The sequence below is a fragment of the Bacillus sp. 95MFCvi2.1 genome, from assembly GCF_000374965.1.
Taxonomy (GTDB): domain Bacteria; phylum Bacillota; class Bacilli; order Bacillales; family Bacillaceae_G; genus Bacillus_A; species Bacillus_A pseudomycoides.
The window spans coordinates 1-57,671 of record NZ_KB895713.1; the positions used below are offsets into that span (position 1 = coordinate 1).

Annotated in this window: 46 protein-coding genes and 4 pseudogenes (1 of these 50 running past the window's edge); 28 read left to right on the forward strand and 22 right to left on the reverse strand. The window is 34.6% G+C overall.

Annotated features, from left to right (window positions below):
* Positions 1-422 (forward strand): GNAT family N-acetyltransferase (locus tag C568_RS0123880; protein ID WP_018782879.1); only part of this gene is annotated, 422 nt, incomplete at its 5' end.
* A 232-nt stretch (positions 423-654) separates the two neighbouring features.
* Positions 655-795, forward strand: a pseudogene (locus tag C568_RS35705) (TerD family protein); the annotation flags it as partial.
* Positions 796-1,002: 207 nt separating this feature from the next.
* On the opposite strand, the gene C568_RS31160 reads toward C568_RS35705, so the two are convergent.
* Positions 1,003-2,400: a sigma-54 interaction domain-containing protein gene (locus C568_RS31160; RefSeq protein WP_006093711.1), complete on the reverse strand. Its 1,398-nt coding sequence runs from the start codon at positions 2,398-2,400 to the stop codon at positions 1,003-1,005.
* 203 nt (positions 2,401-2,603) lie between these two features.
* Between C568_RS31160 and C568_RS0123890 the strand changes: the two genes are divergently transcribed.
* Positions 2,604-3,608, forward strand: coding sequence for a proline racemase family protein (locus C568_RS0123890; RefSeq protein ID WP_018782940.1), 1,005 nt, complete (start codon positions 2,604-2,606; stop codon positions 3,606-3,608).
* A gap of 257 nt (positions 3,609-3,865) precedes the next feature.
* Here C568_RS0123890 and C568_RS0123895 read toward each other — a convergent pair whose 3' ends face one another.
* The gene (locus tag C568_RS0123895) at positions 3,866-5,212 is read right to left on the reverse strand and encodes an MFS transporter (protein ID WP_018782941.1); all 1,347 of its coding nucleotides are present in this window, start codon (positions 5,210-5,212) and stop codon (positions 3,866-3,868) included.
* 413 nt (positions 5,213-5,625) lie between these two features.
* Here C568_RS0123895 and C568_RS0123900 point away from each other — a divergent pair, with 413 nt between their 5' ends.
* From C568_RS0123900 to C568_RS35710, 3 genes and pseudogenes are all read left to right on the forward strand, one after another.
* Complete coding sequence (locus tag C568_RS0123900; protein ID WP_018782942.1) at positions 5,626-8,166, forward strand: MrcB family domain-containing protein; 2,541 nt, start codon at positions 5,626-5,628, stop codon at positions 8,164-8,166.
* Positions 8,141-10,615 carry a restriction endonuclease-like protein gene (locus tag C568_RS0123905; RefSeq protein ID WP_033794615.1) on the forward strand — a complete coding sequence of 825 codons (2,475 nt, stop codon included), beginning with the start codon at positions 8,141-8,143 and terminating at the stop codon, positions 10,613-10,615. Before C568_RS0123900 ends, C568_RS0123905 begins: the two co-directional genes overlap by 26 nt.
* Positions 10,616-10,680: 65 nt before the next feature.
* Positions 10,681-10,866: pseudogene (locus C568_RS35710) on the forward strand (PD-(D/E)XK nuclease family protein); the annotation flags it as partial.
* A gap of 212 nt (positions 10,867-11,078) precedes the next feature.
* Here C568_RS35710 and C568_RS0123910 read toward each other — a convergent pair.
* Positions 11,079-11,729, reverse strand: a complete 651-nt coding sequence (locus C568_RS0123910) for a 2OG-Fe(II) oxygenase (RefSeq protein WP_018782944.1) — start codon at positions 11,727-11,729, stop codon at positions 11,079-11,081.
* Positions 11,730-12,200: 471 nt separating this feature from the next.
* On the opposite strand from C568_RS0123910, the gene C568_RS0123915 reads away from it, so the two are divergent.
* The 3 genes from C568_RS0123915 to C568_RS0123925 all read left to right on the forward strand — a co-directional run bounded on the left by C568_RS0123915 (position 12,201) and on the right by C568_RS0123925 (position 15,979).
* On the forward strand, positions 12,201-13,061 hold the full coding sequence (locus tag C568_RS0123915; protein WP_006093717.1) for a DnaD domain-containing protein: 861 nt from the start codon (positions 12,201-12,203) through the stop codon (positions 13,059-13,061).
* Positions 13,058-14,344 (forward strand): replicative DNA helicase, encoded by a 1,287-nt coding sequence (gene dnaB, locus C568_RS0123920; RefSeq protein ID WP_018782945.1) that lies wholly within the window; start codon positions 13,058-13,060, stop codon positions 14,342-14,344. The genes C568_RS0123915 and dnaB overlap by 4 nt, the downstream gene beginning before the upstream one ends.
* A gap of 696 nt (positions 14,345-15,040) precedes the next feature.
* Positions 15,041-15,979, forward strand: a complete 939-nt coding sequence (locus C568_RS0123925) for a hypothetical protein (RefSeq protein WP_018782946.1) — start codon at positions 15,041-15,043, stop codon at positions 15,977-15,979.
* A gap of 230 nt (positions 15,980-16,209) precedes the next feature.
* Here C568_RS0123925 and C568_RS0123930 read toward each other — a convergent pair whose 3' ends face one another.
* From C568_RS0123930 to C568_RS0123965, 9 genes are all read right to left on the reverse strand, one after another.
* A complete protein-coding gene (locus tag C568_RS0123930; protein WP_018782947.1) occupies positions 16,210-17,751 on the reverse strand; it encodes a hypothetical protein in 1,542 nt (513 codons plus the stop codon).
* Between the two features lie 99 nt (positions 17,752-17,850).
* A complete protein-coding gene (locus C568_RS0123935) occupies positions 17,851-18,900 on the reverse strand; it encodes a glycosyltransferase family 4 protein (protein WP_018782948.1) in 1,050 nt (349 codons plus the stop codon).
* Positions 18,901-18,903: 3 nt separating this feature from the next.
* The gene (locus C568_RS0123940) at positions 18,904-19,707 is read right to left on the reverse strand and encodes a glycosyltransferase family 2 protein (protein WP_018782949.1); all 804 of its coding nucleotides are present in this window, start codon (positions 19,705-19,707) and stop codon (positions 18,904-18,906) included.
* Positions 19,685-20,905, reverse strand: coding sequence for an O-antigen ligase family protein (locus tag C568_RS0123945; protein WP_018782950.1), 1,221 nt, complete (start codon positions 20,903-20,905; stop codon positions 19,685-19,687). The genes C568_RS0123940 and C568_RS0123945 overlap by 23 nt, the downstream gene beginning before the upstream one ends.
* Complete coding sequence (locus C568_RS0123950; protein ID WP_018782951.1) at positions 20,886-22,358, reverse strand: oligosaccharide flippase family protein; 1,473 nt, start codon at positions 22,356-22,358, stop codon at positions 20,886-20,888. Before C568_RS0123950 ends, C568_RS0123945 begins: the two co-directional genes overlap by 20 nt.
* A gap of 363 nt (positions 22,359-22,721) precedes the next feature.
* Complete coding sequence (locus C568_RS34405) at positions 22,722-22,832, reverse strand: NAD-dependent epimerase/dehydratase family protein (RefSeq protein ID WP_116269061.1); 111 nt, start codon at positions 22,830-22,832, stop codon at positions 22,722-22,724.
* A 22-nt stretch (positions 22,833-22,854) separates the two neighbouring features.
* Positions 22,855-23,493 (reverse strand): sugar transferase, encoded by a 639-nt coding sequence (locus tag C568_RS0123955; RefSeq protein WP_003195604.1) that lies wholly within the window; start codon positions 23,491-23,493, stop codon positions 22,855-22,857.
* A gap of 13 nt (positions 23,494-23,506) precedes the next feature.
* Positions 23,507-24,127, reverse strand: a complete 621-nt coding sequence (locus C568_RS0123960) for a CpsD/CapB family tyrosine-protein kinase (protein WP_018782952.1) — start codon at positions 24,125-24,127, stop codon at positions 23,507-23,509.
* On the reverse strand, positions 24,111-24,863 hold the full coding sequence (locus tag C568_RS0123965) for a YveK family protein (protein WP_003210286.1): 753 nt from the start codon (positions 24,861-24,863) through the stop codon (positions 24,111-24,113). Before C568_RS0123965 ends, C568_RS0123960 begins: the two co-directional genes overlap by 17 nt.
* A 532-nt stretch (positions 24,864-25,395) precedes the next feature.
* Between C568_RS0123965 and C568_RS0123970 the strand changes: the two genes are divergently transcribed.
* A complete protein-coding gene (locus C568_RS0123970) occupies positions 25,396-26,625 on the forward strand; it encodes a helix-turn-helix domain-containing protein (protein WP_018782953.1) in 1,230 nt (409 codons plus the stop codon).
* 1,105 nt (positions 26,626-27,730) lie between these two features.
* On the forward strand, positions 27,731-28,903 hold the full coding sequence (locus tag C568_RS0123975; RefSeq protein WP_081623641.1) for an acyltransferase family protein: 1,173 nt from the start codon (positions 27,731-27,733) through the stop codon (positions 28,901-28,903).
* A 979-nt stretch (positions 28,904-29,882) separates the two neighbouring features.
* Here C568_RS0123975 and C568_RS0123980 read toward each other — a convergent pair.
* The gene (locus tag C568_RS0123980; protein ID WP_018782955.1) at positions 29,883-30,695 is read right to left on the reverse strand and encodes a hypothetical protein; all 813 of its coding nucleotides are present in this window, start codon (positions 30,693-30,695) and stop codon (positions 29,883-29,885) included.
* A gap of 111 nt (positions 30,696-30,806) precedes the next feature.
* Between C568_RS0123980 and C568_RS35715 the strand changes: the two are divergent.
* Positions 30,807-31,190 (forward strand): annotated as a pseudogene (locus C568_RS35715) (DnaB-like helicase C-terminal domain-containing protein); the annotation flags it as partial.
* A 116-nt stretch (positions 31,191-31,306) separates the two neighbouring features.
* Here the strand turns inward: C568_RS35715 and C568_RS0123990 are convergent.
* The 4 genes from C568_RS0123990 to C568_RS0124005 all read right to left on the reverse strand — a co-directional run bounded on the left by C568_RS0123990 (position 31,307) and on the right by C568_RS0124005 (position 35,232).
* On the reverse strand, positions 31,307-31,840 hold the full coding sequence (locus C568_RS0123990; protein WP_018782957.1) for an MFS transporter: 534 nt from the start codon (positions 31,838-31,840) through the stop codon (positions 31,307-31,309).
* Positions 31,837-33,276, reverse strand: coding sequence for an FAD-binding oxidoreductase (locus tag C568_RS0123995; protein ID WP_391509577.1), 1,440 nt, complete (start codon positions 33,274-33,276; stop codon positions 31,837-31,839). Before C568_RS0123995 ends, C568_RS0123990 begins: the two co-directional genes overlap by 4 nt.
* Positions 33,277-33,504: 228 nt before the next feature.
* On the reverse strand, positions 33,505-34,536 hold the full coding sequence (locus tag C568_RS0124000; protein ID WP_018782959.1) for a S66 family peptidase: 1,032 nt from the start codon (positions 34,534-34,536) through the stop codon (positions 33,505-33,507).
* 141 nt (positions 34,537-34,677) lie between these two features.
* Positions 34,678-35,232 carry a hypothetical protein gene (locus tag C568_RS0124005; RefSeq protein WP_018782960.1) on the reverse strand — a complete coding sequence of 185 codons (555 nt, stop codon included), beginning with the start codon at positions 35,230-35,232 and terminating at the stop codon, positions 34,678-34,680.
* Positions 35,233-35,471: 239 nt separating this feature from the next.
* Here C568_RS0124005 and C568_RS0124010 point away from each other — a divergent pair, with 239 nt between their 5' ends.
* Both C568_RS0124010 and C568_RS0124015 read left to right on the forward strand, forming a co-directional pair.
* Positions 35,472-37,145 carry an alkaline phosphatase gene (locus tag C568_RS0124010; RefSeq protein ID WP_018782961.1) on the forward strand — a complete coding sequence of 558 codons (1,674 nt, stop codon included), beginning with the start codon at positions 35,472-35,474 and terminating at the stop codon, positions 37,143-37,145.
* A gap of 178 nt (positions 37,146-37,323) precedes the next feature.
* Entirely contained in the window at positions 37,324-37,506 is a 183-nt protein-coding gene (locus C568_RS0124015; protein WP_081623642.1) for an alcohol dehydrogenase catalytic domain-containing protein, read from the forward strand.
* Positions 37,507-37,528: 22 nt separating this feature from the next.
* On the opposite strand, the gene C568_RS0124020 is transcribed toward C568_RS0124015, so the two are convergent.
* Positions 37,529-37,891: a hypothetical protein gene (locus tag C568_RS0124020; protein WP_018782963.1), complete on the reverse strand. Its 363-nt coding sequence runs from the start codon at positions 37,889-37,891 to the stop codon at positions 37,529-37,531.
* Between the two features lie 270 nt (positions 37,892-38,161).
* Between C568_RS0124020 and C568_RS0124025 the strand changes: the two genes are divergently transcribed.
* Both C568_RS0124025 and C568_RS0124030 read left to right on the forward strand, forming a co-directional pair.
* Positions 38,162-39,190, forward strand: a complete 1,029-nt coding sequence (locus tag C568_RS0124025) for an LPXTG cell wall anchor domain-containing protein (protein ID WP_018782964.1) — start codon at positions 38,162-38,164, stop codon at positions 39,188-39,190.
* A gap of 298 nt (positions 39,191-39,488) precedes the next feature.
* Positions 39,489-40,241 carry a class I SAM-dependent methyltransferase gene (locus tag C568_RS0124030; protein ID WP_018782965.1) on the forward strand — a complete coding sequence of 251 codons (753 nt, stop codon included), beginning with the start codon at positions 39,489-39,491 and terminating at the stop codon, positions 40,239-40,241.
* A 131-nt stretch (positions 40,242-40,372) separates the two neighbouring features.
* Here the strand turns inward: C568_RS0124030 and C568_RS0124035 are convergent, their stop codons facing one another.
* On the reverse strand, positions 40,373-40,903 hold the full coding sequence (locus tag C568_RS0124035; protein ID WP_018782966.1) for a GNAT family N-acetyltransferase: 531 nt from the start codon (positions 40,901-40,903) through the stop codon (positions 40,373-40,375).
* A 211-nt stretch (positions 40,904-41,114) separates the two neighbouring features.
* On the opposite strand from C568_RS0124035, the gene C568_RS0124040 reads away from it, so the two are divergent.
* A complete protein-coding gene (locus tag C568_RS0124040) occupies positions 41,115-41,495 on the forward strand; it encodes a VOC family protein (protein WP_029427695.1) in 381 nt (126 codons plus the stop codon).
* A gap of 165 nt (positions 41,496-41,660) precedes the next feature.
* Here the strand turns inward: C568_RS0124040 and C568_RS35720 are convergent, their stop codons facing one another.
* A complete protein-coding gene (locus C568_RS35720) occupies positions 41,661-41,864 on the reverse strand; it encodes a hypothetical protein (protein ID WP_077295241.1) in 204 nt (67 codons plus the stop codon).
* A 1,448-nt stretch (positions 41,865-43,312) separates the two neighbouring features.
* On the opposite strand from C568_RS35720, the gene C568_RS0124055 reads away from it, so the two are divergent.
* The 8 genes from C568_RS0124055 to colA all read left to right on the forward strand — a co-directional run bounded on the left by C568_RS0124055 (position 43,313) and on the right by colA (position 53,130).
* Positions 43,313-44,536 (forward strand): PucR family transcriptional regulator, encoded by a 1,224-nt coding sequence (locus C568_RS0124055; protein WP_016113375.1) that lies wholly within the window; start codon positions 43,313-43,315, stop codon positions 44,534-44,536.
* Between the two features lie 224 nt (positions 44,537-44,760).
* Complete coding sequence (locus tag C568_RS0124060; protein WP_003209849.1) at positions 44,761-45,582, forward strand: peptidoglycan-N-acetylglucosamine deacetylase; 822 nt, start codon at positions 44,761-44,763, stop codon at positions 45,580-45,582.
* Between the two features lie 20 nt (positions 45,583-45,602).
* Positions 45,603-46,259: a YkyA family protein gene (locus C568_RS0124065; RefSeq protein ID WP_018782970.1), complete on the forward strand. Its 657-nt coding sequence runs from the start codon at positions 45,603-45,605 to the stop codon at positions 46,257-46,259.
* Between the two features lie 91 nt (positions 46,260-46,350).
* On the forward strand, positions 46,351-46,671 hold the full coding sequence (locus C568_RS0124070) for a hypothetical protein (RefSeq protein ID WP_018782971.1): 321 nt from the start codon (positions 46,351-46,353) through the stop codon (positions 46,669-46,671).
* A gap of 315 nt (positions 46,672-46,986) precedes the next feature.
* Positions 46,987-47,916: a VanW family protein gene (locus C568_RS0124075; RefSeq protein WP_081623643.1), complete on the forward strand. Its 930-nt coding sequence runs from the start codon at positions 46,987-46,989 to the stop codon at positions 47,914-47,916.
* Between the two features lie 244 nt (positions 47,917-48,160).
* On the forward strand, positions 48,161-48,598 hold the full coding sequence (locus C568_RS0124080) for a GNAT family N-acetyltransferase (RefSeq protein WP_003195645.1): 438 nt from the start codon (positions 48,161-48,163) through the stop codon (positions 48,596-48,598).
* 95 nt (positions 48,599-48,693) lie between these two features.
* The gene (locus tag C568_RS0124085) at positions 48,694-49,239 is read left to right on the forward strand and encodes an SMI1/KNR4 family protein (RefSeq protein ID WP_003195646.1); all 546 of its coding nucleotides are present in this window, start codon (positions 48,694-48,696) and stop codon (positions 49,237-49,239) included.
* Between the two features lie 990 nt (positions 49,240-50,229).
* Positions 50,230-53,130 (forward strand): collagenase ColA, encoded by a 2,901-nt coding sequence (colA, locus tag C568_RS0124090; RefSeq protein ID WP_018782973.1) that lies wholly within the window; start codon positions 50,230-50,232, stop codon positions 53,128-53,130.
* A gap of 246 nt (positions 53,131-53,376) precedes the next feature.
* Here colA and C568_RS36320 read toward each other — a convergent pair.
* A pseudogene (locus tag C568_RS36320) lies at positions 53,377-53,563 on the reverse strand (hypothetical protein).
* 234 nt (positions 53,564-53,797) lie between these two features.
* Here C568_RS36320 and C568_RS0124100 point away from each other — a divergent pair.
* From C568_RS0124100 to C568_RS0124110, 3 genes are all read left to right on the forward strand, one after another.
* The gene (locus tag C568_RS0124100) at positions 53,798-54,565 is read left to right on the forward strand and encodes a hypothetical protein (protein WP_018782974.1); all 768 of its coding nucleotides are present in this window, start codon (positions 53,798-53,800) and stop codon (positions 54,563-54,565) included.
* A gap of 114 nt (positions 54,566-54,679) precedes the next feature.
* Positions 54,680-55,531: a phospholipase C gene (locus tag C568_RS0124105; protein WP_006093744.1), complete on the forward strand. Its 852-nt coding sequence runs from the start codon at positions 54,680-54,682 to the stop codon at positions 55,529-55,531.
* A gap of 189 nt (positions 55,532-55,720) precedes the next feature.
* Positions 55,721-55,930 (forward strand): hypothetical protein, encoded by a 210-nt coding sequence (locus tag C568_RS0124110; protein ID WP_006093745.1) that lies wholly within the window; start codon positions 55,721-55,723, stop codon positions 55,928-55,930.
* Between the two features lie 38 nt (positions 55,931-55,968).
* Here C568_RS0124110 and C568_RS0124115 read toward each other — a convergent pair whose 3' ends face one another.
* A protein-coding gene (locus C568_RS0124115; RefSeq protein ID WP_018782976.1) for an ABC transporter ATP-binding protein crosses the window boundary here: on the reverse strand, positions 55,969-57,671 show its 3' portion. It continues 175 nt past the right edge of the window; only the last 1,703 of its 1,878 coding nucleotides appear in the window; the start codon falls outside the window, past its right edge; it ends in the stop codon at positions 55,969-55,971.

A 57,671-nucleotide genomic window follows, 5' to 3' on the forward strand; every position in this document is an offset into this window, starting at 1 on the left:
AGGTATCTGAATTAAATTTTGAAGAAGCTTTAGATATTGAATGTAGTATAAAAGAGTTAGGAGGCGAAGTTAGAAAAAAAGCTTTTCAAGATGAATTCCAACATCCAGCATTCACTCACTATCTACTTAGATACAATGGAGTAGCATGTTCCATCGCTTGTATTTTTGAACATGAAAAACAGGCCCGAATGGAAAGTGTAGCTACAATTGAAAAGTTTAGAGGTAAAGGGTTAATAGGTGAACTTATTCACTTTATTCAAAGTGAAGTAATGAATAGAGGACTAGATAATCTTTGGGTGATTCCAATTAACGAAACAGTAGAAAAAGTGTATGAAAAGTATGGATTTGAAACAGTAGAAAAAATTAAAACGGGACATGCGTTTTTAGAAGGGAAAAGTATTAAAGAAATTCACGAGGGATAGAAAAAATCAATTTAGCAGTTTTATATTAGTTTAAATAATTACCATGCTTTAGACGATGTCAAAGCATGGTTTTTGTATATAACTTAAAAATGTTTATGGAAGTAAAAAACTTACAAAGCACTCCTGAAGTTGTTATAAATAGAACTGGTAACTAAATCTCTTTTTAATCTTATTGAACAACGGTGGGCTTTTTAATATTGAAATTTCCTTAACGTTGTAAATCCGCATTTCCCTGACGATCCCCCACGTAGAAAGCTATTCTAGAGATCATTCAGAAGCTTCACCATTACTGTATGAGGATGGAAAATTCCGCATGGATGTTGGGCCGATTGAGTTTAAGAATGAAGATGATTATGAGAAGTATTTTAAATAATACAAAGAGATAAGTAATTGCTGAATCTATTTAGAGGCAGTAGTTTAGACAACACATTGTTACTAACAAGATAGAAAGTTTACTTATATGGATGGTGAAGATTGCTGAATAATATTTATAAAAATTCTAGTTTTTATTAAATAGAAACTTGAATGCCCCCGAATTATGGCCTCTTTAATAAAGTCCATAATTCGGGGTTTTGATGTATTAAATATCCGTTTTATCAAAAGTAATCCCATATTTTTTGATTTTCTTATACAAATTAGCTCGCGACATTCCTAATTTTTTCGCCGCAACGCTTTTATTCCCATAAGTCTTTTGCAGGGTTTGAAGAATGCGAGTTTTCTCTAGACTTTCTTTTTCGTCAGTAAGTGAAAGCGTAGCTTGGCTAAGGGGCTCTGAAAAAGATTTTGCTTGCGGCAGTAGCTTGAGAATGTCTGATTCGCATATTTCGCTGCCTTCGTGAAGAACAATCAACCTTTCTATAATATTACGTAACTCGCGGATGTTACCTGGCCAAGAATATACATGTAATCGCTTCGTTGCCTCTTGATGAACAAAAGGAATTGATTGGTTATATTTGAAAGAAAATTCTTTTAAGAAATGATGAGCTAAGTAGGAAATATCATCCGTTCGTTCCCGAAGTGGCGGGATGCAGGCAGTAAATACGTTAAGCCGATAAAATAAATCAGATCGGAAAGTTCCGTTCGATACCATATCTTCTAATATACGATTCGTTGCGGCGATAATTCTGACGTTAATTTTTTTTGGTGTTTGTCCTCCGATTCGATAAATCTCTTTTTCTTGTAACGCTCTAAGTAGTTTCACTTGCATATCAAGTGGGAGCTCTCCTACCTCATCTAGAAATAAAGTACCTCCGTCTGCTAATTCTATTTTTCCAGGCTTTCCTCCTTTGGCAGCTCCAGTATATGCTCCTGATTCATAACCAAATAACTCGCTCTCAAACAAAGCATTAGGAATGGCACCGCAATTAATCGGAATAAATGCTTTTTTACTTCTTAAACTTGCCTCGTGGATCGCTTGTGCAAAAAGCTCTTTTCCAACGCCGCTTTCCCCACTAATCAAAATCGTCGCATCTGTCTTCGCTACTTTTTTCATGTCATGAATGATGTGCTGGATTGCTAAGTTGTTTCCTTTTATGTTGCTGAAGGGATCGTCTCTATTATTTTGAATCATTTGTTGTTTTAGTTGCTGCAATTCTTCAGATGTAGAGGATAACTTTTCATTTAATTTGATCGTAGCGGTAATATCTTTTTCTACGGACATAGAACCAATCAGTTCATTGTTTTTATTATAAATTGGAGTTGTGCTAATCAATACATGCTTATCTGGGCGCGGGAGGTGATAAATATCTCGAACAGGTTGCTGACTCTCAAGAACTTTTAAATTCATAATATCTTCTTCTAAGAAAAAATCTTGAACATTCTTTCCAATAATATCGTCCTTCTTTATGTCATACATTTTTTCTGCTGCTTCATTCCAATAAAGCATGATCCCTCTCGTATTTACAATAGAAATCGCTTCTTCTACAGAAGAGAGGAGTGTATGCAATGTAGGAATCGCAAAGGTATCAGATTGTTCCATAAAATATCCCCCAATGATTTTAAATCGTATACAAAAGTAGACACTCGTAGACAGATTTGTCGCTAAAAGGATACAACTTTTCTGAAACAATGTAAACAAAATTAATTGAATATTAATAATATTAAGGTTACTTTGTGGTTGGCACGGTATTTGCTAATAAAAAAGTAGGGCACTTTTAAAATACAAACATGGAGGAGATAGGAATGAAGATTAGTAAAATATACACAACAATTGATGCACACGTAGCGGGGGAACCATTACGTATTATTACAGGCGGAGTGCCGGAGATAAAAGGGGAAACGCAATTAGAAAGAAGAGCTTATTGTATGGAGCACTTGGACCATCTTCGCGAAGTTTTGATGTATGAACCGAGAGGGCATCATGGGATGTATGGTTGTATCATTACGCCGCCGGCAAGTCCTCATGCTGATTTTGGGGTATTGTTTATGCATAATGAGGGCTGGAGTACAATGTGCGGCCATGGAATTGTCGCTGTCGTCACAGTAGGAATTGAAACGGGTATGTTCGAAGTGACGGGTGAAAAACAAAAGTTCATTATTGATAGCCCTGCAGGAGAAGTTGTTGCGTACGCAACATATAGTGGAAACCAAGTGGAATCAGTATCATTTGAAAATGTTCCTTCTTTTGTTTACAAGAAAGATGTTCCTATAAAAATTGATGACTATGAATTTCAAGTGGATATTGCTTTTGGAGGAGCATTTTATGCTGTTGTAGACAGTAAAGAACTTGGTTTGAAAGTGAATTTTAAAGATTTATCAGCTATTCAAACGTGGGGCGGGAAAATAAAACATTACATTGAAAATCAAATGGAAGTAAAACATCCTCTCGAAGAAGATTTAAAGGGAATATATGGCGTTATCTTTTCAGATGAACCAAATGGAAAAGACGCCACTTTACGAAATGTAACCATTTTTGCTGATGGGCAAGTAGATCGTTCTCCTTGTGGCACTGGTACTTCCGCAAGACTTACAACTCTCTTTGAAAAGGGGGCTCTACAGCAGGAAGAAAGTTTCATTCATGAATGTATCACTGACGGACAGTTTATCGGAGAAATATTGTCAGTGACAAAAGTAGATGAATACGAGGCAATTATTCCAAAAGTTACTGGCCAGGCATTTATTACAGGATTCCATCAATTTGTAATGGATCCGAGGGATCCGTTGAAACGAGGGTTTTTATTGGCTTAATGTTTTATAAAGAGTTGTTTTCTAGGTAGAAAACAACTCTTTTTGTAAGTGTTTAACTTGACCTTCACACTCTGGAAATGAAGAGTTAGCTAACTATGTACAGAAGGTGTTTGTGCTCAGGTAACTATGAGGTTCAGTGAGTTGAATATGCTCGAGAAAGGTTTCTTACCTAAAAAATCCCTTGATAAACAAGGGGTTTTTTAGGTGAATTATCGCTTTAAAAAAGACATTTTGCGTACTTTAAGCACTTATGATACTTAAGAGTGCCTTGAACCAGAGTTGCGAGCAGCTAGCGTGTTTTCATCGTCTAGCTCAGCTTCGATGTGAGAGGTTTTCGATGACTCAGCCATACGCCAATAAGTGATGAAGCTTATGGCAATGCAGCCAGCTACGTAGAAGTAGAAGAGCGACTCGAGCCCAATACTTTTCAGCCATAATGCGATGAACTCCGCCGTTCCGCCGAACACTGCAACAGTAATTGCGTAAGGGAATCCCACGCCAAGGGCACGGATTTCAGTTGGGAAGAGCTCAGCTTTCACGATTGCATTGATGGAAGTATAACCGGTGACAATAATGAGACCTACCATCATAAGTAAGAAAGCAACGATAGGGTATTTCGTTTGCTCCATGATTAGGAACAGTGGCACTGTCAGTAAAGTTCCGAGGATGCCGAAACCAATCAATAGCGGACGCCGTCCAATCCGATCGGATAACATACCAGCAAGTGGCTGAAGTACGACGAATACCAATAGGGCGATAAAGTTAATCCAGCTAACGACTTCTTTAGGAAGGCCTACAGTATTCACCATGAATTTCTGTAAATACGTCGTGTAAGTATAGAATGCAACAGTTCCACCGAGCGTTAGCCCAACGACTGTTAATACTGCCTTAGGATGTTTCATCAGAGTCCGAATAGTTCCAGCACTCTCACGGCTTTCAAATCCCATTTTTGAGAATTGCTCCGATTCATCCATCGTGCGACGCAGCCACAATACAGCAACTGCTCCCATTGCTCCGATGATGAAGGGAATACGCCAGCCCCAAGACTTCATATCGGGTTCGCTGAGTATTTGCTGAAGGATGATTTGAACACCAAGTGCTACCAGCTGTCCAGCAACGAGTGTTACATACTGGAAGCTCGAGTAGAAACCACGTCGGCCGCTGCTTGCCATCTCGGACAAGTATGTAGCCGAAGTTCCATATTCTCCACCTAATGACAACCCTTGAAGCAGACGTGCGAGAACGAGAATAATAGGGGCCATTATACCAATGGTGCTATAACCTGGGGTACAGGCAATAATTAGAGAACCACCGGCCATGATGGTGATGGAAAGCGTCAGTGCGGCGCGACGACCATGACGATCGGCATAACGACCCATCAGCAGGCTTCCTAGTGGGCGCATTAGGAAGCCTACGGCAAAGATGGCTGCTGTGTTGAGCAGTTGACTGGTCGAATCTCCCTTGGGAAAGAACTCTGCTGAGAAATACACGGCGAAAGCAGAATAGACGTACCAGTCGTACCATTCAATCAGATTTCCAACTGAACCTTTGAAAATGTTTCCTGTGATGCGCCTTGTATTGGCGCGTTCGATGGATTGAGACATGATTAAAAACCTCCCTATTTAATTGAAGTAATTTGAAAAATATCATTATGAACTAAGTATGAAGGCGTATAAATGTAAATAAATTATATCTTTTTGTTTGAAAAATCTCAATATAATGAAAAATAACTCTATTTTATAGTTGAGCAAATTGTTTGGAGACAATCTGGAAGAGTTTGAGTTTTTTGTGTATGAAAATAAGGAGGAGCTGTAGGTGCTTTAATTGATAGGCGATTGCTGTGGTGGCAATGACTTTGTCAGAAGCGGAAAGACAATACAAAGTAGAAAAGAGAATGTTTAACTATATCTCCTCCTGAAAGGTTATTTAATCATGAGTTATAGCGTATCATTTTTCTTTTGTATATAGTTTGTTAAAATAGTAGTAATTGTAATTAATTGTAACTGCGGAGGTAAAAATGTTGGACCAACTCATAATTGAATTCGCTAAAGTAACCAATCAAGTTAATGACATACACACTAGTAAATCTTATTTGATTATAAAGACAGATGATGAAGGACTATACGTTGAAACAGAACTTTTACGTGAGAAGTACCAAGGAGGAGAAGAATCACATCCATATTTTATGGTAACTTTTGAAACTCTCCAGCAAGCTTGGCAAAAATTCATAAGTATACGTACGGTAACGAGTGAAGATTTTGGACAAGTAAGTGAACACAGTGCTTTTTTGATTGCTTTCTTTTCACAACTTCCTTTTGTGAATGTAACTGACTCAAAATCTATTACACTTAAAGAATTTCGAACGGATGACTTACCCTGTGAGCAATATCATAAAGTAATCACTTTTTTAGAAGAGGTAATAGATAATACATATGATCCGAAAGATCTTAGTCACCAAATTGATGGGAATTTATATAGAGTGAAATCTCGTGGACGGCAAGATTTGAGATTATTGGGCTTTTTGGATGAAGCTCATGAGATTAATCGGGCTCTATTAAATGAATATATTGAATCAAAAAATAAGGATGCTTTTATTCGAAATTTGATTTTGAAACAGGAATATTTTCAAATTGCTCTATTTGTACTCGAACTTTTAAATAGTTATTCAAAGGCTGAAAAGAAAGCGGTTTTAGTGAATTTAGGAATGACGATCGTTCGAAATTCACGAGGAGATAATTTAATGGTTGAATCAGTAGCCAAGGAACGTACTCATAATTTGTTAATGTGGCTTGAGAAGGTAGGGTTAATTAACGAGAGGTGGGTTCCAGTTGAACAATATTTAAAAGGAAATGATGAAGAGGACGATAATATGAATAGTAACTTACGTGAAAAATTTTTAACTGTTATGTATGAGTATTTAGAGGCAAGAACGGAAAAATTTGCGGGTCATAAACTTGGTTCAGTCGTTCGAAATGAAATGACAACGGAGGTAACTCGTTTATCTTTTATCGATCATAATCAGTACATTGTTACGGGCTCAGTTGGACAAGGGAATTGGGCCGCCGTGCCATGGCTTGCTATCATGAATAAAGACATTACGACATCGACGCAGAGAGGGTATTATATCGTTTATTTATTTAGTGAAGATATGAAGCAATTATATTTAACAATGGCACAAGGAGTAACTGAAACTTCTAAAGAGGAAATGGAAAAGATTAAGTCTGAGATCCGTCAACATATACAAATGTCTAAAAAAATAAAAAAAGATGATGATATTTTCCTTGGTACAAGTCCAAAAGCGAAGGGATATGCCAACTCTACAGCTGCATACATTCCATATGATGTTGAACAAATGCCAAGTGAAGCAGAATTAGTGGAAGATTTAAAAGAAATGCTTCGCTATTATGAGGGATACATTGCCTTTAGAGAGAAAGGAACTAATCGTGCAGTGATTCACGAGGAGAAAAAAGAAATGGATTTGAATGGGAAGGAAATTGTAGATCATGTATCTTCCTATATGAAAAGCAAAGGTTTCTATTACGATAAGCAAGATATTATTAACTTTTTCCTTTCTTTAAAAACGAAGCCCTTTGTTATTTTGTCTGGTATTTCAGGTACGGGGAAAACAAAAATTGTTCAGTGGTTCGCTGAAAGTTTAGGGGCAACTGAAGAAAATGGACAGTTCACGCTTATTCCTGTGCGACCTGATTGGAGCGATAGCTCTGATTTACTTGGCTACGTGAATATTCAAGGTGAATTTCAGGAAAGACCGTTAATTCAAGTTCTTGAAAAAGCTGCAGAGAATCCGGACAAACCTTATTTTGTCGTGCTCGATGAGATGAATCTAGCACGTGTAGAGTACTATTTCAGTGATTTTCTAAGTGTCATTGAAAGCCGAAAATGGGAAGGAAGAGAGATTGTTACATCGGCTGTTCTTCCAGAATCGATTGTTGGGAAACGAATTACGATTCCATCAAATGTGTACGTCATTGGAACTGTCAACATGGATGAAACAACACATCCGTTAAGTAAAAAAGTATTGGATCGTGCGAATACAATTGAATTTAATCAAGTAAAATTAGATTCCTTTGAGTTTTTAATGGATGTAGAAGAAGTACAGGGAAAATGTGTTTCTAATCATTCCTTGACAGCCACGTTTCTACATTTAAAAGAATGCTTTCAGCTCAATAAAGATCTTGTGAAGGAAGTATCTCATATTTTAATCGAAGTTAATAAAATTTTTGAACCGATCGGAGCACAAGTCGGGTATCGGATACGTGACGAAATTTGTTTTTATATGGCTTACAATGAAAAAAGTGAACTATTATCGTTTGACGAGGCGTTAGACTATCAAATATATCAAAAAATCTTACCGCGTATTGCAGGGAGCGATGGGAGAACAGAAGAGGCATTAAAGAAATTATATACGCTATGTACAAATCAAGAGTTTGATAATGAAGATATGATGTCTTATGCGAAGTATCCTCGTTCTGCTAAGAAGCTGTCTCATATGTTAAGGAGGTTCGAGTATGATGGCTTCACCTCTTTCTGGATCTAACAGTGATATAGAACTAGTTAAGATTGAAACAGCAGATTTCTCATTGACTATTAAAGGGAATCCCTATCATGAAAAATATGAGAGCTTAAAAAAACATCAATCAATTGCTTCGGATGAAATGATGCATTTTCATGTGTCTGGAGAAGTAGAATCTATCTTAGTATATGATGCTCGGTTACAAAAGCTTAGCGAATTAACTGAGCACCCTCCTATCTTTTTCGAGAATAGGAGTTATCAGCTTGTTGTAATTCCTAAAAATGATCAAGGGTTGTCTTTTTACCATGAACATCCATCTCTTCAAAAGGCAATCAGCTCTACTCAAATGGGTTCATTGAAAATATTAATGGGAAATCTCTTATTTCCAAATGAAGTAGGTTATACAACATTTGAAATTCGAGATGATAAAAAATCTCTACTAGCAATTACATTAGAAGTTTTCCCATCAAAGCTTGATTATAAAGACGACTATCGAGCATTATTGGAAGAAGTAAATGATGAAATTTACAATTTGGCGTTTCATTTATTGAAAAGAACTTACTTAGGAGCATCAACAATCTATGCGGCTAATCCATCTAAAAGTGAGTTTTATCGTATTTTAAATGACTCTTTTCGTAGATTTATGAAGGCAATTTCTCATATTAAAAGGCAGCCGCACCATACACTTACTACTCGACATCAGCTTGTACAAGGAGAGAAGATTCGTAGGCTTGATTCTGTTGGGATGAATTACTTACGAAAAAGACCTCACTTGTTTCAAGAAGTAGGAGCAAACATGGTTTCATCAAAAGGAATTACAGCTTATAAGGAAGTATCCTACGATACATTGGAAAATCGGTTTGTTAAGTGGATGATTCAGAGAGTCGTACATAAAATCGATGATTTACTTAAATCGTTGGAAAAGGATACTGGATTCAAGAGTTTACCAATTGACGATGATCTGATTCAAAACGTGAGGAAAATGAAATCCCAAATGAAGAATGAGTTGAATGATCCATTTTGGAATGGGATTGGTAAATTAGACCGCTCCGTCTTTTCTCTTGTCATTCAAATGGCATCCGGTTATAGGGATGCGTATCAAATCTTTCTAATGTTATCGAGAGGTCTCACGCTAAGAGGGCAGATCTTTAAAATGTCTGTAAAGGACGTCGCAAGGTTATATGAATATTGGACGTATTTAAAGCTTGGACAAATTTTATCTAAAAAATATGAAACAGTGAATCAAGATATTATTAAGGTTCGGCAAGATGGATTATATGTGACACTTGATGAAAGTAAAACTGCAAAAAGAACATTTAGGCACCCTGAAACAGATGAAGTGATTGAGCTTTATTTTCAAAAAAGAAATAAAGCATTACCAACTGTCACTCAAAAGCCGGATACGGTGCTTGCGATTGAGAAGAAAGGGAAAAGCTATCAATACCAATATATTTTTGATGCTAAATATCGAATCGACTTTGCCAAAAATGGTTCCCATTATAAAAGACAGTATGGGACACCGGGTCCAATGGAAGAAGATATTAACACGATGCACCGATATCGAGATGCATTAGTAGTAGATCAAGGTGGACCATTTGAGCGAACAGCCTATGGAGCTTATGTATTATTCCCGTGGAATCAAGAGGAAGAATATGAGCATCATCCTTTCTATAAAAGCATTGAAAAAGTAAATATTGGCGGTTTTCCATTTTTACCAAACGCGACAAGACTAGTAGAACAATTTCTTGATCATCTCATTGAAAAAAGTCCAGAAGAGATTATAAGAGAAGGAATTCTTCCAAGAGGAACAAAAGAAGAATGGGAATCCTCTTTAGATGAAAAGGTATTAGTCGGTAATGTGAAAACAGAAAAGGATTATGAAACATATATGAAAGAAGGTTTCTATCAAATTCCTGTTTCACAATTAAAACCAGGCTGGCAAGAAATAAAATACATAGCCTTATATGCACCGAAAAAGTGGTATGGAGAAAACGGTGGGATTCAACATGTCGCAAGGATTAAAGATATCCATATAAACAGAGAGAATGTACTACCTGGTGATGAAACAAATGATTGTGTTTATTTCGAACTAGAGCCATGGAAAAAGTTAGGTCATCACATTTGTCCGGTGGGATATGGAATTCAAACATATATGTTAACGAGCATGTCATTATTAAAGGAAGTACAAGAGCTTCCTGAATTATTTATGAAATCGAAAGAAGAGCGAGCTCTTTGGAAAATGCTGCGCCGATTTACGAAACAGGTGAAGGTCGAGCTTGATCATTCTGATTTGGACAAGGCATCTTCCATTAAGGGTTATTATGTTCAAGATGTTCAAATTAAAATTGATTATGAGCAGGGGAATGTGATGGTTGGAAAAGGGGGAGAGTTTAAAGAGGTGGCTTTGGATTTGGTTGTTAGGAATTCTTCGATGTTGTTTAAGAGTGTTTTGGGGCAGTTAAGTAGAGATTAAGGTGTATTGAAAATAATAAATATAACAGGGACAACAATTTGTATATCGTAGGTGAGAATTGTATCATGGACAAGAGATCTAATCTATTTTCATATGCGACTAGTGAGTCATCTCAAGATGCTTTTATTTGTTGGCTAGCAGAGTAGGCAGATCCAGAGTATAAAGAAGCAAACCCAGATTTACATAAAGCGGGTACCGATTTTATTAGAAAGATATATGATTTACATAAAAAGAATTTCCCAGTATCTATTTCTGTCTTATAGATCCGTTTCGAAAAATACGCTTTCTTCACCTGTTCTCACCTCATTTTGTTTGATAAGATTATTATACAACAAAACAAACGTACGTTCTATTAAAAAGACATTTTCTTTAAAAAAGACAAAACCGATTCATCCCCCACCTTCACTTCGTTTAGAGGAGGGGGTCTTCTCGGTTAAAATGATAAAGTCGGTACATTTACTTGTTACAACAATGCTCTTCTTCTCATCCATTGCGTCGCAACCCATTTTTCACCTTTGATAACAGGTGCACCGCCATGTAGAGTAAGTTTGTTTATTGATTCATCCTGATAAAAATACTCGAAATATACCGCCATTCCTTTTTTCGGAGATACGGAAAGATTGAGTTTTGGAAAGAAGGTCTCTCCACCTTCTTCTACATGATTTAAATACATCACAAGTGTACTCATACGATTGTTACTTGCTGCCGCACTATTTTCTACAAAAAAATCATAATGTGCTTGATATTCTTGGCCAACTGTATACTTTAAAATCTGCAACCCTTCTCCATGTGGGGCAGGAACATTCATGATCGAAGCGATTCGTCTTTCGATTCTAGTAGTAATCTCGCTTTCTTCTAAAAATGCACCACTGCTCGTCCGAATGTCATTTGTTTTGCGCGAAACACCAATTTTAGAACGTTTCATTTTATTTTTAGACATTTCAATTAACGTTTCACACTCTTCATCACTTAATACATTTGCTAAAACGACAATAAGAGGCTCTTCTAGTCTTGAAATAATTTGTATTTCTCTATCTTCTGTCACAATGGTGTTCCCTGTGTGGTTAAAAATCGTTAGTTCTGTATTTTTAACTGTTTCATTTTTCGTTGACATTTGCCCCATCTCCCTAAAAAAATGATTAGATAGCATTAATATATCACATTTTTCTCACTATTCATTCTTTACAAAAAATAGAGTGATGATTGAAAAAGAGGACATGTAGTTACCTATTCAAACTAACTATTCCGACACCAAAATTTTGTTAAGTTAACACAATTTAAAAATTTATGCTCTTTGCTACATTCAATGATACATTGTACTTCTTGTTCATAAGTGCGGAAGTCGGCCATGTACAGATTAAAAGAACCCCTCCCAAGCCCCTTACAACCCCCTACCAACAAATAAATCACTAAAAAGAAACAAAATAAAAAACAAAAAAACTACTACAAGCACGCATTCAAAAAACAGTAGTCGTAGTAATCGTAAAAAATATAAAATAACCCCGCCAAACTTCCTCCCTTATCCCTATATACATTAAGGAACCACCGATTACATATGTTTCATTAAGGGATAGGAGGAATAAACATGGCAGTATACCGTAATGTGCAGGTGAACTTTTGGCAGGATGATTTTGTACTCGATTTAACACCGGAGGAGCGGTATTTTTATATTTATTTGCTGACTTGTTCGAAGACGACGCAATGCGGGATTTATCCGTTGCCGAAGCGTTTGGCGGAGATGGAGACAGGTTATAACCGGGAGACTGTTGAGAAGTTGCTGCAGCGCTTTGTTGAGTATGGAAAGATATTGTATGATGCGGAAACGAAGGAGTTATATATTTTAAATTGGCTGCGTTATAACCCGGTTACGAATACGAATATGGAGAAGTGTGTGTTACGTGAGTTGAAGAGCGTGAAAAGTAAAGAGTTTGTATATATGTTTCTGCAAAAATGTTTGGAGGAAGAGATGAATATTCCGCTACTTTTAGAGCATTTCGGTATGCCAGGTGAGTTATCTGAGGTTATTCCGCAAGCATCTATTGAAAGCTATGAAGAGGATGAGGAAGTAGAAGAGACGGAGCCAGGTGGTGGTGTGTTCATGTTTTATGAACAAAACTTTGGTAGTTTGTCGTCGTATGCAGCGGAGGAATTAAGTGAATGGATGGCAGATTTATCGGAGGAGCTTGTCTTAAAAGCGCTCCAAATCGCTTTTGAAAATAATAAGCGGACGCTTGCTTATGTGAAGGGGATTCTGCGGGATTGGCACGGTAAGGGATATACGAAGGTTATTGAAGTAGAGGAAGCGGCAGCGAAGTTTCGGAAGAAGGAGCCGACTGCTATGCATGAGACTGAGAAATTTCTAGAGGAGTGTGAAGAGTGGGAGAAAAACGTGCCGTCTGAAGAAGAGTTGCAGAGGTTCTTGAAAGAAGAGGGATGGCGGCCATGAGCATTCAAAATATTGAGGCTGAACAGACGGTATTAGGGTCTTTGCTGCTTGATGGTGAACTGATTAAGGAGTGTAGGCTGACCGAGCAACACTTTTCTACGGCTGTGCATCAAGCTATCTTTAAGTTGATTCGGAAAATAGAGGAGGAAGGACAGCCGCTGGATCTTGTTGCGCTTGTTTCAAAAATGGAACCTGCTTTTCTGGCGCAAATTGGTGGTATGGAATACCTTGTAAACATAATTGAGAGTGTGCCTACTACTGCTAATTTCTCCTATTATGAGGGGCTTGTTCGGAATGCCTGGAAAATGAATCAGGCGGGAAGTATGGCGCACAGCATGTGTGAACGGCTTCTTGCGGAGAAGGATGAGAAAGTAATCGGAGAGACGATTACAAGACTTTGTGAACTGGAAGAGGTGGATTGCACACTTGATTTTGATTTGAAGGATACGTTAGTCGATCTTTATGAAGAGCTTCATCAAGATACAGAAGAACTTACTGGTATTGAGACAGGTTTTTCAGCTTTAAATAAGATGACGTGTGGTCTGCAGGAAGGGGATTTTGTTGTGATTGGTGCACGGCCTTCGATGGGAAAGACGGCATTTGCCTTAAATATTGCGCTTCATGCGGCAAAATCGGGTGCGGCAGTTGGATTGTTTTCTCTGGAGATGAGCAACAAGCAACTATTGAAACGAATGGTTTCTTGCTTGGGTGAGGTATCTGGGAAAAGGCTAAAAAATCCGAAGCATCGTTTTACGATAGAGGACTGGGGGAAAACGAGCCGGGCATTTGCGGAAATTGGGGATCTGCCGCTAGAGATTTATGATAAGGCAGGCGTTACAACGCAGGAGATTTGGGTGCAAGTGCGGAAGCTAAAACGGAAGTATGCAGATAAAAAATTGCTTGTTATTGTTGATTATTTACAGCTCATTACAGGCGATTCAAAATATCGGGGAAATAGGTTTCAAGAAATGAGTGAAATCTCCCGTAAGCTGAAGTTACTAGCACGCGATTTAAATGTGTGCGTCGTAGCACTGTCGCAATTGTCCCGTGGGGTGGAGTCGCGTCAAGATAAGCGCCCACTGTTGTCTGACCTAAGAGAGACAGGGCAGATTGAGCAGGATGCGGATGTGATTATGCTTATGTATCGGGAGGATTATTATGAAAAGGAGACGGAGCATAAAGATATAACAGAAATTCAGATAGCGAAGCATCGGAATGGTCCTGTTGGGATGCTGAGGTTACGGTTTTTGAAGGAGTTTGGGAGGTTTTTGGAGGATGGTTAAAAATAGTCTGGTGAGTTCCACACCTAAAATAATCTTGATTCTTTTTTCAAACAGTTTAGATAAGATTAAGAGGTTGCTAATTAAAATTTCTTCAAGCAATAGGTAATGTAATCGAATTGAGGTCTATATTAGGAATACAAAAAAGACACTTCATCGAGTGTCTTTTTTATTGAAATGATATCTTTTATCCCGCATTAACTGCCCGTAAAAGCCTGATTGGTCGGGCTGATTAAAGTTTCACTTTATCTAGCATATATGGTGAACTAGTTGGTCCACCATGCTCAGATTATTGCATTTACAAGAGAAAGTGATCGGTTGAGCTATATGTTTTCTGCTGATACTTCGGGCGTAAATCTTTAAGGAAAAGAAAATGGTAAGCCTATACACCTTTTGCTTGTAAAAAACATCTATCTGCAAGAAAATAAAAGAGGTAAGAGTTATAAATAATGGTGTAAAATCCAATTTTATCTTTTTGGTAAAATATCCCCTTTTATAAAGGTTAAAAGCTACTTTATAAAAAGGTGGATTTTTTATACTTCCTGCATAGGTGAGATCATATCAGTTCATAAAGAATGTATGGTGGTCTTTTTATCTTTTAATCTCGTTTCATGACAGTGTTAATACTTGAAGCTATTGAAGAATTGAAGACAACAATAGAGTATTCATATATAACGAACCGAAGAAAGGAAGCTAAATATGGGGATGAGTACGATGAAAAAAATGATTGGTTTAATCGTAGGTATAGTGCTAATTATTTTTCTTTTTTACTATCAGAATCATTCTAATTCAGATCGAAAAGAGAAGGTATATGTTGAGGATTTTAAAGGGACAAATGATTCTGGTAAAATTCAATCAGCTATTAATAAAGCAAAGGATAATAAAATAAAGACTGTTTTGCTTGATGACAAAAAGTACAAGATTACTTCACCTATCGTTGTGAAGCAAGGTGTTAAGTTGTTATTCGGGTATGGAACACAGTTTATTGTTGATGGTGACTTCAGGGTGATTGAACTTGAGAAGAATGCTTCAATTGAAGGGGCCTATATTGCCATTGATGATGCGAATTTTAACTCGGAAGTGATCTATTTAGATGGTAAACATAAATATTATAACACTTGGAACAAAACACATATAAAGGATATAAATATCATCAATTGGTCTGAAACGAACAAGGGGACAGGGATATCGTTATACGCTGGTGGAAGAGAACATGAGATTTCTTTTGTTAACTTCGAAAACGTTAAGGTAGTAGGAATGAGGAATGGAGTAAAGTTAAAAGTGGATAAACCGAATTCTGGATATGCTTGGATAAATGCTAATCGGTTTCTGAATTTTTCTTTAGAGGATTGTGTAAACATGATTTACATGGATAGTCATTCAACGATACCGAATGAGGCTAGTGGGAATCAATTTACCAATTTACAGATACAACCTTCAAGTAAAACAAAAAGTGTTTTGAAGGTGAGCGGGCAACATAATGAGTTTCATGGGATGTTGTGGGATTTGAACCAAATCAATCATGGAAACACGATTGTTGAGCTTACGGATAAGAGTATGGATACGACCATTGATATTTCTTCTGTGCCTACGAGCAGAATCTCTGATAGGGGACAAGCAAATAAAGTGAAACAGTAACTGTAAGGTTCTCTCAATCGAACATGGCTTTCTTAGGAGGAGCCCCCTAGATTCATGTAGAGACGGGGACAATTATTACGTATAAGTTGAATTGTTAGAGTATTTTGTGTCTTTGGTATAAGAGGTGATGGTTACGCAAAGTTTTTTGAGTCGTTAACATTTGAAGATATCGAAGGGGAGCATTTTAATATTTATTAATGGAAGTAAATGAATCTTAGTTTGTATTATTTTCATAGTTTAGATGTGCTAATTTGCCCTTGATCATTTATACTCAATCTCCATTTTGTTCCATTTGGAGAAGTCAACGTCACAGCATTCCCTTTTTGAAATTCTAAATCTCCATATAATGTACCACCAGTAGTTGGCAACCATGAGGAGCCATGCTGTAAAGATGATTTTGCGAATATTCGATTTATCCGAAAACGTTTGTGATCTTGTGTATATCCGCTTAGTGTTAGTTTAACTTTATACAACATAGCTGACCTTACTTCTGAAATCACAGTGTCTCCGACATTAAACTGGAGATCTTTAGCCACCTCCCATGGTCCATTTAGGCTCTGTTGATATTCAATTAAAATACGGCTTGGGCTTTCATTCCATCCAAAATAGATACCGATGCAATTAAGCATGTTAATAGGCTGCTTAGAAAAATCTAACTCGATTACAATTGGCTGAGTGCTAGGAACATCCACGTAATTTACACTTTGCTCATCGAGTAAGTTAAAACAATTATTAATATGTCCTCCATAGGGGGCTTTTCCAGAAAGTTGGCGCACTGCGTAGCGGACATTTGCATTTACTAATATATCATCTTGATTCCCAACTAGATGTGCTTTTCCTAATGCAAGAGGAGGATATATAGGAAGGGATTCTTCATGTGGTGAGGTACACCGATTGTATAGGCCACGATCGAGAATAGATGTGGAAACTTGATTTGAGAATAGGTAGTTATGATGAGAAATGGAAGAGAATTCGATAACGAGGGGAGGAGCATCCATACGAAAGACGTCCCATATCACTCCTTCAAACATATTATAGGCGCCTGAACATCGGATTACCTTTTTTGTTTGTTTCCGGCATTGAACTTGGATTCCCGTAAAGGTGTTCCCTGAAATTTCGTAAGGTAATGCACTATTTCCTATAATCTCGATACCATACTGACAACCATCTATAAAAATAGAATGGAAGGAGTTTGCATTAATCCAACAAGGATTGTTTATATCCGCAAGCTTTTCTGTTTTTAAATAGATAGCCGTATTAAAGTTTGTGATTTGGATTGAGTATGCCTGAAAGAAACTTATGAAATCCCATGCCTTTTTACAGGATAAATGAATTGCGATACCTTGGTAAGTTGTTGTACGGTTTATAATATTGATATTTGATATAGAAGTATGATTAGGAATTTCTATTTGTTGGGCACCAGAAAGATAAAGAACGGATGAGTTAAAGCTATTATCCACGATTTCAATGGAACCACCAGAGATTGAAGTGTTTTTTTGAAGTTCAAACACTTGGAAATTCCCTTTGACGATTAATGTCACAGTGGGATCCATTTCAAGATGTACATTTGACTTAATAACAATAGGAGAGGATATAGTATATTGTTTCTTCCCGGTGATAACAACTTTGGAATAATTATTGACCGCGCAATAATTAATGGCTTCTTGAATAGCTTGGGAATTATCGAGTAAATCTGGACTGGCACCAAAACAATCAATATTAACAATACTTTGATTTTGGCAGTCTTCAGCAAAATTAAGAGGTTCTGTCAACTTATAACACTCCTTATATGTGGGATATTATATAATATGCATGTTTGAAAAAAAGCATATATATAAAAGAAAAAAACAAACGATGCCCTCGTTTGTTTTTTAATATTGATAGGTTTCAAGCGTAGAATGAATCATGTTTGAGAGGGAAAAGGATTTTTCTACTTTTTCTCTTGCTGCTTTTCCTAAACATTTTCTTAAGTCTTGATTGTCATGAAGTAACTGGATTTTCTTTGCAAATTCTTTTTCAGAATGATGGGAAATGAGAATTCCGGTTTCATCATCTATAATGGCTTCTTGGATACCGCCAACATCTACAGAAATAATAGGCGTTCCAGAAGCCATTGCTTCAAGGACTACCATTGGAAACACTTCTCTTAGGGACGTTAGAAGCAACAAGTCCATACTGCAAATAAATTCATATGGGTTAGATGTATTACCTAAAAGCGTCACCTTATGATTTAACTTGAAATCACGAATCATTTTTTCAATAAAGTCCCGTTCAGGTCCATCTCCAGCAATATAAAACATTACGTTACGTACATCTTTTAACTCATTTGCAATTTTTAAAAAAAGTTCATGGTTTTTCTCTTTTGACAATCGGGCTAAAATTCCGATATTGAGGGTTTCTTTAGGTTGTATTTGTTGAAAAGAAAAATGTTTTACATCAACACCATTGTAAATCGTTCGGATAAGGTCTTTTCTTATACCCAATTGCAGTAATCTCTCTTTCTCGAAGTTACTCACGGCGATAATTTGATTAACATGTTGATTTAACACTTTTTTAAATAGCGCGGGAAACTTTTTTTCAAGTATTGTAACATTATGTTTTGTATAAATGAGCTTAATTCTTTTTTTCGTGATTTTTTTAATTACGATAGAATACAGTAACATTCTGAAACTATTTGCATGGATAACATCAATGTCCAATTTCATCACTTGTTTACTTAATGTATAGAGGTTAGCAGGATGATTTTTTAAACTTAAAGGAATAAAATGATGCTTATTATGAATTTGATGATACAACTCACCTGTGGCAGCTGCTGAATAAAACGTCATATTTTCATCTTTGAGATGGTTTTCTAATTTGCAAAAATACATCTCAGCGCCACCTGTTATGAGTTTATCGGTTAATAGTAGAATATTGTTCATTTTTTATTTCCCCCCACTGGTCATAGAAGGAGGTCGGTCTCCTCTGTTTTTCTTGTATGCATGATAGGCATATTGACTAAAATAAAAGTTGGTTTTTACAAAGTTTAACTTTTCTTGGTTTCGTAAGAGTTTCCAATATCGGTAGGCAGCTTTTAATTTATTCCTTGAAGTAGAGTTACTTACAATACGATATTTAGATAAAATCTTTTGTAAGCCATAGGCTTGATATCCTAGCCGTAATAATGCTAACCATAGGGCAGTATCTTCAGGCTGGATAACGGGCATTTCAATTTGTTTAAATTGATGCCTATCTAACATCACGGTTAAACAGCCAATCGTCGTATTTCCCAGCAGATATTTATAATCTACAACTTTCGGTGCATTAACTTTAATATTCATTGAATTTCCTTGTTCGTCAATTAAAGAATAAGAGGTAAAAGAAAAAGCAAGATTATCTTTTTGCATAAAAGCGACTTGTTCTTCTAGTTTGGTAGGTAACCAGAGATCATCGCTGTCTAAAAAGGCAATATAATCTCCTTGAGCTTCTTTTAATGCTATATTTCTAGCTCTAGCAGCACCAGCGTTTTGAGTTAAAGTAATAAGTTTAATTCGTGGGTCTTTTTCTATATATTGTTTGATGACATGAACGGAGTCATCTTTCGACTTATCATCAACGATAATCATTTCCCAGTTAGCATATGATTGGGCCTGAACGGATTCAATGGTTTCTTTTATAAATGGAGAACTGTTATACGAGGGGGTTATAACGGAAACCAATGATTCGCTATCTTTTTTTGTGTATATCATAAAAATCAGCCTCTTTTCTTTCATATACAGAAATATATTTTAAAGTAATTGCTAAAAAGGAGAAAAGCGCTTCATTAATCATGAGAGAAAGGGATACCATCTGCAATAAAAAAGCAAAAAGTGTAAGAATAATAAAGGGCTTTTCAATATGCAATTTAGTTCTAAAGAGCTTGATAATGAACAGTAATAAAAAAGAAAAGTAAAAAAGAAAACCAATAATTCCAGCCTCTACTAAGATTTCTAGATATGTATTATGGACATATAGTTTTTCATTATGTTCAAATGCGTAATAATCCGAGAAATTAAAGGCACCGATTCCCAAAAGGGGATGGGACATAAAATAGTTAATCGCCTGTTTCCATAATTCAAATCGACCACTTCCATTATCAGAAGAAAAATCATTGATACGGCTGGAAATGATCTGATTCAAATCGATTTGCATAAAAGAACATGTGGCGTAGATTACAACTAGGCATAACAGAGCAACAAGTATCATTTTTACCTTTTTTAGAAAATCCGCTAATATTATATACAAAATGATAACGAGTATTAGGGCAACAATACCGCCTCGAGAAAAGGTAAGAAGGTTGGTAATGATACATAAGATAAATCCAAAGGAGTTTTTAAATCCTTTTAAGTGTGTTAAATAAAAAGAAAAAAACAATGTATTATAAAAAATGAAGATGTTTGGATCATCAAGTAGTCCAATTAACCTTGGATAATCTCTATCTAATAATAATCCGTAAGAAGTAATCTCAACGCCTGTTGGGGATCCCCCGGTTATTTGTAGTCCAATTATGTACAATAACAAACTAATCATGTTAAATAGTATCCCGACATTTGCAATGGAAGCTTCAATAGCACGAATTGAAGCTTGCTCCAGCATATATCTCATGATGAAATAGCAGATAAGGACAAGGATTACTCCTAGAATGACGCGAATACTTGATTCTGGATACTGTGAAAAAGCACCACTTAGACAATAGGTAAAATAAAATAAAAGCAATAAAATTTCATAATGATAAAGGGGACGAAAGTAAAAGTCTCGAAAATAAATACAGAAAAAAATGGCTAAAAAAATCATGTAAATTTTTAATGAAAAACCGATGGACAAATTATATTTACTAAGTGTAATAAAAAATAACAAAAGAAAGACTTCTAAGGTAGAAGTATTTCTTTTAATTTGTAATCTTTCCATTCCCTCGTTGTCTCCCGTCTTTTAAATGGTTGATATTCTGTTGTTTTTTCTTTCTTATAAAATCTTTAATCAAGTTCCGAGTAGCTTGATCAAATAGTAAAACCATCGTAGACATTAAGATAATGGTAGAGAACATGGCCATAAAAGGAAACTTATATAATAAGTAGTGTAATAGGATAAAACTTATCGAAAAGTAGGATCCGTATGGAATAACGACTTTGGTTAATACTGTTTTTCTGATTGGATTAGCTAATATATAACCAATAAATGATACAATTTCCATCGTTAAAACAGAGAAAGCTGCCCCTGTTATTGCATAAGTAACACTGAGATAATAAAAAGATACTAAGCCAATAGAGATGGTTATAAACTGAACAATAGTACGGCGATTTTGCAGTCCTCTTGTTGTGAGACCATCAGCAATGGCGATGTTAAATCCTTGTAAGACAATAATAAAGGACAATATTTTTAAAGGTTGAACCGCAGATCCCCATTTATCTCCAAATAAAATCGTGATCAGATAGGGGGATAAATAGAATAAAGTTATTGTCATACACATCCCAATCAAGGACATGAATTTCATTTGCAGGATATTTAATTCTGTATGTTTCTTTACCTCCCCATGACTATGATGCTTAAATAACAGTGGGAAAAATGCACCTGCAATAACCCCTGGTATTTGATAGAGAGCTGAGGGGATTCGGTAAGCTACTGCAAAGAGCCCAACAAGCCCTAAGGGAAGTGTTTTTTCTAATACTAATGGACCTAGTTGAGGAGTTAATATAATAAATAACCCACTAATTAAGAACGGACTAATATTGATCAATAATTCTTTTTGAAAAGGGACTTTCCATTTGAATTCCATGTTTTTTCTGAGTAAATACAGGCAGTAAATGCCTCCAGCTAAATAAGAAAAACCATATAAAAAAGCTGTTACATGTATATCCACTTTTAAGTTTATACAAAAAATGGTTAATGTGACTAATACAATGGCTGAGAAGATTTTTATGGATGCAATAAATTGCATTCTTTCAGATAATTGAAAGTAGGTTATGCCTATGCTTTGCAGCACTAGGCCGATGATTAAAGGAATCATTAAACTATACATCATATAAAGAATTTGTTGTTCATGATAAAAGACGTGGATACCGAAAGAAAAAATAACAAATGTTAAAAGTAAACATACTATTCGAACTTTTATATAAGAAAAAAATGTAGTGCCTGGGTTTTCCTTTTTTGCTCCTTCTCGAAGGAATGTATTACTGACTCCTAAATCTGTAAAAAAATGCATGACCATGGAAAGAGCTAGTGCTACACTAAATATTCCATAGTTCTTTGAGTTAAAGTAATTTGCCAATAGTATGAGCGTACTTGCATTTAAAACATTAGCTAAAATCGTGCTGTAAAGTAAGTGGAATATATTTTTAATAATTGAGTTTGTTTTCTTATTCACTTATTTCTCTCCCAATTCACAACTGTAAATTCACTTAAGTACAGATGTAGGTTCTTTTCCACTAGGTAAAATAGCGTCTTTTTGCTTAAGGTAATAATCATATGTATTCGCAAGACCTTTTTCCAATGCATATATAGGTTGCCAGCCTAATTTTTGAATGCTCTTTTTATTGCAGAGCAAACTTTCTTTGACGTCACCGTCTTTTGCAGGTTGGTAAATGGGGGAAACATTTTGTACACTAATTTGCGCAGCTTAGTGAACTACAAAGTCAGGTTTAAACGCCTCTATCGCTTTTTCTAATGATCTTTCATCTTCTACATTATCAAAGAAAGCTATACTTTTCGAATGAACATTATTTACGGATCAGGTGGATAAGTTATCATACACAGCCACTTCATAATGATTATGAATTAATTTGTCTACAATATGGGATCCGATAAATCCGAAGCCCCCCGTTACTAGCACTTTCTTCATTTTTTATTCTTCCCTTCAATATTTATCTAGCTCCATTTCCAGTAAATACAATGGCCAATGTTTGACATAAAATCTTGATTTCCATAGCGAATGATCTATGCTGGATATAGTATAAGTCGAATGCTAATTTTTCTTCGGGAGTTAGATCATATCCACCATTCACTTGCGCCAATCCTGTTATTCCAGGCGTTACAAGTAAACGATGTTTAAAATTAGGCAATGACTTATCAAACCTTTTATAGAAATATTCTCTTTCAGGTCTAGGGCCAATGAGTGACATATCTCCTTTTAACACGTTAATAACTTGAGGGATTTCATCAATTCTAGTTTTTCTTATAAACGTACCTATTCTTGTAACCCTAGGGTCCTCTTTACTTGCCCACTGAGGACCGTTTTTTTCAGCATCTAAAAACATGGAGCGTAACTTTATTAATTTGAAATCTTTTCCGTTTTTTCCTAGACGCCGTTGATAAAAGAAGGGAGAACCAGTTGATTCGATTGGGATAAGGATGCAAAACAGAACTAAAATGGGTGATAAAAGTAACAGCATGAAAAGCGAAAAAACAAAATCTATAAGTCGTTTAACAAGAAGGTAGGATGAAGTTGATAGAGATTGTACTTGTATTTCTACCTGTCTATCAATCTTTATTTTTGGGTCCAAAAGTTACCCCCCTTTATGAAATAATGACTGTACCGATTATTTCATGTTTGCTATGTTCTAGTTGTTTTTTTACATTCGCAATCTTATCTAACTTATCACGGCCTTCCTGTATCACTAAAACAATGCCATCACAATGTTTTGCGAGGATTTGTGCATCTGGTGTGTTTAGGAAATCGGATGTGTGAAACAGAATGATATCAAAATGCTCTTTCCACTCCTCAATTAGGATTGGGAAGGTCTCTAATGTTAACAATGCCACTGGCTCATAAAGATCTTCACCTGTAGATAAACAAGATAGATAATCCGTTATTTTTATTGTAGTATCCTTATTTTGCTCTCTTAGGAGTAAGGTGGTTAGGCCAAATGAATGATCGATGTTAAACACATGATGTAAAGAAGGTTGACGCAGATTCGCATCCACTACCAACACTCGTTTTCGTTGTTCTGAAAAAGCTAGGGCCAAATAAGCAGTAGCATTGGTTATATTTTGTGTTTGTGCAAGTGAAGTAATCATTAATATTGGTTTTTCCTTTTGAAGGTTCGGTTCAATATGGTTACATATGCTATAAAATCGTTCTTTGATGGTGATATCGTATGGATTAAAGAAATATTTCCTCTTAAATTTGATGGTCATTATGTTCACCTTGTTTCATTGAAGATAAGCTTTTATAAGCTGTTTTTTGCTTGTTGTTTCTTTTTTTGGTATTTAAGTTCACTCTTCCTAATAATGGGAGTCCAAGATGTTCGAGTTCTCGATTGTTGTAAGTTGAATCATCAAAGTGTTCTCGTAGAATTGCCAAGCCAATTCCGACAAAAAAGCTAATTATGATTGAAATGGCTATAATGAATTTGGGTTTTGGAAAAAGCAGTTCGGCTTCTTCCGTCACCCCGGAATCACTAAGAATATTAAGGCGGTTTACATTTGCATAGTCTTTAAATTTAGATATGGATTGCTTTGCGACGGATTGTGCAATTTTCTTAGCTAATTGTGGATTAGAGTCTTTCACTGAAATTGTAATAATCTGTGAATCATTTCTATTAGTAACGGAAACCTGTTTAAGCAAATCATAGCTTGAACGAGTTAGCTTTAACTCTTCTTTTACACCTATCATGATATATGGGCTTTTTATGATATCCATATATGAAAGAGCTAGCTGTTTGTTATCTTGTACTCTATTTACTGGATTTTCTTCTTTTTCTACGCCTAAAGATCCAGCAAGAACTTGGGTGGAGTACTGATAAATCGGTTTCATAAGGTACATGGATGAAATAATAATGAACCCGCTAGTACAAATTGTCGTAAGTATAATAATTAAGAATCGCCTTTTTAAAACTTGCATAAACTCTTTTATTTTTACTTTTTCATTCATCTAGTTCACCACTTTTTCAATTTAATAGTAGAGTTTTGGCGTGATTTTCCGAATGGGAATTATCACTTTTGATTTTGAAAAGGTCCTTATAACATTTATACTAGGGTGAAAAAATTATAAACCTAGCATCTGAACAAAAATTGAACAGAATGCTTCTTCCTAAATTTTTACTATGTAGGGCGTAGCCACATCGTCATCAATCTAAGAGTACCAAGAGGGTATATGTGAGTATGTTTTTTGAAATTTCTATGACTACAAAAAAGGTGTACATAACAAATAAATTAATCAAATGGCTACTTAAATAAAGAAGTCGATCATTATGCTATTGTTCTTATAAATCTAAATAATAAGTGTTTTTTCTGAATATTTATGGTAATATTTTGATGTAAATTGTATTTTATTGAAAATACTAGTAATTTTTGGATATATTTAACTTTTTGCAAATTTACTTATAAATCCATAAATGTATGAATTAAAATGTTTGGTTTTTATATGAAGCTTTATAATCTTATCTAGTTAAAAGGAGAATATAATGAATCATTCTATGGATATACAATATTTGTGTGATATTTTATATAAAACATTTCAAGTATCTATTCAATTTTTATCTACAGATGAAAAAATCTTATATAAATCTACTTCTAATGATATTTGCAGTCCTTTTTATTCTTCTAAGGAAGAACAACTTAGTGAAATTTTTCAGGAAAATGATCTCTATGATTTTCCGCTTATGAGAGGGAACAGTTATCTAGAAAATTTCGTTTTTATTCACATAGTAGATCATGAATATATAAAAGGAACCTTTGTTATTGGACCCTCTACATATCCCAAGGTATCAGAAGATATGGCCATTAGACTTATGAATGAATTTGGGAGAAATGTTAGAATACAAGATGGAATTGAATACTATCATTCCATACCTGTGATAAAAAAAATAACTTTAATTGATATAGGAATTTTATTACATTACATAATTTTTAAAGAAAAGTTAGATGTAGGTGCTGTTTGGAGAGAAAATAAATTATTGGAGAAAACCTCCTATGAAATTGCGAATCCTGATTTATATATTTCAGCCCGGCGTCAAAATAATTCTGATCATTACGATATATCATTGGAACGGAAAATTTTCACAAGCATTAAAGAAGGGGACAAAGAAAAATTAATAAAATATGCATATGCATTTCCGCAAGAAGATGCTGTAATTTCATCAAAAAGAAATCAACTAAGAAATCAAAAAAATAATGGAATAATGGCCATTACTTTAGCTACTCGTTATGCAATAGAGGGGAATCTCCCGCCAGAAATTGCTTTTTCGCTTAGTTCTCTCTATATGGAGACCATTGAACAACTAGATAACATGTATTCGGTCAATAGATTAATTGAGGACGCTTTATGTGCTTTTGCTGATCGTGTTAAAGAATATAGTATTCAAAGATATTCGAATACAATTACTACATGTTTAAATCATATTAGAAAAAACATTTACCATGAAATATCTCTCAATAATCTCGCTACGCTACTTGACATTAATCCTACTTATTTATCTAAATTGTTTAAAAAAGAAGTAGGAATTCCTTTAAGTGAATATATTCAAAGGGAACGAGTAGAAGAAGCAAAAAAACTATTAACATTAACTACATATCCATTATCAGATATTTGTGCTTGGCTTAACTTTTATGATCAAAGTTATTTCACAAGAGTTTTCAAAAAAATATGTAACATGACTCCTAGACAATATCGTGAAAAGCATACCGTGATATAGGCTTGATATCTTAACAGCTAGGTGAGATATGTGTAATACTTGATCACATATATATAATGCATCAACTCAATTTACCTCGCTATTTATAAGAAATAATACTCTTACCTCAAAAATTTTCTCTGTTTATCCCGCTATTTTAGGGCAGTAAGACCCCCACCTCAAAATTCAGCAAAAGCAAAGAAGATAGGTGGGGGATCCTGCCCGTAAAAGCCCGATTGGTCGGGCTAATAATCAGTGAGGATGAAGAAAACCCCCACTGATTAAAGTTTCACTTTATTTGAAAATATGTAGAATCCATTTCCTTATAATTCTGCTCACTACATGAACATAATCAGGAAATGGATTTTAATACTTTAAGATTTCCACCTTTACTTTCAGTATGTAATAGTGCAGAAAGAATAGTAAAAAATCCATTTGAATTAATATAGGAATAGAATGCGATAGCTAAGAAACTTTTGCTTTTCCATGTTTACCTTTTTAGCGTGGATTAAATGAATGTTCGAAATAAAAAAGAATCCCGTATTCTTTATGGAATTCTTTTTTAGCTGCCTATTAAAGAATAATCATTCCGTATTTTCATTTTTTACCAATACATGTTATATTTGGTAGCGTAAAATATTTTGTGTAAATATACTTGTCTTGTGAATAGGGAAAATACAAGAGGTTTTTAAGTTTGCGACTAAACAAATTAAGAGAGGAGTACCCCCTTAATGAATGAAGGCGCATTTATATAAGCAACTAGAGAAAAGTATCACAATTCTTAAAAGAAAGAGTAGATTTGCCAATTTCTTTCGCGTTAGTAGGAAGACGTAGCGAATAGTCGAAATGATTGCTACCAACGAACAATCGATACAAAATATGGGGAAATATAAGCTTTATCTGTTCCTTGTGATCAAAACGGGGCCTTTCAAACGCAATCATTCGCTCCATATCATCGTAGAAATGGATGGCTAGTATTCGTATGTATCAAAGTGAAATGAGTATATATAGAACGCATTTTAGAACGCCATTATTCTCCTGCAACTGTAAGTAACATTATAATTCTGTAAACAACAAGATTGAAGTCACCTTGTATTTTAATAAAAATCTTTTTAGTAGGTGTAATATGATGAAAAGATATGAGGAGTTTGACTCTCTAAGAGGATTAGCAGCACTTCTTGTAATAATCGGGCATCATATGATGCTATTGCCTGCGTATGAAAATTATCAGTATGAGTTAAACAGTCCCTTCATAATTTATTTATTCAAGGAAACTCCTTTACGTCTTTTTTTTAGTAGCGGCAACGAATCTGTTATTCTCTTTTTTGTATTGAGTGGTTTTGTTTTGTATTTATCTATTAATAATGAGAAATTTCATTATGATACATACATAATAAAACGGATTTGCCGAATTTATATACCATATTTAGTAGCAATCAGCATTTCTATTATTGCTAAAATGCTTTTTAGTCGTAATGATATGCCATTTATTAGTGATTGGTTTAGTAAATCATGGACCACTGCAGATACACCAGCTTTATTATTACAACATCTTGTTTTTATCGGTGAGTATAACACAGACGCATATAACAATGTTATATGGTCTCTTGTTCATGAAATGAGAATTTCGATTATATTTCCATTTCTGACTTTCTTTTTTATACGCAAAAGGCTCAAATATTCCTTATTATGGTTTATTGTTCTAAGTTTTTCTTCGACTATGGGTTTGTATTTGTTTAATCCTAGTGGAAGCATAACTAGTAGTTTTTTAAGTTTTCACTACATCACTCTTTTTTTTATGGGAGCTCTATTAGCGAAGTATCGTTATTTTATTTTCCATTATGTTTTAAATATGAATAAAATAATGAAAATTGCATTACTGCTAATTGCAATTATTTGTTTTATGTACGAAGGAATAATTGGCGAAGTGGATTTTTTGAACAATTATGTATTGAGAAACTACGTTGTCTCATTTGGGGTTTGTATGGTAATGATTATGAGTATCTCTTCATGGACATTTAGTGCGTTATTAAGAAGAAAAGTATTTGTTTTTCTTGGAAAGATTTCTTATAGTCTTTATTTATATCATCTTGTTTCTTTATTCTCAGTTATGTATTTATTTTATGATAAACTACCTACCATATTAATAGTGTTTCTTTCCTTTTCTCTTTCTTTTTTACTATCTTCATTGGGGTATCTATTTATTGAAAAACCCTGCATAAACCTTGGACGGTATTTAACTAGGAGATGGAGAAATATATTCTGGAAGGAAATGAAAATAAGGGATCGTATTTCATAGGAGTTTATATAGTAAGAGAGCAAAGTTGAATCTTCTCGAACATGTAAAGAAAAAACGAGGATGTTAGATATAACAGAATCGGATATTTTCAAATTCATCTTATAGAAAAACATTCGTAAAAGCCGCTTCATTATACGATAGAGGACTGGGGGAAAACGAGCTGGGCATTTGTGGAAGGCATTTTCCCTTAAAAGGATTGACAGCAACCTATATAAAGAAACATTCAGAATGTGACATTCGAGAGAGACAGGATGTAAACGTTGTTGTACCTATGTGCAAGGCTTGTGATGTATGGTTCGAAGAAGGATATATTACTGTGAATTCGTTAGGATATGTAGATTGCATAGAGGATATGAACTCTGAAAAAATTGTAAAACAGATTTACTAAATGAACTTACGAAAATAAACGGTAGAAAGTGTTTTTATTGGAATCAGGAAAATAAGAAATATTTTGAATGGCACTATCATTATCATAGAATGACAACTTAAAAATTCAGAACTTTGGTGAGGGGAAAATCTAGTTGTTTGATCCAGAATCTTTTCAAACGATTCGATATACAAAACAAAAGTAAATGAGAGGGAATTTGGGACGGGGTTGTCATGAACCTAGTCCTTTCTTCATATGGAGGGATAAGTCTGAAACCTTTCTGATTACGGAATCGTCTTTTGTATAGGTGATAATTATTTGGTGATTCTGATTATTTATCCATAGGCGCATAAGCGTCGTTATCCCTATATCTATCATATTTATATAGTTCTCATAGACCACTGTGATGGAGTGAATTTTTGTTTTGAGGTAACTTATTTTCTTAGTTTGATAGGCATGGAGTGCTCCCCCTATAAATACAGATTAAAAGTATTGTTGCTGTGGATATCCTGAATAAAAGGTATGCTTTGATTAATATTTTTTAATTTATAAGATAAAAAAGATAGATGCAGTAGAATGTTCTACCACTATCTATCCTTTTTATCGTATGAATTATTGTGCTTTAAATTCGATTACTTGCTCTTGATTGATTGTTTTACCATCTAAAAGACCTTTTGCTGTTATGTAAATAATTGTTTTCTTAGAGTCTTCCAGCTGACCAATTGCATACTTTACATTGAAGTTATCATTGCTTAGTCGCCACTGTTCACCATTCCATCTACCAGTTATTTTTTGACCATCAGCAGCTTCGATTTTATCATCGTAATTTAGTGTACCAAACTCTGTTTTTAATGTATTGCTAGCAAAATCAATTTGAACTTTGTTTAATAATTTGATTGGAGAACTCGTTTGAATCTCATATACATTGTCACTGATCTTTTTGAAATGAATTTTTCCTTCTTGTCCTTTAACAAGTTTCATATATTGATCAGATGATAAGAAGAATTCATATTCTTCTTGTGTAATTCCCATGTTTTCATGGTAAGGTAATCTTTCTCCAGGTTGTACTGTTTTTAAATATTCTATGTACCAATCATAATTTTTCTGAATACTCGCTTGCGTTTTTTTCGTAATTTCCTCAAACTTTTGTTTTTTATCTTCTTGCATTTGTACTGTCATAATATCAGCAGGTGTTTCTGATTTTACTAATAATGGTGTGATGAAATCTTTTGTACTCTGATTGGTAGGTGATAAAACTTCTTCAGTTTTTTTCGGATTGGTATCCTGTTTATCCTCATTTTTTGTAGATTTAGTTGTTTCTTCTGCCGCAGTCTTTTTTGTATCGACTGGTTTACTTTCAGTAGAATTATTACATCCAGCCAATAAAAAGAAAGTTGTAAGTGTCCCTAGTATGATTTTTTTCATTAAAAATTCCCCCATATTTTTTTCATAAAAACAAACAATACCATAATTATACATTGGAAATATTACCATAACAATTCGCTATTATTGAAAGTACTTTAAGTTCTTCAATTTCTAGTTATTAGTATTGATTATTTGCAGCTTATTACAGGTGATTCGACCAATAGAGGAAACGTGTTTCAAGAAATGGGTGAGGTTTCCCGTAAACTGCTAGCACGTGATTTAAACGTGTGCGTCGTAGTGCTGTCGTAATTGTCCCGCGGGGTAGAGTCGCGTCAAGATAAGCGTCTGCTTTGGTCTGATCTAAGGGAGAAAGGGCAGATTGAGCAGAATGCGGGTGTGATTATGTATCGGGATGATTATTATGATAAGGAGACGGAGCATAAAGATATAACAGAAATTCAGATAGCAAAGCATCGGAACGGATCTGTTGGAGGGATGAAGCTAAGGTTTTTGAAGGAGTTTGGGAATTTTGTGGAGGGGTTAAAAACAGACTAGTTCAAACTGATAAAATTCTTGCACTAGAACCACAAAAAAGAGCAGTGCTAATGCTCTTTTTTATTAATTGTCCAAGTGAATACTAAAAAAGCACTATTTAGTAGATAGATTACTGTCTACTTATGCTGCCTTCCTATTACAATACCGCTCACCATATATAAAACGGAAGCAATATAAAAAATGGTACCAATCGTTAAAAAGTCGACTAGATACCCTGTTGCAATGACAGCTACTGCACCGCCAACTGAAGTCCATACGTGGTATTTTCCTATTTCATAGCCCGCTTCTTTGCTTTCTACTTTTCGTGCAAGTGATGTTTTTTCGGTGTTTCGTTGCACGGCACCTAAGCAACCCATAATAATTTGCAGAATGTAAACATGCCAAACTTCTGTAGCAATGGGAAAAAAGAGCATTAATACCGCCATAGACCAAGCATATACAATTAATAGTTTTTTATCTCCAAATTTGTCAGAGATCTTTCCTATTAGTGGATAGACTAAAGCGGAAGTTAACGCAAATAAGCCATATGCCCAGCCAAATTGAGAGAAACTATCTCCAACATTTCGAAGCAGCAGTATGTAAAATGGGAATACCATACTACCGGCCATCATAATTATGCTTTGCGAAGTTACAAATCTTCTATATGTCATTCACTGTACTCCTTATAAAATAGATTTACAAATCGTTCTTGCGGATCACTCTCTTTCTTTTTTTGAAAGAATTCCTCTATACGTGGATATGCCTTCTTAAGTTGCTGCTTTGTTGGATAAGAATAATAGGGTAAATAATAACTGCCATTGTGCTTTAAAGTAACATCTATCATCTTCCCTAACACTGCTTTCGTTTTCTTTATTTCACCCTCAGAACGTCCTTGATTAATAAGGAGTACAAGTGCAAACATATCATCCTTTGCATAGGATAAAACCGCATTCTCATTTTTTTCTACATAACGGATAGTAATATTAAGAAGGTTCAACTCTTCTTTGTTTAATACATTTCGCAAATCATCTATATACGCTGTAAAGTGATCGATAGGTACGAAATATTCTTGTAAAACCTCTGTTCGATTTGGATTTTCGTATTCCATAAAAGTACTATCTGATCGCATCACATTATTTCGAGTTTCATATGTTCCATTTATGCGTTCAATGTAGTTCCTTTGCATATCCCAAAACGTATTCTTTCCCCAGTCACTATACCTTGATAATCCAAGGAATAATTTCGGTGCAGCAATAATATTTTCTTCCTTTAGTTTGCTGTATTCTTCCCGTTTATTTTGGTTCTCTGCTAAAACATAATCTGTTACATACATTTCTTTTAAAAATGAGGTTGGAGCTACGGAAATACGCGCTAGGTGCATTCGAACATTCTCGTCCTTTTTTACCTTCTCTTTAAAATATGCTGTATACTCCTTATAATCTAGCGTTCTCGTCTGCATTTCATATAGTTCGTCTTCCGTTAACTTAAGCGTCACATCTAAGATCACACCGAATAACCCGTAACCTCCAATAACATAAGGAAACAAATCAGCATTTTCTTCTCTGCTTACATTCTTAACCGTACCATCTGCCATTAACAATCGAAATGATTCTACTGTATCAATGAGTGCTTCATGACGAATATCACGTCCATGTACATTTACACTTAACGAACCACCAACTGTAAAAATATTTTGAGACTGCATCACTTGAACAGCAAGACCATATGGATTTACTTTCTTTTGAATATCATCCCATGTCACGCCGCTTTGCACGCGAATTCTCTTCTTCTCTGGATCAAACTCTAATATTTTGTTATAACCTTTCATATCTAGCACTGTACCATTTGGATAATAGGTCTGTCCGCCTTGGCTATGCTGCATGCCCGCAATTGAAATCTTCTCACCTGAAGCATTTGCATCTTTAACTAGCTTCTTTAAGGTCTGCTCATTCTCCACATTTTCAACCCGTTTAATCTTTGTAGGAAGCAATCTGCCCACATCACTCATAACAGGGTTGGATATTTGTTTTGTATATGTATATACAGATGACATGCATAACAAGCCATATGCAGTAATACCTATTATTATTGTTCGTTTTTTCAACATGCACTCTCCTTTTTTCGTGATAGTATAAAGAATTCAATGTATATTCGAGATTTATATTATATCTTTTTCTGAAGCCAAGGAACATTATGTAAATAAAAAAGCACGTTATCGGAAGAAAAGTTTCTTCTGTGACAACGTGCTCGTTCACATGTATAGAGCTCGATAGGAATACCTCCTGAGAGCCATCAGCAGGGGAGGAGTGCCCTCCTTACTGATGGTAATTTTACGTTATTGCACGCTACTCTCTAAAATCGAGAATTTTTTCTTTTCACAATCAATCTCTGCCATTGCACCATAAGGTAAAATAAACTTAGGTTCGGTATGACCAAAATTTAAGTTATAAAGAATCGGTAAATCTTCTAAACTATATTCTTTCATAACTGTTAGAATTTCATGTTTATATTCTTCATAATATTTCTCGTCTTTCGGTTTGCCGAAAATGATTCCATTCGTGTTTTGTAAAATGCCTTGCGCCGCATAATTTCGTAACCAATATCTTATATAAGTTGGATCTGGCTTGTCTTCAGATGTTTCAAAGAATAGAATGCTGTTCTCCCAATATTTTTTCTCAGGCCAAAGTTCTGTTCCTTTTGCGAATTCCAGTACTTCTATACAACCTCCAATTAAACGGCCTTGTACGATGCCGGATCCTTGAAGGAGTTCATATCCAGTATTCTGCTGCATTGTCCGCCGTTTATTTTTGTTCGATTCGATCCATTCTAAACGCTCACTTGTCCATTCTGTAGCGGGTTGAATGTTGCCAATCGTCTCATTTGAAAAAAGGATTCGATTTACCATTTCAATCGTATATGGATCCATTTCAACGTTTTCAGCAAAATCGGTTAAAATAGCTGGACCGTAAAAAGAAGAAATGCCTGCTTTATGACAAAATAAATGTGGAATGGTCACATCTGAATAGCCCATAAAAATTTTTGGATTCTCACGTATAACATCAAAATCAATATAAGGAAGCAGGCGAATACTATCTTCTCCGCCAATATTCGCAAAGATCCCTTTAATACTTTTATCTTGAAATGCCGTCATTAGATCTATCGCACGGGCTTGTGGATTCTCGTAAATATAATCAGAGCCTTTCAAACTATTTGGCATAGGTACAACCACAAGACCAAAAACTTCTTCTAACCTTTTTATCCCTTGCTCATAACGCCATCTCAGTTCCGGATCGCCTGCGCCTCCCCAAGAAGGACTAATTGTTGCGACGCGATCTCCCGGTTGTAATCTCTTTGGTTTTCTTAACACATTAACTCCCACCCTTAATCATTCGATTCACTATACGATTCACATAGTTGAAGAATATAGCATATGACCTTTTTCTACATGATCAAAAAATTCCCTGCTATTATACTAGAGGGGGGAGAATTCAATTGTTTGTCTTTTTTCTTATTTTTCACCTGGATTATGGAATGGAAAAATATTATGTAATTCAAGTAAAAGTCGTCCTGTACGTTCTACGTTCATTGGATTTCCACTTTGCGCTGTATATTCCTCTAGTCTCCAAGAGGGCAGATCTTCTCCTTCATTTGGTAAATCATAATCTCCGCCGCCTGCATCTGATAGACGATATAAAATTCCATTCATAGCGGACCTAGCTATCCAGTACGCAAACAATCCTATCTTTTCAGGCGAGATTCCTGCTTGCACCATTTCTTTTATAATCAAGTTGTTTGTATCAGGTGTTGCTTGTTCATTAGCACGTTGAATCGAGTTTTGAACCCAGCTTTCATTATTATATAAATACATATCCAATATTTCTTGGAATGGCCTTAAAAAACGAAAGCTGGCAAGAACAGCTTCTTTACCTTCTATCTCATCTTTAGCCCAATATTCCGGAGATTGTACGCCAAATTCTTTTAATATTTGGGTTACATTTTCTTTCGTTGGTTCTTTTTGAAAGTCTTCTAAAAGGGGGATTAAATCATCCTTCGTATCATCCATATGGATTCTCCTTTTCCTGTATTTTTTGGTAATACTTCATTCATTATAATAGTAAAAATTAAGATTCGGTTAAAACAGTAACAGTAATTCCTGTAAAAACTTTTGCAACTACTTGGCTGCAAAGGGAACGAGTTATTGTTAGCTTCGTGACAATAGGGTACTACTAAATAAGAAGAAACAGCTCGTTTACATACGAATGTTAGATTGGGATGTCGAAAACAACCTATGGAGGGACAACAATGACTAATCTTCGTAAAAAGATGATGGGACTAACATTAGCGGGAATAGTAGCACTAGGTTCATTAGGTGCAGGAAGCATGATGAACGATAACGAGGTAAAGGCTGAGGCGACACAAGTAGGGAAGCAACCAAAAAATGTCATTATGATGGTTATGGATGGGACAAGCTCTTCAGCCACAACATTGGCTCGATGGTATAAAGGTGCACCTCTTGCACTAGATCAAATCGTATCAGGAGGTGTTCGTACTTATTCGGCAGAATCAGCTATTACCGATTCAGCGCCAGCAGCAACAGCTTTAGCGACAGGAAATAAATCAAATTCAAGCTACGTGGGCGTATTACCTTCTGTTGTGAATTCACCTGGCTTAGAACAAATCAAAGAAGAAGACAAGTTTCGTCCAGTTGCCAACGTCTTAGAAGGAGCAGAACGTTCCGGCCGCGCAACAGGAATCATTGCTACATCGGAAATTCAGCATGCTACTCCGGCTGGTTTTTCTGCTCACCATGTTATTCGCAAAAATTTTGAGGTGATTGGTGAGCAGCAAGTGTATCAAAATATAGAAGTCGTGTTAGGCGGGGGAAAGGCAGTACTTCAGCCTGCGGCAAGCAGTGGAATCCGGCAAGACAACGAAGATTTAATAAAAGTGATTCAGGACAAAGGGTACGACTTTGTGGAAACAAAGGATGCCCTGTTAAACTCCAAATTCGATAAAATTTGGGGCTCGTTCTCAAATGCTGCACTTGCGTTCGATATGGATCGTGAAGCGACCAACCCTGAGCAGCCAACACTTTCCCAAATGACGAGAAAAGCAATTCAAACATTATCAAAAGATAAAGATGGTTTCTTCTTATTTGTAGAAGGCAGTAAGCCAGATTGGGCAGCACATGCCAATGATCCAATCGGGATGATTAGCGATGTATTGGCATTTGATGCTGCAGTTGCAGAAGCGTTACAGTTTGCGAAAAAAGATGGGAACACGATGGTCATTGCTTTAGCGGACCATGGTAACAGCGGTATTTCCATTGGTAATAAAAATACTACAAAAGGATATGATACCACACCGGTATCTGCCTACATTGCTCCACTGAAAAAGGCAAAAATGACACTTGAAGGTGCTACAAATAAACTAAAAGATGATTTATCTAATATAAAAGAGGTAGCTGCACTTTACGGTTTAGATAACCTAACTGATGATGAAAAAGAAAAGTTAAAAGCTGCACAAAAGAAAGCCGATGTAGGTCCAATCCTTACTAAATTATTGGCCAACCGTGCGAACATCGGTTTTACAACAGGTGGTCATACGGGTGAAGATGTATTCTTATACTCTTACGGCCCCGGGAGGCCATACGGTTTCGTCCAAAATACGGACATTGCGAAGACAATGGCCAAAGCAATGGGCTTTCACTTAGGAGAATTAACAAACAAATTATTCTTAGATGCTGAAACAGCCTTTAAACAAATTGGTGCAACTGTAACGATTGACAAAAAAGATGTAGCAAACCCGGTGCTTGTAGTAAAACACAATAAAGCGAAGGCTCAATTGTTTGTTAATAAAAATATGATCCGTATCGATGGAAAAGATTATGAATTAGGAAGCGTCGTTGTAGAAAGCAATGGAAAATTTTATGTACCTGAAAAAGCAATTCATCTATTCACAAAGCATTCTCGTTAAACTAAAAAAGAATCAAAAAGGCAGATATAAAGTGAAACTTTAATTAGTGGGGGGTTTCTCCATCACCCACTGATTATTAGTTGAACCAATCGGGCTTTTACGGACAGTTCATCCCCCACCTAACTTCTTCGCTTCCGCTGAATTTTGAGGTGGGAGTGTTACTGTCCGTTAATGCGGGATAAATCCAGTTGATTGGAAAACGAGAAAGGAAGAATTGCAAGAGAAATTGCCTTTTTCATTTCCTATTATTTTAGGATTAGATGCTTCAGGTATTGTAGTGAAAGTAGGTACAAATATAACAAAATATAAGCCTGGTGATGAAGTGTATACAAAACTAGCGAATGTTATCATTCACAGCTAAGTATTCTTCATACTGATTCACCCTATGAGTCCCCACTATCGAATGAATCAGTATGGCTTGCTGCATTGGAACTATCGCTGCTAGTTCCTGAATCATGATCGATATTTGAATTTTCACTGGCACTTTTCATAGCTGCAGCAAGAAAAGATGTTGTCATCACTGCATTCATCCAATCTGCTTCAGCATCTTTGGTAGTTATGTTTGAGTCTTTATGTCCTGTTGTATCTGTTATTGAAGAATGTTTTTTTAGTTCTTTTTCAACAGAACGACGATTATTCATTTGTTTTCCGAAAACCTTCATGAGTACTAATAAGATGAAACAGGCTATGGATATTATTAGGATAAACAAAATGAAGTATAAAAATAAATTCAATATCTCTGTCATATATATACCTTCCTTTCTTACGGGAGAGTTAATGCGTTAAATTTTTCCTGAAGTTTCGTATTTATCATAGGTACATTTCCTCTTTGAAATCCATTGTAAGGACTGAACTACATTATGTCCACATAACTATACTGGCTCCAATTACACATAGACCTACTATTGTAGTTTTATTTGTAAACATTTGGTATAATGTTATACTGGTATTATGATATTTTCATCTTCAGATTTGTACATAATAGTTCATTACTCATGAAAGAAAAGAGGTCCAAAATGATGAGTACGAAAAAAACAGTAGCAATATCCACACTAGCTTTAGCAATGATAACAGGAGCTGACACCATTAATGCTGAAGTTCCTGATACCGTCAAAATACACGATTCTATCAAACAACATGCAGAAGAGAAGTTATCCGAACTAAAGCAGGCGAAACAAAATGCAGAAGAGAGAGCATCTGAATTAAAACAGGCGAAGCAAAATGCGGAAGAGAAAGTAGCAGAATTAAAACAAACGAAGCAAAATGCAGAAGAGAAAGTATCAGAATTAAAACAGACGAAGCAAAATGCAGAAGAGAAAGTATCAGAATTAAAACAAACGAAGCAAAATGCAGAAGAGAAAGTATCAGAATTAAAACAGACGAAGCAAAATGCAGAAGAGAAAGTATCAGAATTAAAACAAACGAAGCAAAATGCAGAAGAGAAATTAACTGAATTAAAACAGACGAAACAAAATGCAGAAGAGAAGTTATCAGAATTAAAGCAGATCAAGCAAGATGCAGAAGAGAAATTAACTGAATTAAAACAGACGAAACAAAATGCAGAAGAGAAAATATCTGAGTTAAAACAGATCAAGCAAACTATAGAAAATAAATTAACTGAATTAACACGTACGAAGCAAACTATAGAAGAAAAAGTATCTGAGTTAAAACAGATCAAGCAAACTATAGAAAATAAATTAACTGAATTAACACGTACGAAGCAAAATGTAGAAGAAGAGAAAGTATCTGAATTGAAACAGACGAAGCAAACTATAGAAAATAAATTAACTGAATTAACACGTACGAAGCAAAATGTAGAAGAGAAAATAGCTGAATTAACACAGACAAAGCAAAATGTAGAAAAGAAAGTATCTGAATTAACACAGACGAAACAAACTAACACTCCTCTTAAAATGAAAAACGATAACAGGGAACTTCCTAACGCCGGAGGTACAGAATCCAATACAATGCCTTTAGGGATGTTATCGATTTTAGGTGGAATTATATTAATAGTGCGAAATAGAATTAAAAATACATTTCAATAGAATTCAACTAATAGTCTGAATTCTACAATATATACAAAAATTGTTACGGCGTATAATGAAGTATAATCTTTCAAATGAGGTGAAGTAGATGACTTTCCGTATTGTTCGAAGTAACTAGTTTTCGGGCTGGAAAAAACGCGTACCAGCCATCAAGGGAGAAGTCTGTCCTTTTTCGGAAATATAAGCTTTGAATCCGTTGCGGTAGTCACTGTTCTTATCAAACTAAGGCACTGGACTATTTCGTTAACAAGTCTCAAAAACTTAGTTTTTACACTCTTTTGGAAGGTGGATACACAAAATGAATGAATTAGATTACAAAAATTTTTATGATAAAGTCGGAAGATCAAACGGTTGGGATTTTAGTAAACTGAAATACGTAACAGAAGGTGCTACGTGGGAGTTTTATGAAGAAGTCATAGAGAGATGCAAATCCTCAGATGTTTTGCTAGATATTGGTACAGGCGGGGGAGAGAATGTATTAAGAATTGCACCGGCAGCCTTATTCATGATTGGGATTGATAATTCAAGTGGAATGATAGAAACAGCACAGTCTAATTTGGAAAAAGCAAGTGTATCAAACGTTAGGTTTTTCCAAATGGAGTCCGAAAGCTTGATGTTTCCACATTCTTTTTTTGACATTGTGTCTTGTTGTCATGCGCCTTTTGTTGCAGCAGAAGTAGCAAGAGTAATAAAAAAGGGTGGTATCTTTTTGACGCAGCAAGTCAGCGAACATGATAAATGGAACTTAAAAGTAGCGTTTGGAAGAGGACAATGCTTAGGGGGAAAAGACGGCACATTAAAAGAAAAGTATGTTCGAGAGTTGAAGTCTGCAGGCTTTACTGATGTGCAAATATTTGAATATGATGCGATTGATTATTACCAAACACCTGAAGACCTCCTATTCCTATTAAAACACACACCTATCATACCAAGATTTGGTGAAGAGAAAGAGGACTTTGGCATTTTGGAAAAATTCATCATAACAAACAAAACGGAAAAAGGGATTCGCACAAATTCAAAACGGTTTATGATAATCGCTAATAAATCTTAATTTTTTTACATGAATAAAAGTGTTCAATATAAATGATAAAAGCCGATTTCCGTAGTGTATAGGAGAACGGCTTTTTTTGCGTGGTACCTGTTATTGTCTTGTAGTTGAAAATCTTCATTCAATCAATTTCACTAAACGAATTTATACATAAGAATATCATCTACATATTCATTATCAGTCATTTTAAACTCTTTAATTTTACGACCTTCTTCAATGAAGCCCATCTTTTTGTACAACGATATTGCACTATGATTTGTTGAGAAAACTCCTAAACTTACTTTTTCAATGAGAGGATTTTTCTCTGTCCAGTCTAATAAAGCTTGTAGTAGCATTGTTCCAATTCCGAGTCCTCTGTAATTTTTACTAATCATGATTCCAAAGGAGCCTGTATGAGACAATCGTTTTTTATTTTCGGTAAGAAATACGATCCAACCAACAACTTCACCATCTTTTTCAGCAACAAGTAATGTTTCTCTTTCATTCTCCAATACGCCTTGTACCCATTCTTTTTGCTCGGATGACGTTTTATTAAATTCTTCGGATAACGAAATGAGAAACTTGCCTTCGGAAACAACGGATTTCTGTATGTCTAAAATGGCCTCGGAATCTTCTATTTTTCCAGTACGAATCATGTAACTAACAGTATCTTTTGAAATTGGCAATGATATACCTCCCTTATAAAATATTTTGTTAATATTCTATCTTTCTTTTATAATCTCCTACTTAAACGAAAATGCTCCGTTTCTTTTAGAAGGAAGTTTTCATTTATTGGCGTATGTATTAAGTTGTCACGGGGTTCCAGAAACCTTGGCGATGGAAAGGATTAGAAGCATCGGGTTTGGTATTTACTTATATAAGGAAGTGGGGAAGTCTATGATTCATAAAGTTGGTCAAATTATGTTGTATGTAAATAACCAAGATGAGGCAGTGGATTTTTGGACGGAAAAAGTAGGGTTTCGTGTAGTTGCTGAAGAAAATAACGGTCAAGGAATGAGATGGATTGAAATTGCTCCAACAAAGGGCGCAGAAACAAGCATCATTTTGCATAATAAGGAATTCGTTGCTAAAATGTCACCTGGATTAAATCTCGGTACACCTTCTTTAATGTTTTTTTCGGAAAATCTCGATGAATTACGTAGCACCTTATTAAATAAAAATATCACAGTCGGAGAAATTGTAAATATGCCTTCAGGTAGAGTGTTTAATTTTGCGGATCATGAAGAGAATTACTTTGCTGTGATGGAGAAGAAATAAATAGAAAAACCCCCTGCTTTTTGTTCAAAAAGCAGGGGGTTTTTCTATGTTTCATAATCGGATTTATTTTCAAAATGCTTTCATTTTACTATGTTTTCAGATAAAACGAATCCCCATACAATGATATTTGTAATTACTAAGCTCTTTCCACATATGTATTCGCTCCTAATCTGTTGAAGTTCTATAGTTCTTCTTGATGATATCTCGCATGTCTCTGATAAAGAATAGAAGGAACATTATACCTATGATGCCACTAATCCAAAAATATGTATTTCCGGTTGTGAATTTGTCATAGAAGGTATAGGCATTCCAAGTTATAAGGATTACTGAACATATAGTAGAGGTTACTAATGAACCTAAACTTCTCATAATTGTCACCTCGATTCAAAACGTTGTAATTTTATACAATTATACATATAAATAAAAGGATTTAGAAGTAGTCAGGTTACAGTAACTGGGATAATTGCTAGAAAAATATGCTTAACGTTGTAAAAGCACAAAATCTTGACGCTACCCCATGTCCATCAACCTAGCAGAATAGATCGCTCCAAAAACGATAAAAATGAGCTTCATTGCTATAAAAGACAAAAAATTTTTGTTCTGAGGTCATTATAAAATTTTAACTTGATGGCGATGGGTGCTACCCCTTAAAGAATTTTTGCATTTCCGGATTGTTTGGGAAGATTTGATCAGCTGAGCAACATAAAAATATACAAGAAATAGAAAATTGGGGTTAAACCGATGATAATATGTCCTATAAGGTTGATTCTCCAATGAATGTTTCTGACTCTATTCTTTCCTAACAGAAAAGTTATAACTAACACCGTTATAAGTGGACAGAAAAAAGAAATGGTGTCCCAAGGGCTGATTCTTTCAAAAATAATCCGATTTAATAATGGCAATAACAGAATAAAATTAATGATTAATAGAAGATATCCTATTACGATTCTCATTTTTTACCAACCTTTACATTTTTATCTTAATTTTAACATTCTTCTGATGATTACAAAAGAAGCTTCTTTCTTGTCCGTGACAAAATATGAAAGCCACCAAGCTTATTTTACTTGATGGCTTTCATTTTCTTTTGTTTATTAAAGAATTTTTGCATTTCAGGACTATTTGGGAATATCTCTTCAGCTTTATAAGAATGAAAATCTACTGGCTGGATCCGTTGTCGTTGTTTTAATTTTTCTTCGCCACGCATTACTCTAAGTACGTGCTAAACAGATTTAGGAAATTCGCTTATTTGAATTTTAGTCATAATACCAACACCTCATTATATAAATCATTACAAATAAATTGTAGTTCCTTTTTCACGATTACTGGTCAAATCTCTTTACAATCCTCAAACCGAACATCGTAGTGAAAAACAAAACTACCATTACGTAGCCTAGAACGTAATCTACTCGTATCATTGAATCCTTATTGGGAATATATAAAGCAAATAGTATTACAGAGGTAGCACCACATTCCCATCAACTTAAGAATTTTATAACGCCCCAAAACAAAAGAATTGTATATCTTCATCTGGAGGTGTCAATATTGAGAAACCTCGCAGTTGCTTTTTTACGTTTTTTAAGAAGCAGAATGACATTCCTCAATTCAAATCTAAAAAGAATAAAGTTCAATCCTACACAATAAAACAAATAGAAATATTGCTATTGTTGAAAAAATCATGTTAATAAAACCCGGTCTCGTTACATTTGCAAAAAGCTAACGGGATTATGTTATTATTTTAGTAATTTACACAAGAGATAATTTCTTTTAAAGTAAATACGAAAATATATTTTAAATAGAACGGATGGATCTTGACATATATGAAAAATAATTCTCTTAAAGTCACCTTCGATAATTTGGAAGAGTTTGCTGATATAATCAGTGAGATTCTGCAATGCCCTATTACAGTAGAAGATGTAAATCATCGTCTCCTTGCATATAGTACCCATGACGAAAGAACAGACTCTGCAAGAATTGCAACTATTATGGGTAGGCGTGTACCTGAAAAAGTAATTAATAACTTATGGAAAGAGGGGGTTATTCCTACTCTTTTAAAAAGTCGTGAACCTATTCACGTAAAAAAGATAGATAATATTGGCCTCGGTGACAGAGTTGCGATTTCCATTTGGAATAAAGAGGACGTACTGGGATTCATTTGGGCTTTAGAAATCAAGCGCTCTTTAACTGAACAAGATTATGCCTTGATGAAAAAATCTGCTGAAGCTGTAAAAAGTAAGCTTCTTCAGCTCCAAACCAGAAAAAATAAAAAGGACGAACGTTCACAAGAATTTTTTTGGAAGCTACTAACTAATCATATACAAACAAATGAGGAAATTATTGAAAACTTTCAGGTACTTCATATTACGCCGGCTTCCTTATTTAACGTTGTCGTATTTCATTTTGAACAAGAAATTACGAGTGAAAAAGAAAAACAAATTTCTTATTTGTTAAAAACAAGCGAACATTTGAAAATTCTACTTTATACAATTGATCGTAACAAGTTAATTCTTCTTACTTCGTTAGATAATCTCAGTCAACCTTCCCATGAAATTAACAATTTCGTCGAAAGATTTGTTAACACGATGGAAAAACGATATGAAATTAAATCTATCAAACCAGCGTTCAGCAGTGTATATAGTGATTATCAAAAAATCAGTAAAGCTTATAAAGAAACATTAATCGTATTATCTATAAAGGAAAAATTCCCTTCCGACACAGCTAATATTCATGGCTATCAAAACATGGGGATTTATCAATTAATTGACCTTCTACTTGAGCAAAGAAAGCAGGAGGAGTATGAAAACCAAGCATTGCAGAAGCTCCATAAGTATGATTGTAAATATAATAGTAATCTTGTTGAAACATTGGAAATATTTTTAAACAATGACAGTAATACCAGCGAAGTAGCTAAAGTTTTAAATATTCACGTCAATACACTAAGCTATAGACTTAAAAGAATCTGTGAAATCAGTGAAATCGATTTAAAAGATCCGAATCAAAAAATGGTTCTATACTTGGATCTTAAGTTACAAAAATTCATGTAGCAGCATCCTTTTGTGAAATTCCACAAAAGGATGCTGCTTTTTTCTTTTTTCTACACGATGAGAAAAAAGAAAAAAGCACTTTATAATTATATCGCAACAAAATAACTCAAAAATTTTTAAGTTACATCATATGTATTGTTAGCTAAAAGTGATTGGAGATATCATACACACTTATGTATGTGTGTATATTGATATAGAGATTTATCAAGAAAGGGATTTGATTCATGAGAAATTTTTGTAATACCAAAAAAATAATAATTACAATAGTAGCAATTGTTGCAATAGCAATTGGTTATTATATGTTTCAATCGATTAATTCACCTGCAAAAGCTGTGGCCAAGCAAGAAAATACTGTACAGCTAGCAAGTGAACAACCAAAAATTAAAATAAAAAAAGCAACACCAACCCATTTTAATGGTAAGGAGAGAAAGGTTGTTTATCTTACTTTCGATGATGGACCAGGCAAATATACGGCTGATTTGTTAAACATCTTAAAAGAAAATGATGTGAAAGCAACATTTTTCTTAATTGGCGAAAATGTAAAACAGTTTCCAGAGTTGGTGAAACGTGAAAAGGAAGAAGGGCATTATGTGGGCATGCATAGTATGACACATGATTTTAAAAAATTATATACAAGTGGCGAATATGTAAATGAAATGAAAGAAGATCAAGGTTTAATAGCAAATATTATTAAAGAATCCCCAAAACTAACTCGTCCTCCATATGGATCCATGCCAGGATTAAATGAAGCACTTCGAAATAGAACAGTAGAAGCTAATTTAAAAGTATGGGATTGGACTATTGATTCTTTAGATTGGAAGTATAATAAGATGCCAGTTGATGCCGCTTCATCTCAGATTGTTCAAAATGTCCTAACAAATGCAAACCAGTCCAAAGAAGTGATTCTAATGCACGATATTCATCCACAATCTGTTGCTGCTGTACCAGCTATTATAAAAGGATTAAAAGAAAAAGGATATGAGTTTGAAGCGTATCATGAAGACGAGCATTTTTCAGTGAATTTTTGGCATGATAAACGTATATAACATCATAGGAGGAATTAACATTGATTTATAGGAAAATGGTATTAATAGGAATCTTATCAATTGGATTTCTAGGTGGTTGTTTGGGGGCAAAACCCGAAGATCAATTATATGTAGCTTTTGAAAATGCAGCAAATCAAGAAAAAGCATTATTTGATAATGTAAAAACATTTGAGCAGTTAGAAACAAAAGAACAGGAATTGTATAATCAAATTATACAAGAAGGGAAAAAGCAAAATGAGGGAGTAATACAAAAAATAGAGCAAGCCATTGCAACTGTAAATGAACGTGAAAAATTGGTAAAAGATGAAAAGGATGTATTAGAAAAAGCCCAAAAAGAAATCGCATCAGTTCATAGTTATATAGATAAAATTGAGGACAAAAAGTTAAAAAATCAAGCGGAAAAAGTAGAAGAAGTTTATAAAAATCGCTATGAAGTTTTTCAAAAAATAAATAATAGTTATAAAGAGGAATTAATAGCTGAAAAAGAACTTTATGAAAAGTTAAAAGGTAAAGAAACAAAACTAAAAGAGATTGGTGAGAAAGTTAAAACTATCAATACATTAAACGAGGAAACGCTAAAAGAAAAAGAAAAATTCAATCAATATACTAAAGAGTATAATGAGGGGAAACTAAAATTCTATGAAGACGCGAAGATTAAAATAAAAGAGAAAAAGTAAGAAAAATAATTATCAATTTAAGTATCTTGCCTCCTCATCCCTAAAGACAAATCGAAGTTCTAAATAGCATTTCGTTTAAAGGAGGTTTTTCATGAGCTATGATACTGTTTCATCTTTACAACGCATGCAACGACTACAGCAAGCAGCAACAGGACAAAAAGATGTTTTAAAACGAGTAAATTCAGGTTTGGAAATTGTAATGTTTATTACGGGATTATTCTTAGCTCTCTCGACTTTCACATTATCTTTCTGGATATATTTCTTTTATTTTTTAATAAAGGAATATACTGCTAAAACATATCTAGTAAAAAACATGGATACTGGTGAAAAATTTCGAGTTGATAAACAAGAATTTAAACAATACAAAAAAGTGTTCAGAGCGAAAGAGGTAGCAATGGAATTGATTAGTTAGTAGCTTTAATAAGTAAAAGTAATAGGACTTTAAACGTAAGAATATAGGGGTAATAATTCTTTTTTGTGGTTATTTCCTGACTTAATTTATGAGAATATATTTTGCACATCATATCAAAAAGGAGTCTCTTATGAAATATTTCTCAATATGTTTAGTAATTTTATTTCTAATTGTGGTATTTAGTTGTATTATTTTGGGTTCTCATGCAAATAGCTGAAAGAAAGCGCCCTTGAGGATGTCTTTTTTATAGAATCGATGAACAGACACAATATAAAAAATAATTAATCAAATAATTAAAAACGAGAAAACATTATAATGAAATGGGGGAATCAATTGTTACGTAAAAGACATTTGTATGTGCTTAGTGCTCTCTGCGCCATTATATTAGTTGGATGTAAATCTCAGGTTAAAGAAGCATCTTTAGTAAGTGATATAGGCGAGAAATCTATAGGAATAAAAGACATTGGGGATACACAGATAAATTTAGTAGATCCTACTAGTGGAAAAATAGTCAAACAAATAAATTTAACTTCATTAGGATATTTTCAAGATGAAAATCAATATAAATTAAATATTAAAAAAATCGCTAATGAAATAGGCAAACAGATTGATCAAAAAATGATACCTTCTCATATGACTAGTGATGGAATATGGAAAGAAGGAAAGCCTTCATATGAATTATTTGAAAAAGAGTTAGTAGAAGATTTAATGGATGTGGGAATGTGGGAACGTTCCCGTGCATTGCCAATTGTTAAGAAACGGCCTATTGCTCAATCAAAAGATGCAAATCGAAATAGCGAAGTAATTGGAAAATATGTGACGGACATAGTTGGCACAGCTAATGGTAAGATAGAAAACATTCGTTTGTCGGCAAATACTATTAATGGTGTAATATTAGGAAAAGGTGATCGTTTTTCCTTTAATGCTTTAATAGGAGATACAACACCTGATAAAGGATATCAGCTTGGAAAAGAAATCGTTGCGGGAAAATTAGTAGATGGTTATGGAGGAGGGGTTTGTCAAACTTCTTCTACACTTTATAATGCAGCGGATCAAGCAGGATTAAAAATGATAGAAAGATATAGTCATTCAAAGCCAGTTGGCTATGTACCTATAGGAAGAGATGCAACTATAGCGTATCCTTATTTCGATTTAGTATTTGAAAATACGAATGATGTACTGGTAGAGATCTTTATGAAGGTAGAAGGTAATAGATTAACCGCGGAAATACATAGGTTAATCTAAAAGATCTGTTTGGAGAGTTATTCTAATTCCTACCTTCCATTAGGTGTCCTGCCGCATGCCCATCAAGTTAAGAAAAACAAATACCCCAAAGCAAAAACGCCATCCCTTCTATTCTCTTTTTTTACCATCTTATTATCTGAATTGTACTAAAAAAGCATTGTTTTAGGATACAATAGAGTCAAAAGATGAACTATTAGAATAGATCGAATCATTGATATATCAATGTTAATAGAGGGGGAATTATATGATTCGTGAAGCTGAACCAAAAGACAGTCATGTAATTGAAAATCTATATAAAAAATTAGCACCACATAGTAAAAACATTAAGGTTTTACCAGAAAGAATTGAGCAGATAAGGAATGATTCTAATAATTTCTTATTTGTGTATGAGGAAGATTGTAAAGTTAAAGGAAGTATATTTATGACTTTTTGTCTTGATCCTGGATATCAATTTAGACCATATACCGTTCTAGAGTATGTGATTGTAAATGAAGATTTTCGAGGTAATGGGATAGGTGAAAAGTTACTAAAACATGTAGAACGGCTATCAATTGCAAGGGGATCCACAAGAATTATCCTATTAAGTAGTATAAATAGAATAGAAGCACATAAATTCTTTTCTAAAAATGGTTATAATGGCACTATAAGTAAGGGATTCAAGAAGTATATACCGATTAATTAAGTTTTCGTTATGGGGATAATTCAAAACCTTAGATTAATAGTAATTGTATGTTTTTTAAATTGGATTTTTTGAGATATAAGCGGAGGAGAAAAGACATGATAAATCAAGCTGAATTACTATGGAAACGTATAATTAATAGAGGTTCAAGCCTTGAAGTGAACTTTCAAAAAACATTAAACCTCCAACCGGGTGCAAGTGATGAAGATTTTCAGTTAATTGAAACTACACTGGGTATTACACTTCCTAAAGAAATGAAAAGTTTTTACAGGGTGTATAACGGACAAATTTGGGAACCTGGGGTTGAATCTTTTGTAAGAAATTTGGTTCTTTCCCCAACTTCTCAAATTATAGACAATTGGACATTTCTACAGGATGAATTCGATCCAGATGATTTAGAGTCGAATATTGAAAATGAACTTAAACCTGTTCTTTGGAATTCTAAGTGGATTCCAATTGCAGAAAATGGTGGTGGGGATTATCTTTGTATTGATACAGATCCATCAGAATCTGGAGTAGTAGGACAAGTGCTATATTTTTGGCATGATTGGGGAAAACGTTCTGTTGAGGCAAAAGGTTTATTTGAATTCATAGAAATCTGTTTGAAAGAAGATAATAGAATGCAGTGTTCTAATGAAAATTAGAGTTACAAAAGAGGATGTGAATTATTATTTACATCCTTTTTTGTTTTTTAAATTAAATCATCAGAATCGCACCAGTTAGAGCAATAGAATTGTAGATGAATTTACATCAACTTAAGAGTTTTAAGTAGACCCTAAACAAAAAAATTTCTTTCTTTACAGCTAGTTATTTATAAGAGCGCCTCTTATTTAAACCTATATTTTGATGCAATTTTGCATATCCCAATAAAGGGAATTTATATACAGAGTGTGATTGAATTATATTAATAACATTAAAGGTAATGAACATGCAGGTTTCCCTTTTTGTTTATTAGTTTCATCAGAAAAGAAGTCAGACCTTTGAAAGACTTTTGTAACATTTATGAAAGAGAATTGAAATATTTATATACTAAGATAAATATATCGAAGGTGATTTTATTTCAGTCTGAAGTAAAAAGTATTAGCAATGTATAGTATAATTTCATCTTTTGTATTCATGTAGAGATGATAAAAAAAGGGAGAGATTGCATAAATCTAAATTAAGAAAAGTATATGATTATCCAGTAGATATTTGATTAACTCTTATATCTAAGTGAAAAACAGAAAATCAAGCTCAGTTTCATTATCACTAGTATATAGAGATAACTTTTATTATCCTGGTAGATTCCCATACAGATATGATATTGTTGATCTATATTACTACAATGAACCTGGTCGTACTAAATCTATAGGGTTAAATAATTTACAAAAGGCTCAAGTAATTTACAAAACATTTATCATTTAGCATATTCAATTTGATTTAAAACAATAAGATTATAAACCACAGAAAGGTACTCATTCGACACTCATTAGAGTGCCTTTTTTTGTTCGAATTATATCAAAACGTATCATTTTCTTTTTGATATAGTATTCTAGTATACAGAAATATACAAAGAAATAATATGAAATATTATATTATATATTATGTTATATTAATAATGTGTTTTTATGGATTTTATAAATGGAGGAAATGTTATGAACAAGAAATCAAAGTTTACCCAAATGATGCTCGGTATTAGTACAGTGGCCTTATCATTTGGAAGTATTCAAACACAAGTATCAGCGGAAGAAAATACACCTTATAATGTGTTAAAAAAGAAACCAATTGGGATAGAAACTTCAACAGATGAAATTGCACATTCTACAAAAGCAGACGAAACATTGTCTTATGAAGAACGTTTAAAAGTGAACGATTTTTCGCAACGTCCGACTCCGATCGTGAAACGAGCAGTGGCAAAACAATCTCAGCAAAAGTATTCTTTAGCAGAGCTAAATAGAATGAGTAATGACGAATTCATCGATACATTGGCAAGTATTAGTTGGAATCAAATTACAGATTTAGATCAATTTAATCAAGAAACAAAAGCGTTTTATCAAAATAAAGAGCGAATCCAGGTTATTATTGATGAGTTAGGTCGTCGTGGAAGCACATTTACAAAAGATGATACAAAAGGGATTGAGACATTTGCTGAAGTATTACGTTCCGTATCTTATGTAGGCTTTAATAATAAAGAGGTAAACTATTTATATGAGCGGAGCTTCCGTGATAAATGTTTACCGGCAATAAAAGCAATTGCAAAAAACCCGAATTTTAAACTTGGTACAGATAAACAGGATGCAGTGGTATCTGCATACGGTAAATTAATTAGAAATGCTTCTTGTGATGCTGAAACAGTTCAATATGCAGGGAATATATTAAAACAATATAACGATAATATTTCTACATATATAAGTGATAAGAATAAAGGGGACGCCTTGTATAATCTTATCCAAGCGATTGATAACGATATACAGTCTTACTTGCAGGATACACGTAAAAAAGCGGATGAAACAATATGGTATGGGAAAATTGATGGTTTCATAAATGAAATCAGTCGACTGGCTCTTCTGAATCAAATGACAACAGAAAATACCTGGTTAATTAATAATGGTGTTTATTATACTGGTCGTTTCGGGAAATTCCATAGTAATCCAAATAAACCTTTAGAAGTACTTACACAAGCAATGCGTATGTACCCTCGTTTTAGTGAAGCTTATTTTAATGCTGTAGAGCAAATTTCAACAAACTATGATGGAAAAGATTATAACGGAAATACAGTAGATTTAAAGAAAATCCGTGAAGAAGGCCAACAGCAGTACTTACCAAAAACGTATACATTCGATGACGGTTCTATTGTATTTAAAACAGGAGATAAAGTAACAGAAGAAAAGGTTAAGAGACTATATTGGGCTGCTAAAGAAGTAAAAGCGCAGTATCATCGTGTAATTGGAAAAGATGGAGCGTTAGAATCAGGGAAAGCTGATGATGTACTGACAATCGTAATTTATAATAATCCAGATGAATATAAACGAAATAGCCAACTATATGGATATGATACGAATAATGGTGGCATTTACATTGAAGGAAAAGGAACGTTCTTTACATTTGAGCGTACACCGCAGCAAAGTCGTTATAGTTTGGAAGAATTGTTCCGTCATGAATTTACACACTATTTACAGGGAAGATACGAAGTTCCAGGATCATGGGGACAAGGAGAAATGTATCAAGATCAACGTTTGACTTGGTTTGAAGAAGGAAATGCAGAATTTTTTGCGGGATCTACTCGTACGAATAATGTTGTTCCGCGCAAAAGTATAATTAGTGGATTATCATCTGATCCTGCGAAACGTTATACAGCAGAACGAACATTATTTTCGAAATATGGAGAAGGACCAGAGCAATGGGACTTTTATAATTATTCTTTTGCACTGCAGTCTTACTTATATACTCATCAATTTGAAACTTTCGATAAGATTCAAGATTTCATTCGTGCAAATGATGTGAAGAATTATGATGCATATCGTGAAGCTTTAAGTAAGGATCCAAATTTAAATAAAGAATACCAAGACTATATGAAGCAGTTAATTGATAATCAAGATACATATAATACCCCACAAGTATCAGATGATTATTTAGCTGAACATGCACCAAAACCGTTAGCTGATGTAAAGAAAGAAATTAAAGATGTAGCAAAGATAAAAGATGCAACGATTACAAAGCATAAGTCTCAATTTTTTGATACGTTTACATTAGAAGGAACATATACAGGTGGCGTAACAAAAGGAGAATCTGAGGATTGGAAAACGATGAGCAAGAAAATCAATCAATCTTTAGAACAATTAGCGCAAAAAGAATGGAGCGGCTACAAAACAGTTACAGCGTATTTTGTCAATTATCGTGTGAATGCGAACAATCAATTTGAATACGATGTTGTATTCCATGGTGTTGCAACGGGAGAAGAAGAAAAACAGACGATTAAAGTAAACATGAATGGACCGTACAATGAGATATTAAATGAAAAAGTTGAGTTTCATAGCGATGGTACAGAAAGCACAGGTGGAAAAATTGTTTCGTATCTCTGGGATTTTGGCGATGGTACAACAAGTACAGAAGCAAATCCTACCCATGTATATGGAAAAGAGGGGACATATACTGCAAAGCTAACAGTAAAAGATAATAAAGGAAAAGTGGGCCGAGGACAAACAACGGTTACCGTAAAAAAAGATGAGCCAGCAGGTCATAACTATCAAGAGGCAAAGGTACTTAGTTTTAATAAGCTTTCAAAAGGAAATATGGATAGACCTAATATGGCGTATATGTACACATTCAATGTCACATCTCCAAAAGAAGTAGATATTTCTTTTATAGATGAACAGGGAATTGGAATAAACTGGGATGTGTATCACGAATCGGATTTAGGAAATCCTGTAATCACAGGCCGAGCGGATGGAAATAATATAAAAGGGAAATTTGCAGCGAAACCTGGGAAGTATTACTTAGTTGCATTTTTTGAAGAGGAAAATAGAAAGGGAACATATTCATTATTAGTAAAATAAATTCGTTTAATTATATAACGACGAAGCGTAATGAATAAGAGACTTTTGCTATTCCTTGTTCATCTGTTTAACAAAGAATAATTTAATATTCGAGAAAAAATTGAATGAAATAAAAAAGAATCCCTTAATTCCTTTTGGGATTCTTTTTTTAAAATTTACTCACACAAATGATCTGCACATCAATTCATCTTTGATATACAGATCATTTGTATGATAATTTTTATAAATAATTGCGGAATAATGAACTTACATAAATGCTTTTAAAAGCTCTTGTACGGCTGGAATTAATCCACCTAAAAATTTTAAAACTGCCATTGCGATTGCCATGTTATTTCCTCCTCTTTTTATGTGTTAAGATGTGGTACATCTTTATGTTTTTATTATAGTAAGCGCTTACATTAATATCAATACATTTTGATATGCAATATTGCATATTTATATATAATTTATATATATGATTAAATAAATTAACGATAAAGCTAATAAACATGCAGGTTTCCTTCTTTGTGTGCTAGTTTCATTAGCAAATACGTCAGACCTTTGAAAGACTTTTGTAACATTTATGAAAGAGAAATGAAAGATTTGTTAGCTAGGATGAGGCTTATCTACTAGTAGACGATGCGCGCAAGTGGTAAAACCATTAGTAAAAATAAGGAGGAGTTAAGACATGTTTATGAAAAGAAAACTACCTATACTTACATTCTTAGCACTAATATTTAGTTTGATAGTAACTGTTTTTCCTACAAATTCTGCTTATGCAGCTGAGGACGATCGTATACTTGATATTTATGGTGATCCAATTACCACAAATAAAGATTATATACTAGTAGACAAATATTTGTGGGTGACAGGTATTCCTTTTGAAAAACGAGTAGCACCCGTAGGTCAGAATAGACTTGGAATAACTTATGAGAAGTTTGCGGGTTGGCATTATGTAATTCAATATAAAAACTCGTCTTATTACGGTGCTGCTGAAAAGCATAAGGATACAAAAGGTAATGAGTATTATGGTACACCTATCAATTTTGAAGCACCGGCTGGAGTAGAGAGTGATGGATATGTAAGAAATAATACTCCAATTACAATGTCAATGTGGATTGGGGGATCAAATGCTGATGCAGGAGGAACAAAAAAATATGTAAATGCAGGCAATCGAAGCTGGATCTATTTTAGTGACCAATCGAGAAGCACTTTAACAGTTAAGAAAAAAAATTCGAAGGAAATAGATTTAGTAACAGGTAAAACGGATTATCTTAGAGATAAACTTGGTAGACCTACTGACTGGTATAATGCAGATCCACAGCAATCTAGTTATGGAGTTATAACAACTTTCCAGCTAGAGACCTCAGAGCAACTATTTGCAAATCAAGATAAATTGTGGGGAATATCTGCCCCTGAAGACTACGCTGGCTATGAATTAGTACCTTTACAATAAAGCATCTATTAAATCTATCTAACTATATTACGCATTGTTCAATATATTTGCTAATAAGTTGCAATAAAAGCATATGAAGGAAATTTAGATTATACATCAATTGGAGGAATATTTATGAAAAGAAAAATTTTAGCTATAGCTTCTGTAATTGCTTTAACAGCTCCTATTCAAAGTGTGGCGTTTGCACATGAAATTGACCGCCAAGATCCACCTATTGCTCTAAAATGGTCAGCGGAATCTGTACATAATGAAGGAGTAAGTTCTCATTTATGGATTGTAAACAGAGCCATTGATATTATGTCCCAAAATACGACTGTGGTGAAGCAAAATGAGACAGCTCTATTAAATGAATGGCGTACTAATTTGGAGGAAGGTATTTATTCTGCAGATTATAAAAACCCATACTATGATAATTCCACATTCGCTTCACACTTCTATGATCCTGATTCAGAAAAAACGTATATTCCATTTGCTAAACAAGCAAAGCAAACGGGAGCAAAGTATTTTAAATTAGCTGGTGAAGCTTATCAAAATAAAGATATGAAAAATGCATTCTTTTATTTAGGATTATCACTTCATTATTTAGGGGATGTCAACCAACCAATGCATGCAGCAAACTTTACTAACATTTCGCATCCATTTGGCTTCCACTCAAAATATGAAAACTTCGTTGATACAGTGAAAGACAATTATAGAGTAACAGATGGAGATGGCTATTGGAATTGGAAAAGTACAAATCCAGAAGAGTGGGTTCATGCATCAGCATCAGCTGCAAAAGCTGATTTCCCATCAATTGTTAATGATAATACGAAAAGTTGGTTCCTAAAAGCAGCGGTATCACAAGACTCTGCTGACAAATGGCGTGCTGAAGTAACACCGGTAACAGGAAAACGTTTAATGGAAGCACAGCGTATTACAGCTGGATATATTCATTTATGGTTTGATACGTACGTGAATAACAAATAACAAAATACACTTATGCATAGGAAGGCACTGAAAAAGTGATTACTGTGAAAAAATAACGTGTATTTTATTAATATGTAGAAAATGGAAAGGAGTTCATTACCTGTATATAGTAGGTGGTGAACTCCTTTTTCTTCTTCAGTGGGCTTCTTCAGTGGCCTTATATATGGCAAAAGTTATTTATGCTATAAAGTGAAACTTCCATCAGCTGAATATACTTTAAAACCAGGTTCCGTAGTTGCTGGAGTTGTAAATAAAACAATCAATTCACCTTTTGCACAGTTTTGGCAAGGTAGCCATTATTGGGATACAGCTACAAAAGTTAAACCATCATCTACTTCAACAGGTGCAATTAAAACAGATGATTTAAAATTAATTCGTTCAGATGTGTTAGAAAAATAAAATTGATCAAGCTGATCTTCACCCTCATCCCACCTAACTCAAGAAGCATCCGCACCTTCAAACTGACTATTATAAAGCGAAGCATAGAAACCATCAGCCTTCAATAACTCTTCATGATTACCTTGTTCTACAATATCCCCGTCTTTCATGACAAGGATTAAATCGGCATCACGGATTGTTGATAATCTATGAGCGATGATGAAGCTTGTTCTGCCTTCCATGAGGTTTTCCATGGCTTTTTGAATCAGCACTTCTGTACGAGTATCGATAGAGCTTGTTGCTTCGTCGAGTATGAGTATTTTCGGATCCGCTAGAAGGGCACGGGCAATTGTTAGTAGTTGCTTTTGTCCTTGGGATACGTTGCTTGCTTCTTCGTTTAGTTCCATTTGATATTTATTTGGTAAGGTTTTTACGAAGCTGTGAACGTGGGCTGCGTTTGCTGCTTCAATCACTTCTTCGTCGGTTGCACCCAGTCTACCGTAACGTATGTTTTCCATGATGGAACCATTAAATAGCCAAGTGTCTTGCAGCACCATCCCGAACATGCTGCGCAAGTCTTCGCGGGTGAAGTCTTTTATGTCGTGACCGTCTATACAGATGGCACCACTGTTTACATCATAAAAACGCATTAATAGTTTTACGATCGTTGTTTTACCTGCTCCGGTTGGACCAACGATTGCTACTTTTTGTCCAGGCCTAATGCTAGCTGAGAAATTATTGATGATGATCTTATCTGGATTATATCCAAATTGAACATCTTTGAATGTAACTTCTCCTTTAACTTCTTGAAGCTTCACTGGGTTTTCTGCTTCCGGAATTTCTTCTTCTTCATCTAAAAATTCGAAAACTCTTTCTGCAGCAGCTGCAGTGGATTGAAGTACGTTAGCGATTTGGGCTACTTGAGCGATTGGTTGCGTAAAGCTTCTTACATATTGCACAAATGCTAAAATATCTCCAACTGCAATTGTTCTCTTTACAGCGAGCCATCCGCCTAAAATGGATACAGCTACGTAACCGATATTACCGATAAACATCATAATCGGCATCATCATTCCGGATAAAAATTGAGATTTCCATGCAGAGTGGTAAAGAGTATCATTCACCTCTTCGAATTTTTTCACTTCTTCTTCTTCAGTGTTAAAAGCTTTTACGATATTGTGACCACTATAAATTTCTTCAACTTGACCGTTCACGTGCCCTAAATATTCTTGCTGGGATTTGAAGTATTTTTGTGATCTCTTGACGACTCCCATGATGAGCATCATGGATACTGGCAGTATTAACAGCGCCACTAATGTCATTTGCCAGCTGATTGATAACATCATGATGAGTACACCGATGATTGTAATAACGGATGTGATGATTTGCGACATACTTTGGTTTAAAGTTTGGCTCACAGTATCTACGTCATTTGTAACTCTAGATAATACTTCTCCATGTGTCGTTTTATCAAAGTACTTAAGCGGCATACGGTTGATCTTTTCATCAATTTCTTTTCTGAAGTTATAAGATACCTTTTGTGCGACTCCCGAAATGATATATCCTTGTATAATGGAAAACACAGTGCTCGCTATATATAATCCAAGGAGCAGGAGGGCAATGTTTCCGATATAGGTAAAGTCAATAGCAGCACCGTGCACGCCCGTTACTTTGTCTACGAGTCCTTCGAAAAGTTTTGTTGTCGCTTTACCTAAAATCTTTGGACCGACGATTGCAAAGGCAGCACTACCGATTGCGAAAA

What these genes read in the sequence shown, in the direction of transcription:
- colA (WP_018782973.1), top strand. Translation starts at nt 50,230, where the DNA reads ATGAACAAGAAATCAAAGTTTACCCAAATGATGCTCGGTATTAGTACA.
- C568_RS35720 (WP_077295241.1), bottom strand. Translation starts at nt 41,864, where the DNA reads ATGAGAAGTTTAGGTTCATTAGTAACCTCTACTATATGTTCAGTAATC.
- C568_RS0124025 (WP_018782964.1), top strand. Translation starts at nt 38,162, where the DNA reads ATGATGAGTACGAAAAAAACAGTAGCAATATCCACACTAGCTTTAGCA.
- C568_RS0124075 (WP_081623643.1), top strand. Translation starts at nt 46,987, where the DNA reads ATGAAATGGGGGAATCAATTGTTACGTAAAAGACATTTGTATGTGCTT.
- C568_RS0123960 (WP_018782952.1), bottom strand. Translation starts at nt 24,127, where the DNA reads ATGACCATCAAATTTAAGAGGAAATATTTCTTTAATCCATACGATATC.
- C568_RS0123910 (WP_018782944.1), bottom strand. Translation starts at nt 11,729, where the DNA reads ATGTCAACGAAAAATGAAACAGTTAAAAATACAGAACTAACGATTTTT.
- C568_RS0123945 (WP_018782950.1), bottom strand. Translation starts at nt 20,905, where the DNA reads ATGGAAAGATTACAAATTAAAAGAAATACTTCTACCTTAGAAGTCTTT.
- C568_RS0123900 (WP_018782942.1), top strand. Translation starts at nt 5,626, where the DNA reads ATGTTGGACCAACTCATAATTGAATTCGCTAAAGTAACCAATCAAGTT.
- C568_RS0124055 (WP_016113375.1), top strand. Translation starts at nt 43,313, where the DNA reads ATGAAAAATAATTCTCTTAAAGTCACCTTCGATAATTTGGAAGAGTTT.
- C568_RS0124105 (WP_006093744.1), top strand. Translation starts at nt 54,680, where the DNA reads ATGAAAAGAAAAATTTTAGCTATAGCTTCTGTAATTGCTTTAACAGCT.
- C568_RS0124080 (WP_003195645.1), top strand. Translation starts at nt 48,161, where the DNA reads ATGATTCGTGAAGCTGAACCAAAAGACAGTCATGTAATTGAAAATCTA.
- C568_RS0123925 (WP_018782946.1), top strand. Translation starts at nt 15,041, where the DNA reads ATGGGGATGAGTACGATGAAAAAAATGATTGGTTTAATCGTAGGTATA.
- C568_RS0124010 (WP_018782961.1), top strand. Translation starts at nt 35,472, where the DNA reads ATGACTAATCTTCGTAAAAAGATGATGGGACTAACATTAGCGGGAATA.
- C568_RS0123905 (WP_033794615.1), top strand. Translation starts at nt 8,141, where the DNA reads ATGGCTTCACCTCTTTCTGGATCTAACAGTGATATAGAACTAGTTAAG.
- C568_RS0124020 (WP_018782963.1), bottom strand. Translation starts at nt 37,891, where the DNA reads ATGACAGAGATATTGAATTTATTTTTATACTTCATTTTGTTTATCCTA.
- C568_RS0123940 (WP_018782949.1), bottom strand. Translation starts at nt 19,707, where the DNA reads ATGATATACACAAAAAAAGATAGCGAATCATTGGTTTCCGTTATAACC.
- C568_RS0123890 (WP_018782940.1), top strand. Translation starts at nt 2,604, where the DNA reads ATGAAGATTAGTAAAATATACACAACAATTGATGCACACGTAGCGGGG.
- C568_RS0124060 (WP_003209849.1), top strand. Translation starts at nt 44,761, where the DNA reads ATGAGAAATTTTTGTAATACCAAAAAAATAATAATTACAATAGTAGCA.
- C568_RS0124040 (WP_029427695.1), top strand. Translation starts at nt 41,115, where the DNA reads ATGATTCATAAAGTTGGTCAAATTATGTTGTATGTAAATAACCAAGAT.
- C568_RS0123975 (WP_081623641.1), top strand. Translation starts at nt 27,731, where the DNA reads ATGATGAAAAGATATGAGGAGTTTGACTCTCTAAGAGGATTAGCAGCA.
- C568_RS0124005 (WP_018782960.1), bottom strand. Translation starts at nt 35,232, where the DNA reads ATGGATGATACGAAGGATGATTTAATCCCCCTTTTAGAAGACTTTCAA.
- dnaB (WP_018782945.1), top strand. Translation starts at nt 13,058, where the DNA reads ATGAGCATTCAAAATATTGAGGCTGAACAGACGGTATTAGGGTCTTTG.
- C568_RS0123980 (WP_018782955.1), bottom strand. Translation starts at nt 30,695, where the DNA reads ATGAAAAAAATCATACTAGGGACACTTACAACTTTCTTTTTATTGGCT.
- C568_RS0123970 (WP_018782953.1), top strand. Translation starts at nt 25,396, where the DNA reads ATGAATCATTCTATGGATATACAATATTTGTGTGATATTTTATATAAA.
- C568_RS34405 (WP_116269061.1), bottom strand. Translation starts at nt 22,832, where the DNA reads ATGAAGAAAGTGCTAGTAACGGGGGGCTTCGGATTTATCGGATCCCAT.
- C568_RS0123995 (WP_391509577.1), bottom strand. Translation starts at nt 33,276, where the DNA reads ATGTTGAAAAAACGAACAATAATAATAGGTATTACTGCATATGGCTTG.
- C568_RS0124070 (WP_018782971.1), top strand. Translation starts at nt 46,351, where the DNA reads ATGAGCTATGATACTGTTTCATCTTTACAACGCATGCAACGACTACAG.
- C568_RS31160 (WP_006093711.1), bottom strand. Translation starts at nt 2,400, where the DNA reads ATGGAACAATCTGATACCTTTGCGATTCCTACATTGCATACACTCCTC.
- C568_RS0124100 (WP_018782974.1), top strand. Translation starts at nt 53,798, where the DNA reads ATGTTTATGAAAAGAAAACTACCTATACTTACATTCTTAGCACTAATA.
- C568_RS0123965 (WP_003210286.1), bottom strand. Translation starts at nt 24,863, where the DNA reads ATGAATGAAAAAGTAAAAATAAAAGAGTTTATGCAAGTTTTAAAAAGG.
- C568_RS0123935 (WP_018782948.1), bottom strand. Translation starts at nt 18,900, where the DNA reads ATGAACAATATTCTACTATTAACCGATAAACTCATAACAGGTGGCGCT.
- C568_RS0124030 (WP_018782965.1), top strand. Translation starts at nt 39,489, where the DNA reads ATGAATGAATTAGATTACAAAAATTTTTATGATAAAGTCGGAAGATCA.
- C568_RS0123895 (WP_018782941.1), bottom strand. Translation starts at nt 5,212, where the DNA reads ATGTCTCAATCCATCGAACGCGCCAATACAAGGCGCATCACAGGAAAC.
- C568_RS0124085 (WP_003195646.1), top strand. Translation starts at nt 48,694, where the DNA reads ATGATAAATCAAGCTGAATTACTATGGAAACGTATAATTAATAGAGGT.
- C568_RS0123915 (WP_006093717.1), top strand. Translation starts at nt 12,201, where the DNA reads ATGGCAGTATACCGTAATGTGCAGGTGAACTTTTGGCAGGATGATTTT.
- C568_RS0123990 (WP_018782957.1), bottom strand. Translation starts at nt 31,840, where the DNA reads ATGACATATAGAAGATTTGTAACTTCGCAAAGCATAATTATGATGGCC.